The 54558-nt window shown below is 70.3% G+C and carries 60 protein-coding genes (2 of these 60 running past the window's edge); 32 read left to right on the forward strand and 28 right to left on the reverse strand.

The window, feature by feature from the left end; translation table 11 throughout:
- The 25 genes from ACUP6Y_RS16995 to ACUP6Y_RS17115 all read left to right on the forward strand — a co-directional run.
- On the forward strand, window positions 1-145 hold the final stretch of the coding sequence (locus tag ACUP6Y_RS16995; protein WP_462551994.1) for a MerR family transcriptional regulator. The gene continues 875 nt to the left of window position 1, outside the view; 145 of the gene's 1020 nt are visible here — the last part of the coding sequence; the start codon falls outside the window, past its left edge; its stop codon occupies window positions 143-145.
- A complete protein-coding gene (locus ACUP6Y_RS17000) occupies window positions 142-333 on the forward strand; it encodes a hypothetical protein (protein WP_462551995.1) in 192 nt (63 codons plus the stop codon). Before ACUP6Y_RS16995 ends, ACUP6Y_RS17000 begins: the two co-directional genes overlap by 4 nt.
- Window positions 334-379: 46 nt before the next feature.
- The gene (locus ACUP6Y_RS17005; RefSeq protein WP_462551996.1) at window positions 380-709 is read left to right on the forward strand and encodes a DUF6221 family protein; all 330 of its coding nucleotides are present in this window, start codon (window positions 380-382) and stop codon (window positions 707-709) included.
- A gap of 469 nt (window positions 710-1178) precedes the next feature.
- Complete coding sequence (locus ACUP6Y_RS17010) at window positions 1179-1448, forward strand: hypothetical protein (protein ID WP_462551997.1); 270 nt, start codon at window positions 1179-1181, stop codon at window positions 1446-1448.
- Window positions 1449-1573: 125 nt separating this feature from the next.
- Window positions 1574-2074, forward strand: a complete 501-nt coding sequence (locus ACUP6Y_RS17015; protein WP_462551998.1) for a DNA gyrase inhibitor YacG — start codon at window positions 1574-1576, stop codon at window positions 2072-2074.
- A gap of 38 nt (window positions 2075-2112) precedes the next feature.
- A complete protein-coding gene (locus ACUP6Y_RS17020; protein WP_462551999.1) occupies window positions 2113-3663 on the forward strand; it encodes a hypothetical protein in 1551 nt (516 codons plus the stop codon).
- Window positions 3660-3857, forward strand: a complete 198-nt coding sequence (locus tag ACUP6Y_RS17025; RefSeq protein ID WP_462552000.1) for a hypothetical protein — start codon at window positions 3660-3662, stop codon at window positions 3855-3857. The genes ACUP6Y_RS17020 and ACUP6Y_RS17025 overlap by 4 nt, the downstream gene beginning before the upstream one ends.
- 2 nt (window positions 3858-3859) lie before the next feature.
- A complete protein-coding gene (locus tag ACUP6Y_RS17030; RefSeq protein WP_462552001.1) occupies window positions 3860-5230 on the forward strand; it encodes a phage portal protein in 1371 nt (456 codons plus the stop codon).
- Window positions 5230-7596: a head maturation protease, ClpP-related gene (locus tag ACUP6Y_RS17035; RefSeq protein WP_462552002.1), complete on the forward strand. Its 2367-nt coding sequence runs from the start codon at window positions 5230-5232 to the stop codon at window positions 7594-7596. Before ACUP6Y_RS17030 ends, ACUP6Y_RS17035 begins: the two co-directional genes overlap by 1 nt.
- 10 nt (window positions 7597-7606) lie before the next feature.
- Window positions 7607-8050 carry a hypothetical protein gene (locus ACUP6Y_RS17040; RefSeq protein ID WP_462552003.1) on the forward strand — a complete coding sequence of 148 codons (444 nt, stop codon included), beginning with the start codon at window positions 7607-7609 and terminating at the stop codon, window positions 8048-8050.
- 2 nt (window positions 8051-8052) lie between these two features.
- Window positions 8053-8826 (forward strand): hypothetical protein, encoded by a 774-nt coding sequence (locus tag ACUP6Y_RS17045; protein WP_462552004.1) that lies wholly within the window; start codon window positions 8053-8055, stop codon window positions 8824-8826.
- Window positions 8807-9445, forward strand: coding sequence for a class I SAM-dependent methyltransferase (locus ACUP6Y_RS17050; RefSeq protein WP_462552005.1), 639 nt, complete (start codon window positions 8807-8809; stop codon window positions 9443-9445). Before ACUP6Y_RS17045 ends, ACUP6Y_RS17050 begins: the two co-directional genes overlap by 20 nt.
- Window positions 9445-9840, forward strand: a complete 396-nt coding sequence (locus tag ACUP6Y_RS17055) for a hypothetical protein (protein WP_462552006.1) — start codon at window positions 9445-9447, stop codon at window positions 9838-9840. The genes ACUP6Y_RS17050 and ACUP6Y_RS17055 overlap by 1 nt, the downstream gene beginning before the upstream one ends.
- Window positions 9837-10571, forward strand: coding sequence for a glycosyltransferase family 2 protein (locus ACUP6Y_RS17060; protein ID WP_462552007.1), 735 nt, complete (start codon window positions 9837-9839; stop codon window positions 10569-10571). The genes ACUP6Y_RS17055 and ACUP6Y_RS17060 overlap by 4 nt, the downstream gene beginning before the upstream one ends.
- On the forward strand, window positions 10568-10951 hold the full coding sequence (locus ACUP6Y_RS17065; protein ID WP_462552008.1) for a hypothetical protein: 384 nt from the start codon (window positions 10568-10570) through the stop codon (window positions 10949-10951). Before ACUP6Y_RS17060 ends, ACUP6Y_RS17065 begins: the two co-directional genes overlap by 4 nt.
- A gap of 4 nt (window positions 10952-10955) precedes the next feature.
- The gene (locus ACUP6Y_RS17070) at window positions 10956-11333 is read left to right on the forward strand and encodes a hypothetical protein (RefSeq protein ID WP_462552009.1); all 378 of its coding nucleotides are present in this window, start codon (window positions 10956-10958) and stop codon (window positions 11331-11333) included.
- Window positions 11330-11680, forward strand: a complete 351-nt coding sequence (locus ACUP6Y_RS17075; RefSeq protein ID WP_462552010.1) for a hypothetical protein — start codon at window positions 11330-11332, stop codon at window positions 11678-11680. The genes ACUP6Y_RS17070 and ACUP6Y_RS17075 overlap by 4 nt, the downstream gene beginning before the upstream one ends.
- Before the next feature lie 119 nt (window positions 11681-11799).
- Window positions 11800-15558, forward strand: coding sequence for a phage tail tape measure protein (locus ACUP6Y_RS17080; RefSeq protein ID WP_462552011.1), 3759 nt, complete (start codon window positions 11800-11802; stop codon window positions 15556-15558).
- Entirely contained in the window at window positions 15558-18200 is a 2643-nt protein-coding gene (locus tag ACUP6Y_RS17085; RefSeq protein WP_462552012.1) for a tail fiber protein, read from the forward strand. Before ACUP6Y_RS17080 ends, ACUP6Y_RS17085 begins: the two co-directional genes overlap by 1 nt.
- Window positions 18201-18219: 19 nt before the next feature.
- Complete coding sequence (locus ACUP6Y_RS17090; protein ID WP_462552013.1) at window positions 18220-19338, forward strand: pyocin knob domain-containing protein; 1119 nt, start codon at window positions 18220-18222, stop codon at window positions 19336-19338.
- Between the two features lie 26 nt (window positions 19339-19364).
- The gene (locus ACUP6Y_RS17095) at window positions 19365-19562 is read left to right on the forward strand and encodes a hypothetical protein (RefSeq protein ID WP_462552014.1); all 198 of its coding nucleotides are present in this window, start codon (window positions 19365-19367) and stop codon (window positions 19560-19562) included.
- Window positions 19559-20008, forward strand: coding sequence for a hypothetical protein (locus ACUP6Y_RS17100; RefSeq protein WP_462552015.1), 450 nt, complete (start codon window positions 19559-19561; stop codon window positions 20006-20008). The genes ACUP6Y_RS17095 and ACUP6Y_RS17100 overlap by 4 nt, the downstream gene beginning before the upstream one ends.
- Entirely contained in the window at window positions 20001-20600 is a 600-nt protein-coding gene (locus ACUP6Y_RS17105; RefSeq protein ID WP_462552016.1) for a hypothetical protein, read from the forward strand. The genes ACUP6Y_RS17100 and ACUP6Y_RS17105 overlap by 8 nt, the downstream gene beginning before the upstream one ends.
- A complete protein-coding gene (locus ACUP6Y_RS17110) occupies window positions 20597-21352 on the forward strand; it encodes an endonuclease/exonuclease/phosphatase family protein (RefSeq protein WP_462552017.1) in 756 nt (251 codons plus the stop codon). Before ACUP6Y_RS17105 ends, ACUP6Y_RS17110 begins: the two co-directional genes overlap by 4 nt.
- Entirely contained in the window at window positions 21349-21528 is a 180-nt protein-coding gene (locus ACUP6Y_RS17115; protein ID WP_462552018.1) for a hypothetical protein, read from the forward strand. The genes ACUP6Y_RS17110 and ACUP6Y_RS17115 overlap by 4 nt, the downstream gene beginning before the upstream one ends.
- On the opposite strand, the gene ACUP6Y_RS17120 is transcribed toward ACUP6Y_RS17115, so the two are convergent.
- A complete protein-coding gene (locus tag ACUP6Y_RS17120) occupies window positions 21515-22279 on the reverse strand; it encodes a hypothetical protein (RefSeq protein ID WP_462552019.1) in 765 nt (254 codons plus the stop codon). The genes ACUP6Y_RS17115 and ACUP6Y_RS17120 overlap by 14 nt on opposite strands.
- 164 nt (window positions 22280-22443) lie before the next feature.
- Between ACUP6Y_RS17120 and ACUP6Y_RS17125 the strand changes: the two genes are divergently transcribed.
- Both ACUP6Y_RS17125 and ACUP6Y_RS17130 read left to right on the forward strand, forming a co-directional pair.
- The gene (locus tag ACUP6Y_RS17125; RefSeq protein WP_462552020.1) at window positions 22444-22755 is read left to right on the forward strand and encodes a DUF6907 domain-containing protein; all 312 of its coding nucleotides are present in this window, start codon (window positions 22444-22446) and stop codon (window positions 22753-22755) included.
- Window positions 22756-22828: 73 nt separating this feature from the next.
- On the forward strand, window positions 22829-22987 hold the full coding sequence (locus tag ACUP6Y_RS17130) for a hypothetical protein (protein ID WP_462552021.1): 159 nt from the start codon (window positions 22829-22831) through the stop codon (window positions 22985-22987).
- Here ACUP6Y_RS17130 and ACUP6Y_RS17135 read toward each other — a convergent pair.
- The 4 genes from ACUP6Y_RS17135 to ACUP6Y_RS17150 form a co-directional block, all read right to left on the reverse strand.
- Entirely contained in the window at window positions 22973-23905 is a 933-nt protein-coding gene (locus tag ACUP6Y_RS17135) for a tyrosine-type recombinase/integrase (RefSeq protein ID WP_462552022.1), read from the reverse strand. The genes ACUP6Y_RS17130 and ACUP6Y_RS17135 overlap by 15 nt on opposite strands.
- Before the next feature lie 787 nt (window positions 23906-24692).
- Entirely contained in the window at window positions 24693-25061 is a 369-nt protein-coding gene (locus tag ACUP6Y_RS17140; RefSeq protein ID WP_462552023.1) for a hypothetical protein, read from the reverse strand.
- Window positions 25061-25405 (reverse strand): hypothetical protein, encoded by a 345-nt coding sequence (locus ACUP6Y_RS17145; RefSeq protein WP_462552025.1) that lies wholly within the window; start codon window positions 25403-25405, stop codon window positions 25061-25063. The genes ACUP6Y_RS17140 and ACUP6Y_RS17145 overlap by 1 nt, the downstream gene beginning before the upstream one ends.
- Window positions 25406-25468: 63 nt before the next feature.
- On the reverse strand, window positions 25469-25717 hold the full coding sequence (locus ACUP6Y_RS17150; RefSeq protein WP_462552026.1) for a hypothetical protein: 249 nt from the start codon (window positions 25715-25717) through the stop codon (window positions 25469-25471).
- An 81-nt stretch (window positions 25718-25798) separates the two neighbouring features.
- Here ACUP6Y_RS17150 and ACUP6Y_RS17155 point away from each other — a divergent pair, with 81 nt between their 5' ends.
- Complete coding sequence (locus ACUP6Y_RS17155; RefSeq protein WP_462552027.1) at window positions 25799-25966, forward strand: hypothetical protein; 168 nt, start codon at window positions 25799-25801, stop codon at window positions 25964-25966.
- Here the strand turns inward: ACUP6Y_RS17155 and ACUP6Y_RS17160 are convergent.
- From ACUP6Y_RS17160 to ACUP6Y_RS17195, 8 genes are all read right to left on the reverse strand, one after another.
- Window positions 25963-26214, reverse strand: a complete 252-nt coding sequence (locus ACUP6Y_RS17160) for a DUF3263 domain-containing protein (protein WP_462552028.1) — start codon at window positions 26212-26214, stop codon at window positions 25963-25965. The two genes, ACUP6Y_RS17155 and ACUP6Y_RS17160, sit on opposite strands and share 4 nt — an antisense overlap.
- Complete coding sequence (locus tag ACUP6Y_RS17165) at window positions 26211-27125, reverse strand: type II secretion system F family protein (protein WP_462552029.1); 915 nt, start codon at window positions 27123-27125, stop codon at window positions 26211-26213. The genes ACUP6Y_RS17160 and ACUP6Y_RS17165 overlap by 4 nt, the downstream gene beginning before the upstream one ends.
- Window positions 27119-28042, reverse strand: a complete 924-nt coding sequence (locus tag ACUP6Y_RS17170) for a type II secretion system F family protein (RefSeq protein WP_462552030.1) — start codon at window positions 28040-28042, stop codon at window positions 27119-27121. Before ACUP6Y_RS17170 ends, ACUP6Y_RS17165 begins: the two co-directional genes overlap by 7 nt.
- 3 nt (window positions 28043-28045) lie before the next feature.
- Entirely contained in the window at window positions 28046-29326 is a 1281-nt protein-coding gene (locus ACUP6Y_RS17175) for a CpaF family protein (RefSeq protein ID WP_462552031.1), read from the reverse strand.
- A 142-nt stretch (window positions 29327-29468) separates the two neighbouring features.
- Complete coding sequence (locus ACUP6Y_RS17180) at window positions 29469-32561, reverse strand: lamin tail domain-containing protein (protein ID WP_462552032.1); 3093 nt, start codon at window positions 32559-32561, stop codon at window positions 29469-29471.
- 137 nt (window positions 32562-32698) lie between these two features.
- Window positions 32699-33940 carry an acyl-CoA dehydrogenase family protein gene (locus tag ACUP6Y_RS17185; protein ID WP_462552033.1) on the reverse strand — a complete coding sequence of 414 codons (1242 nt, stop codon included), beginning with the start codon at window positions 33938-33940 and terminating at the stop codon, window positions 32699-32701.
- Between the two features lie 20 nt (window positions 33941-33960).
- Entirely contained in the window at window positions 33961-34971 is a 1011-nt protein-coding gene (locus ACUP6Y_RS17190; RefSeq protein WP_462552034.1) for a phosphotransferase family protein, read from the reverse strand.
- Window positions 34968-35726, reverse strand: coding sequence for an SDR family oxidoreductase (locus tag ACUP6Y_RS17195; protein ID WP_462552035.1), 759 nt, complete (start codon window positions 35724-35726; stop codon window positions 34968-34970). The genes ACUP6Y_RS17190 and ACUP6Y_RS17195 overlap by 4 nt, the downstream gene beginning before the upstream one ends.
- Window positions 35727-35826: 100 nt before the next feature.
- Between ACUP6Y_RS17195 and ACUP6Y_RS17200 the strand changes: the two genes are divergently transcribed.
- Complete coding sequence (locus ACUP6Y_RS17200; RefSeq protein ID WP_462552036.1) at window positions 35827-36432, forward strand: TetR family transcriptional regulator; 606 nt, start codon at window positions 35827-35829, stop codon at window positions 36430-36432.
- Window positions 36433-36547: 115 nt separating this feature from the next.
- On the opposite strand, the gene ACUP6Y_RS17205 is transcribed toward ACUP6Y_RS17200, so the two are convergent.
- The 8 genes from ACUP6Y_RS17205 to ACUP6Y_RS17240 are packed head-to-tail and all read right to left on the reverse strand — an operon-like array spanning window position 36548 to window position 44524.
- On the reverse strand, window positions 36548-37891 hold the full coding sequence (locus ACUP6Y_RS17205; RefSeq protein ID WP_462552037.1) for an aldehyde dehydrogenase family protein: 1344 nt from the start codon (window positions 37889-37891) through the stop codon (window positions 36548-36550).
- Window positions 37891-38700: an SDR family NAD(P)-dependent oxidoreductase gene (locus tag ACUP6Y_RS17210; protein WP_462552038.1), complete on the reverse strand. Its 810-nt coding sequence runs from the start codon at window positions 38698-38700 to the stop codon at window positions 37891-37893. Before ACUP6Y_RS17210 ends, ACUP6Y_RS17205 begins: the two co-directional genes overlap by 1 nt.
- On the reverse strand, window positions 38697-39401 hold the full coding sequence (locus tag ACUP6Y_RS17215; protein WP_462552039.1) for a type 1 glutamine amidotransferase: 705 nt from the start codon (window positions 39399-39401) through the stop codon (window positions 38697-38699). Before ACUP6Y_RS17215 ends, ACUP6Y_RS17210 begins: the two co-directional genes overlap by 4 nt.
- The gene (locus ACUP6Y_RS17220; protein WP_462552040.1) at window positions 39401-40333 is read right to left on the reverse strand and encodes a TIGR03619 family F420-dependent LLM class oxidoreductase; all 933 of its coding nucleotides are present in this window, start codon (window positions 40331-40333) and stop codon (window positions 39401-39403) included. Before ACUP6Y_RS17220 ends, ACUP6Y_RS17215 begins: the two co-directional genes overlap by 1 nt.
- A 27-nt stretch (window positions 40334-40360) precedes the next feature.
- The gene (locus ACUP6Y_RS17225; RefSeq protein ID WP_462552041.1) at window positions 40361-41221 is read right to left on the reverse strand and encodes a fumarylacetoacetate hydrolase family protein; all 861 of its coding nucleotides are present in this window, start codon (window positions 41219-41221) and stop codon (window positions 40361-40363) included.
- 24 nt (window positions 41222-41245) lie between these two features.
- Window positions 41246-42205: a DODA-type extradiol aromatic ring-opening family dioxygenase gene (locus tag ACUP6Y_RS17230; protein ID WP_462552042.1), complete on the reverse strand. Its 960-nt coding sequence runs from the start codon at window positions 42203-42205 to the stop codon at window positions 41246-41248.
- Window positions 42198-43706, reverse strand: coding sequence for an aldehyde dehydrogenase family protein (locus tag ACUP6Y_RS17235; protein ID WP_462552043.1), 1509 nt, complete (start codon window positions 43704-43706; stop codon window positions 42198-42200). The genes ACUP6Y_RS17230 and ACUP6Y_RS17235 overlap by 8 nt, the downstream gene beginning before the upstream one ends.
- Window positions 43703-44524, reverse strand: coding sequence for an acetoacetate decarboxylase family protein (locus ACUP6Y_RS17240; protein ID WP_462552044.1), 822 nt, complete (start codon window positions 44522-44524; stop codon window positions 43703-43705). The genes ACUP6Y_RS17235 and ACUP6Y_RS17240 overlap by 4 nt, the downstream gene beginning before the upstream one ends.
- Window positions 44525-44681: 157 nt before the next feature.
- On the opposite strand from ACUP6Y_RS17240, the gene ACUP6Y_RS17245 reads away from it, so the two are divergent.
- Window positions 44682-45950, forward strand: coding sequence for a cytochrome P450 (locus ACUP6Y_RS17245; RefSeq protein ID WP_462552045.1), 1269 nt, complete (start codon window positions 44682-44684; stop codon window positions 45948-45950).
- An 85-nt stretch (window positions 45951-46035) separates the two neighbouring features.
- On the opposite strand, the gene ACUP6Y_RS17250 is transcribed toward ACUP6Y_RS17245, so the two are convergent.
- The 4 genes from ACUP6Y_RS17250 to ACUP6Y_RS17265 are packed head-to-tail and all read right to left on the reverse strand — an operon-like array spanning window position 46036 to window position 50913.
- Window positions 46036-47055, reverse strand: a complete 1020-nt coding sequence (locus ACUP6Y_RS17250; RefSeq protein ID WP_462552046.1) for a Rieske 2Fe-2S domain-containing protein — start codon at window positions 47053-47055, stop codon at window positions 46036-46038.
- Between the two features lie 13 nt (window positions 47056-47068).
- A complete protein-coding gene (locus ACUP6Y_RS17255; RefSeq protein WP_462552047.1) occupies window positions 47069-48037 on the reverse strand; it encodes a PDR/VanB family oxidoreductase in 969 nt (322 codons plus the stop codon).
- 28 nt (window positions 48038-48065) lie between these two features.
- Window positions 48066-49418: a glutamine synthetase family protein gene (locus ACUP6Y_RS17260; RefSeq protein WP_462552048.1), complete on the reverse strand. Its 1353-nt coding sequence runs from the start codon at window positions 49416-49418 to the stop codon at window positions 48066-48068.
- A gap of 37 nt (window positions 49419-49455) precedes the next feature.
- Window positions 49456-50913, reverse strand: a complete 1458-nt coding sequence (locus tag ACUP6Y_RS17265) for an APC family permease (RefSeq protein ID WP_462552049.1) — start codon at window positions 50911-50913, stop codon at window positions 49456-49458.
- Window positions 50914-51097: 184 nt separating this feature from the next.
- Between ACUP6Y_RS17265 and ACUP6Y_RS17270 the strand changes: the two genes are divergently transcribed.
- Window positions 51098-51607: a MarR family winged helix-turn-helix transcriptional regulator gene (locus ACUP6Y_RS17270; RefSeq protein WP_462552050.1), complete on the forward strand. Its 510-nt coding sequence runs from the start codon at window positions 51098-51100 to the stop codon at window positions 51605-51607.
- Window positions 51608-51818: 211 nt separating this feature from the next.
- Here ACUP6Y_RS17270 and ACUP6Y_RS17275 read toward each other — a convergent pair whose 3' ends face one another.
- From ACUP6Y_RS17275 to ACUP6Y_RS17285, 3 genes are all read right to left on the reverse strand, one after another.
- Window positions 51819-52883 carry a hypothetical protein gene (locus tag ACUP6Y_RS17275; protein WP_462552051.1) on the reverse strand — a complete coding sequence of 355 codons (1065 nt, stop codon included), beginning with the start codon at window positions 52881-52883 and terminating at the stop codon, window positions 51819-51821.
- Between the two features lie 21 nt (window positions 52884-52904).
- Complete coding sequence (locus tag ACUP6Y_RS17280; protein ID WP_462552052.1) at window positions 52905-53636, reverse strand: gamma-glutamyl-gamma-aminobutyrate hydrolase family protein; 732 nt, start codon at window positions 53634-53636, stop codon at window positions 52905-52907.
- A 235-nt stretch (window positions 53637-53871) separates the two neighbouring features.
- The gene (locus tag ACUP6Y_RS17285; protein WP_462552053.1) at window positions 53872-54318 is read right to left on the reverse strand and encodes a hypothetical protein; all 447 of its coding nucleotides are present in this window, start codon (window positions 54316-54318) and stop codon (window positions 53872-53874) included.
- A gap of 90 nt (window positions 54319-54408) precedes the next feature.
- On the opposite strand from ACUP6Y_RS17285, the gene ACUP6Y_RS17290 reads away from it, so the two are divergent.
- Window positions 54409-54558, forward strand: the 5' end (the start) of a protein-coding gene (locus tag ACUP6Y_RS17290; protein ID WP_462552054.1) for a helix-turn-helix transcriptional regulator. It continues 552 nt past the right edge of the window; only the first 150 of its 702 coding nucleotides appear in the window; it begins with the start codon at window positions 54409-54411; the stop codon falls past the right edge of the window.

Consider the following 54558-nt stretch of genomic DNA (forward strand, 5'->3'; position numbering starts at 1 on the left):
GAAGTTCGGGGTGAAGCCCGGCACCATCCGGGCCTGGGCCCTGCGTGGCAAGGTGCGCAAGCACGGGCTCGACCAGCTCGGCCGCCAGCTGTACGACGTGGCCGACGTGGCCGTGCTCGCCGATGAGAGGATGGTGACCGCATGAACGAGGAACGGTTCACGCTGGATGAGGCAGAGCGCCTGCTCGCTGAGCGCCAGTGTCGCGAGTATGGCCACAGTTGGGACGTGATCGCTACCCAGACCTTCGCCGACCCCGCCGGTACGCCAGAAGCGGTGGTCTGCTCGACCTGCCGCGACGCGTACGACGTGGGCCCCAGGCGAGCGCGCCCGTGACCTTGCCCGACGTGGCCGCGCACACCGGAGAGGGGATGATGGCGTCGTGACCATCACCGAGTTCCTGCTGGCCCGGATCGCCGAGGACGAGGCGTCGATTGTCGAGAACGGGCACGCCATCGACTGCGAGGACGCATACGGCATGCGCCTCGATGATGAGCAGGCGCACCGTGAGTGCGCAGCCAAGCGGGCGATCGTTGCTGCCCACCCGATCGCCTTCGACCAAGACCATCCGACGGACGGCTACTGCGAGGTCTGCCAGACGTGGGACGGGTCGGTTTCGCGCACCGACGCTGGGGCCCCTTGCCCCACGCTCAACGCCCTGCTCTCCGTGTACGCCGACCACCCGGACTTCGACGATGGGTGGGCATCGTGAACGCGATCGGGGACCAACTCGCCGAGTACGCGAACAAGATCGACGCAGGCGAGATCATCCCGCCATGGGAGTTCAGCGAGAGATGCGCGCGGCTCCGCATGAAGGGCATAGACGAGGAGCTGGTCCAGGCACTGTGGCAGGCCCACTCCGCAGGACTACTGCGGCAAGCGGAGAGCCTGAGCACCGAGCAGTGCCGAGCATTGAATGAGGCGGCGGATCACCGTGCCCAGCTCGGCGCTGCGCCTCGTGGGCTCATTAGATAACGCACCGCTCGGCCGACCGGAGCACACCGCCTACGAGCAGCCGTTCGTCTGGCAGACGCCCGACGGCTCAGTCAGGGCAGGAATGGCCCGGCAGGCCTGAGCCGCCCGCTTGCGTCCGTAACGCTTCGGTGTAACCATGGGCGCGGACAGTCGCGCCCCGATCCTCGCCGGTCGGGGCGCTCGGCATTTCCAGGGTGGTGGTGCCGATGGCCAAGCCGCAGCACCGCACACCCGAGTACCGCGCGGCCTACAAGACGCTGCGCCAGGCGCAGGCCGCCGGACAGTGGCTCACCTGCGTCGAGCCCCGCTGCCTCAAGCGAACACGAGACATCGCGCCAACTGAGCGGGCCTCGATCAGCCACGACCCGAGCGGCGCCGTGATCCTCGGTCCTTCGCACCTGGGCTGCAACCTCAGCGAGGCCGCGCGGCGCGGCAACCGCATGCGTGCCCGCCGAGCGCGGCGCCTCGTGCTCTGAGACCCGGGGGCGGGGTCGAAGCCGGGCTCGGCGCGACCTCAGCGGACCGCCGCAGTCTTCAAGCCCCCATCCGGCCCGATCGTCGTATCGCTACGGGGGCGCCGCCGGCGGGAGGTGACGCCACGATGCCGATCACCCGACCCTGCGACGAGTGCGGAACGCCGTACCAGGCCCAGCGCCCCACGTCGAAGTACTGCAGCACCCGGTGCCGCACGCGCGTCAGCCGGAGGACCTCGAAGCGCCCCACGGCCAAGCCGAAGCAGACCGGTTCGGCCGCCGCCGGCCAGAGCGGCACGGTCACGCAGCTCCCGACGGCCGGTGGGCCACTGGACGAGACCTCGCCGGCCAACCCGAACACCGAGGACGTGGCCGGGAGCCTCGCTGAGCAGGTCCGCAAGTCGCTGGCCGACCTGGAGGCGCTCGACACCATCTCGGGTGCGCAGGCCATCCGGGTCGCGCGGCAGATCGACCGCGGCGGCGACTCCGGTTCGGCGGTCGCGACCCTGTCGAAGGAGCTCTCCCGGCTCGTCGGCGAAGCGAAGGTCGAGGCGGCCCCGCGGATCAAGGACGCCGCCGACGACGTCATGGCGCGTGTCAACGAGAAGCTGCGGCTGGTGGGCTCATGACGGCGCTTCTCGAGGTTCCCCGCCAGCTCGCTCCCGGCGTGGACAGCCGCGTTGACCTGGCAGTCCCCGACGAGCTCGTCCTGCCGGCGTTCTGGAACTGCCCGGACTACGCCGTCACGATCGGGCCCGAGGTCGCCGATCTCAACCGGCTGTTCGGCTACGGCCCGAACCCCGAGCAGTGCCTGCTGCTCGATGGCAACTTCGGCATGGACCGGCGCGGCCGGCTCACCGCGTTCGAGGTCTTCGTCCTCGCCTCGCGGCAGAACCTCAAGACCGGGTTCCTGATCCAGCGAGCCAACGGCAAGGCGCTGCTGCTGAAGCGTCGACAGCAGATCTGGACCGCGCACAAGGAGTCGGCCACCGACCAGGCCTTCGCCGAGTTCATGGCGATGATGGAGCGCTCGGCGGAGTTCTCGAAGCGGGTCAAGAAGACGTCCGAGGGCAAGGGCTCGAAGTCGATCGAGTTTGTCAACGGCTGCGTGATCGTGTTCCGGCCTCGGACTGGCAAGGCCGGGCAGTCGATGTCCGCCGACGACGTTGACCTCGATGAGTACTTCGCCGTCGAGGCCAAGCACGAGGGATCGCTGATCCCGACCATGTCCACGCGGACCAACGTCCAGGTCGGGATGGCGTCCTCGGCGCCCCACATCGCGAGCCACATGCAGCGAGCCGTGATGGCGCGGGGTCGAGCGGCGGCCCAGAAGATGACCGAAGAGCCTCGGCTCCTCTACGCCGAGTGGTCGCCGATGCGCCGCGCAGGCAGCCGCCCCGACGGCTCGCCGCGGTACGCCCCGCCGTCGTGCCAGAGCACGGACTGTACGCACCGCCTGGGCATCGAGGGGTGCATTGCCGACGACCGTGAGGTCATCAAGGTCGCCAACCCAAGCGTCGGACGTACGACGGCGCCGGCCATCAGCTGGGAGTTCATCGCCGATGAGCGACGCAAGTTGTGTAGCCCGGAGGCACCGCAGGACTCGGTCGACGAGTACTTCAAGGAGCGGCTCAGCATCGGCGTCGAGGCCGTTGGCCTGGAGGAGTCGATCTTCCCTGGCTGGCCCGACCTGAAGCGACCGGTACCGACGGCGCCTGTCGTGCTCGCGCTCGGCATCGCCTGCGACAACGACCAGACCGTACTCAGCCTGGGCTCCGTCGTCGAGGGCACCGGCGGCGCCTCACCGGCGCCTCACCTGGCCATCTCCGACCGGCGGCCGGCAACCGACCGGCAGGGCTTCGCCGCCAACGTGGCCCGGATCCAGAAGGAGCGCCGCTGCCCGGTGCTCATCCGGGGCAAGAACTTCATGATCGACGACCTGGTGAAGGCCGGCGTCGAGCTGCGGCTGATCGACGCCGACGAACGCGCCCAGGCGCACGCTGACCTCGCCAACTCCATCGAGACCGCGACCGTCGAGCACGGCGGCTACGAGGAGCTGGACACTGCGATCGCTGCCGCGCAGTGGCAGGTGAGCGACAACCGCAAGGTTCTCGACTCCCGCAAAGGCGAGATCAGCGCGCTGGAGGCCGCCGCGCTCGCCCTCCACGGCGTGGCCAAGCCGGCCCCCGCCCTCGAACCGTTCGCACTCTGGGGGTGAGCCGCTTGGGCCTCAACATGGACATCGCCGTCGCGTTCCTGGTGCTGGCCTTCCTCGCCATCTCGGCGGGCGTCTGTCTGCTCAGCATCCCGGTCGGACTGATCGTCACCGGCGTGATGCTCGCCGCCGCGGGCGTGGCACTCCTCCCGACCGGCCGTGACCGGCTCAAGCCGGCCCCGCTGAAGGGACGCTGATCTTGCCTCGTCTCTGGGAGTCCGTGCTCACCCGCAACCACATGCGCGGCCAGCCGGACAACGTCACGCTCGAGGAGCTGCTCGAGGTCTTCAACGACCCCACACGCGAGATCCTGCCCACGTCGTGGGGCAACCTCACCAACGAGGAGGCGGTGGCCTCGGTCGGCGACGCCTACCGCCGCAGCGGCCCCGTGTTCGCGCTGTCGCTGGCGAGGATGCAGGTCTTCTCTCAAGCGAACTTCCAGTGGACCCGGTCGAAGGACGGCACCCCGAGCGACATGTTCGGCACCCAGGAGCTCTCGGTGCTCGAGCAGCCCTGGCCCGGCGCCCGTACCCCGGCCCTACTCTCGCGGATGGAGGCCGACGACACCTCGGCCGGCAACGCCTTCATCCGCCGCCTACGCCGCCCCGGGGTCGACCGGCGCATCGACCGGCTGGTCCGACTGCGGCCGGCCTGGGTCACGATCATCCTCGGCTCCGAGGAGGACGCCGACGCGCCGTGGGAAGCCCCCGACGTCGAGGTCATCGGCTACGCCTACCGGCCCAGCGGTGACGCAGGTCGAACGCTGCTGCTGGAGCCGCACGAGGTCGCGCACTACATGCCGATCCCCGACCCGACGGCCAACTACCGGGGCATGTCCTGGGTGACTCCGGTGCTCACCGGGGTGAAGGCCGACGAGGCGTCCGAGGTCCACAAGAGCAAGCTCTTCGACAACGCTGCGACGCCGAACTTCGCGATCAAGTTCGATCCCACCGTGACGGTCGAGCAGGTCCGGAAGTTCAAGGCACTCTTCGAGACTGAGCACAAGGGCCGGTTCAACGCCTACAAGACGCTGTTCCTCGGCGGCGGCGCGGACCCGGTCACCGTGGGCCAGAACTTCCGCGAGATGGAGTTCGCCAGCACCCAGGCCAAGGGCGAGACCCGCCTGGCGGCGGCTGCCGGCGTACCGCCGACCTGGGTCGGGTTCTCCGAGGGGCTGGCCGGATCGGCGCTGAACGAGGGCAACTACCGCGCCTCTCAGCGCCGGTTTGCCGACGGCACCGCCCAGCACATGTGGGAGGCCGCGGCGATGGCGTTCGAGGCCATCCTCGACCCGCCGGTGGCCCGTCGCGGCGACGCTCCGGCCCGCCTCGTCGTGGACCCCCGCTCGGTGCCGTTCCTGCGCGAGGACCTCGGCGACGCCGCGGACGCCCGCTCGAAGGACGCCACGACGATCAAGAGCCTCATCGACGCCGGCTTCTCCCCCGAGTCCGCGGTGGCCGCCGTCAAGGCAGGCGACCTCGGCCTCCTCAAGCACACCGGCCTGATCTCCGTGCAGCTCCAGAAGCCCGGATCCGACTCGACGTCCGCACCCGCCGAAGGAGGCAACTGATGCCCGAGATGTTCCGCTTCCGAGACCGCCTCCCGAAGCCCGGAGAGGGCAAGCAGCCCAGCGCCGAGCTCGCCGTCACGATCGAGGACGCGACCGCCGAGATCTACCTCTACGACGTCATCGACTCCTGGGGTGGTTACTGGGGGACGTCGGCCTCCGAGGTCGCCGAGGCGCTGACCACGATGCCCTCCGACGTCGACACGATCCACCTGCGGATCAACTCGCCCGGCGGCGAGGTGTTCGAGGCCATCGCGATCAAGAACCTGCTGGCCGGCCACAGCGCCAAGGTAGTCGCGATCGTCGACGGGCTCGCGGCGTCGGCGGCCTCGTTCATCGCCACGGCCGCTGACGAGACGGTGATGGGCGAGAACACCGAGCTAATGATCCACGACGCCCACGCGATCATCCGCGGCAACGCAGAGGAGCTGCGCGCGTACGCCGAGGACCTCGACCGCGTCAGCGACAACATCGCCTCGATCTACGCCAAGAAGGCTGGCACCGAGCTGGCCGAGTGGCGCGAGGTCATGAAGGCCGAGAAGTGGTACGGCGCCCAGGAGGCAGTCGACGCCGGTCTCGCTGACCGTGTCGGCACGGCCGACGCCCCCACCGACTCCACGCCCGCGCGGCAGCTGCACGCCGTCGCGCTCGGTGTGGTCCGCGGCACGGCCGCCACGCACTGGACCCCCGACGGGGTCAGCGCACCGGCCGCTGCCGCCAGCACGACCAGCAGCACCAGCACGACCCCCACCAAGGAGCAGGAAGGGCACCAGGCGGAAACGGCTCCGTCTGGCACGGCGGAGTCCGGCGCCCCCCGGTCCGAGGTGACCCAACCGCCCGCCCCACCTTCCAAGAAGGAGACCGCCATGCCCAGCATGAGCATCGAGGAGCGCGAGGCTCGGATCACCGAGATCGACGCGCGACTCACCGAGATCGACGCCGGCAGCACCGGCGACGTCCTGACCACCGAGGACCAGGCCGAGTGGGACACCCTGCTCGCCGAGAAGTCCGAGCACGGGACCGCCGTCAAGGCCGCCCGGGCCCGCAAGCAGGTCCTCGAGGCCGCGGCCCTCAACCCGGCCGCCGGCGAGTCCGAGGAGCTGCTCAACGAGCGGCGCCGCGGCCAGGCGCCGGCCGTCCACATCAAGCCGGAGAACATCTTCGACTTCGGCGCCATTCGCAACCAGACCAGCACGGTCGAGCAGCGAAACAAGAAGCTCAACGAGCACGCGCTGCGGGCCGTGGAGATCGCGAAGTTCTCCGGGGTCGAGGGCCTCGGCAGCACGCGCGCCAAGGCCCAGGAGCACGTGGCCGCGCTGCTGGAGCGCGAGGGCAGCGACGAGACCGTGAGCGAGCCGGTGCTCGCCACCCGCGTCCTGCGGTCGGGATCGGAGCTGTACAACCGCGCGTTCGGCAAGGCCTTCGCGGCCGCGGCCCGGTTCAACCCGAACCCGATGGGCGGGCTCACCTCGCAGGAGATCCAGGCCCTCACCCTCGGCTCGGACCCGGACGGCGGCTACGCGGTCCCGTTCCAGCTCGACCCGACGGTCATCCTGACCTCGGCCGGCTCGACCAACCCGATGCGCCAGCTCGCCCGGGTCGTGGAGATCACCGGCAAGAAGTGGGAGGGCCTGGCCTCGGCCGGCTCTACCGCTACCCGTGAGGGCGAGACCGACGAGGCCGCGATCAGCAACCCGGCGTTCACTCAGCCGGTCGTCGACACCTCCCGCGTGGACGTGTTCGTCGACTTCTCGATCGCCCTGGAGTCGGCCTGGTCGGAGCTGTCCAGCGAGCTGTCGGTGATCATCGCCGACGCGCTCGACGAGGAGGAGGCCACCTCGTTCATCACCGGCGACGGCTCGGCCCTCACCTCGGGCGGGACGAAGCCCCAGGGCATCCTGACCGGGCTGTCGGCCACGACCACCACCTACGTGGTGACTGCGGACACCGGCGCCCTGGTGCGCACCGACCTGTACAACGTGCTGGACGCGTTGCCCACCCGCTTCGACACCGAGGACGTCGCGTGGATCGGCTCCCGGTCGTTCTTCACGAACACCCGCGGCCTGGAGACCACCGGCGACACCACGCCGCTGTCCGACGACCAGGCGCGCACCCTGCTCGGGGTGCCGAAGAACCGGGCGTCCGGGATGCCGAACTTCTCGACGACCTCGAACGCGAACCTGGCGATCTACGGCAACATCCGCCGGGCCTACGTGATCGCCGACCGGATCGGGTTCAACCTCGCGCTGATCCCGATCCTCACCGGCCAGAACGGGCGCCCGAACGGCAAGCGGGGCGTCTGGGGCTACCGCTACAACGGCGCGAAGCTCATCAACCCGAACGCAGCCCGTGTGCTGCGGATGAAGTAGGGGGTTCGCGATGGCTGCCATCGGAGGCCGGAAGGTCAACGTGCAGATCACGGGCGGGACGCCTTCGTCCCTGCTCTTCGCGGGCTACCTCACGAACGCCCGCTTCAACGCCGCCGACGCGGACGCCGACACCCAGACCTTCGCCGAGGCCGCTGCCGGCTCGAACAAGGACTGGTTCTTCCAGGGCACTGCCTTGCAGGACGACGGCGCCGACGGGTCCGCCTTCTTCACCTTCGTGGAGAACAACGTGGGCAAGGACGTCCAGGTGACGTACATGCCCCAGGGCAACACGACGGCGACCACGGTGGCGCCGCACCGGACGGCCACCTGCACGGTGGCCGAGTTCGACGGAGACTTCCTGGGCGGCGAGGCGAACAAGTCGACCTCGTTCAGGAACACCTTCGACTTCAGCTGGTCGAGCGTGTCGGGCAAGCCGGCGAAGAAGACCAGCTGATCGTGGCCGACCACGTGCAGGAGACCCCGGACGGGACGATCACGCCGACTGCGGTGCTGATCGTGCCCTTCCGGGACCGCGGGCGCGATCCGCGACGGGCTGCCAACCTCGACGCCGTGCGGCGCTGGTGGGACGGCTCGCCGTGGCCCCTGCACGTGGTCGACGACGGCCGGACTGGCGATGCCCAGTTCAACCGTTCCGCGGCCTACAACCGCGGCGCCGCGGTCGCGGCCGGCGTCGGTGTCGACGTGGTGATCTACACCGAGGCCGACATGCTCATCCCCTGGTTGCAGGTCGACCTGGCCGTGCGCCAGGCCGCCGAGCGGCCCAGCCTGGTGGTCCCGTTCTCGGAGTACCGCTACATCGGCGACACGGACTCGGAGACCGTACGTCGCACGCTCAGACCACGCGGAGTCACGCCCGAGACCGTCATGCGCGACTCCACCTCGATGGGTGCGGTCAATGTCGTCTCCCTCGCCTCGCTCGCCGCGATCGGCCGTTGGGACGAGGCCTTCGAGGGTAACTGGTACGACGACAACGCGATGGAGCGGGCCTTCGCTGTCTGCTGCGGCCCGCGGCGCCACATCGACGGCCCCGCCTTCCATCTCTTCCACCTCCCCGGCTGGGCCGGCGACCACCTCACGGACGCCGACCGCGCCGCCACCGACGCCAATCGACGGCGCTGGGCGCGCTACCAGGCCGCGGCCACCCCCGACCAAATCCGCGCATTGACCACCGAGAAGGCAGGAGAGGCCCATGGCCAGCAAGTCTCGTAGCACCGCCCCGAGGACCGCCCCGAGGACCACCGAGCCCGCTGAGCCCGCTGAGCCCGCTGAGCCTGTCAAGGCGGCGGAGGTCGTCGAGTACGACACCTTCGAGGCCTGCCTCGACCACGCGCTGACTCTGATCGAGCAGCCCGGCATGGCGCTCGAGTTCGGCGTCTGCAACGGGCACTCGCTACGCCGCATCGTCGCCGCAATGCCCGAGGATTCGCGGATCATCGGCTTCGACTCGTTCGAGGGTCTGCCGGCCGACTGGCGCGAGGGCTTCCCGGCCGGCACCTTCCGCACCACGCCGCCCGAGGTCATCGGTGCCGAGCTCGTCATCGGCCTGTACGCCCAGACGCTCCCCGGATGGGCGGACGAGAACCGCGGCGCGGCTGTCCGGCTCATGCACGTCGACTGCGACCTGTACTCCTCAACCCGCGACGTCCTCGAGCACGTCGGCCCCTACCTGACGCCGGGCTGCCTCATCGTCTTCGACGAGTTCCACGGCTACCCCGGCGCCGAGCATCACGAGGCCAAGGCGTGGTCCGAGTGGATCAACGAGACCGGCACCGACTACACCGTCCTCGCCCGCGGACCCGAGCAGCTCCTCGCCCGGCTGGACGCCTGATGACCGTCACCAAGGAGCAGGTCCGCGCGGAACTCAACGCCTCCACCGCCACGGTGTCGGACGACAAGATCACCGACGAGCTGGAGGTCTCCCGCCTCCTCGTCAACCAGTACCTCGGCGGCCCTGAGGCCATCGCCGCAGCGCCCTACCCGACCTTCTACCCCGAGACCTACTGGGGGGACATCGTCCCCGAGGCGATCTACGACAAGGCCCTGCTCCTGGTCACCGTCGAGGCGATCAACCAGAGCCTGGCTCCCAACGGTGTGCTGAACCAGGTCTACGACGCCGGCGTCGGCGACCTGACCTCGACGCCTGTCCGCATAGGCCGGGACCCGCTCAAGCCCGCATACCCGGTGCTCGCGCCCTGGGCGAGCGGAAGGTTCTTCTGCGCATGAGCCGCGATGCCAGCAGCAGCGTCCTCGTCTACTACCTCTCGCCCGGTCAAGTCGAGCACGAGTTCTGCCAGAGCCTCCTCGAGATGTCCCTCTACGACGTCATGACCTCAGGCCATCTCGCAGGCGTCTTCGGCGTACGCTCCGGCGCGCTCCTCGCCGTGGCCCGCAACTCCGTGGCGAGCCAGTTCCTCGACGCCGCGGAGCAGGGAGTCGCCGACTGGCTGCTGTTCATCGACTCGGACATGGTCTTCGAGCGGGATGCTCTTGAGCAGCTGTTCGCACACGCCGACCCCGACACCTGTCCGATCATCGGCGGGCTGTGCTACGGCCTCGACTTCCAGACCGGCCCGTTCCCGGTGGTCTACAAGCTCGTCGAGACCCCCGACGGACCGATGACCCGCCGGCCGAGCCAGCTCGACCGCGACACCGGACTGATGCAGGTCGACGCCACCGGCACCGCCTTCCTCATGATCCACAAGAGCGTGCTGACCGCCGTCCGAGACCGCGGCTACTCCAAGGCCTACCCGTGGTTCCAGGAGACCGAGCTCGGCGGCGGCCACCCCGTCGGCGAGGACATCGCCTTCTGTCTACGCGCGCGCAGCCTCGGCTTCCCGGTCGCCGTCAACCTCGACCTGCGCATCGGGCACAAGAAGGACCAGATCGTCATCGGCACGCCGCCCAAGGCCGACCCTGGCGCTGCGGACGTCGGCTCACAGCGGGTGTCGGCATGAGCTGGAACGCTGCCCGCACCGATCTGCGCTCGGTCGTCGCCGCCGCGCTGCCGAACGTCTGGACCGTCACCGCGGAGGTGCCCGAGCGTGCGGTTCCCCCTCTGGCCATGGTCGACTTCCCCGCGCCGCCATACGTCGACTTCGAGGGCGCACCGTTCGGCGGACGGAACCTCTACCTCGAGGTCGTCCTCGCCGTGGCGAAGGGCAGCAACGACATCATCACGACCTCGGTGAACGAGGCCCTGGAGCTGCTGGTCGATGCCATCGAGGACTCCGACCAGTTCGTCCCTCTCGATGTCGAGGCCGGCCCGGTAGCCGTCAACGGCCAGATCTACCCCGGGGGCGTCATCCGCTGCCGCACCGAGGTGCTCCGTGGCTAGGGGCATGCACATCTCGACCCGGATCGACGGCCTCAACGGCGTCATCCGGGACCTGGTCTCAATGGGCCTGTACGTCGACGACCCCAAGGACGCCATGGCCCAGATCGCCCGGTTCGGTGCGATCGAGGCTGCGAGGTTCGCGCCCAAGCGCAGCGGCCGACTGGCACGCGACGTTCGAGGCAACCGCGCCAAGGCCAAGGCCGTGATCACCGCCGGACGGGTCTCGGTGCCGTACGCCGGCCCCATCAACTACGGCTGGGCCCGCCGCGGCATCACCGCATCCGGCTTCATGCAGAAAGCCGACAAGGCCGTGCAGCCCTACGCGCTGCGGCGTCTCGAAGCAGACATCAACGCATCCATCCGAAAGCGAGGACTCGCATGACCACCACCAGCGCCGCCAGCAGCACCGACCGTGTGTCGTTCTGGGACACCTTCAACTCGATGACCGGCTACGAGGAAGACGCCGTCGAGGCGGCTTTCGGCGCCGACGCCGGCGAGCTGACCAAGAAGACCTTCGGCGGGTCGCTGTCGCTGGTCGCGCTGCGCGCCATGGTCTTCGTGCTCGCCGTTCGAGAGAGCAACGACGCAGCGAAGGCCAAGGACGAGGCGATGAAGCTGACCCGCCGCGAACTCGCTGACCGCTTCCTCTCCGACGAGGAAGACGCCGAGGACGCGATCCCCGACGAGCCCGACACGGCCTTGGGAAAAGACGCCTCGACCGCCGGCTAGCGGCGGAGGGGCTCGCGGCCTGGTGCCTGGCCACCCGGCAATCACCGGAGGCCTACCGCAGCCTCACCCGGATCGAGCGACAGGCATTCATCGACGTGCTGAGCAGGAGGTGACTCACGATGGCGGGACCGATTCGCATCGCCGTACTGGCCAACGGCTCCCAGGCGCGGCGTGAGCTTGCCCAGGTCGAGGGCTCCCTCGGCAAGCTCCAGTCCTCCGCCACCCGGGCCGCGAAGCTCGGCGTCGGCGCGCTCGTCCTTGGTGCCGGGGCGTTCGCCAAGAGCGCGGTCGACGCAGAGAAGCAGTTCTCCACCTCGATGCGGCTCATCCAGGCCAACACCAAGGCCAGCGCCGCCGAGATGGACAAGCTCAACGCCCTGGCGATCAAGCTCGGCGCCGACACCTCCTTCTCGGCCAGCGAGGCCGCCGACGCGATGCTCGAGCTCGCCAAGGCCGGCATCGACACCAAGACCATCATGGGCGGCGGCCTGGCCGGCACTCTGCAGCTCGCGGCGGCCGGCGGCACTGATCTGGCCACCGCCTCGACGATCGCCAGCAACGCGCTAAATACGTTCAACCTCGAGGGCAAGGACATGGCCTCGATTGCGGCTGCGCTGGCTGGCGGGGCGAACGCCTCGACCGCCTCGGTCGAATCTCTCGGCCTGGCCTTGCAGCAGGTCGGCCCCGGTGCGACCAACGCTGGCCTGTCTCTGCAGGAGACCGTCGCCGCGCTCTCGGCCTTCGACGCCGCCGGCATCAAGGGGTCCGACGCCGGTACGTCACTGAAGACCATGCTCACCCGACTGATCCCCACGACCAAGAAGGCCGCCGACGAGATGGCCTCGCTGGGCATCAACTTCGTCAACGGCAACGGCGAGTTCCAGTCGCTGGCCCAGATTGCCGAGCAGCTGAGGAACAAGCTTGGGCCCCTGAGCCAGGCACAGCGCACGCAGTCGCTCGCCACGATCTTCGGGTCCGACGCCACCCGGGCCGCCACGGTGCTGATGAACGAGGGCGCCGACGGCATCCGCGGGTACATCAAGGCGACCAAGGACCAAAACGCCGCCCAGAAAGCCGCTGCCGCCCGAATGAGCGGCACGGAGGGCGCCCTGGAGCGGCTCTCCGGATCGATCGAGACCGCCCAGCTCCGCCTGGGCCAGGAGCTCGCTCCGGCGGTCATCAAGGGCGCCAACCTCCTCGGCGACAAGCTCGTCCCGGCGATGGACCGCACCATCGACGCCGGCAAGGACATCGGCCGCGCACTGGCCCCCGCGGCCCGCGAGATCTCCGAAGCCCTCGGCCATTTGGCAGACGAGGGCGACAAGGCCGGCGCCGTCTTCGACGACGTCCTTCTCCCTGCGCTGGAGACCACCTCTGAAGTCGTCGGCGGCCTGGTCTCCTTCATCGACGACCTGCCCGGGCCGGTCAAGGAGATCGGCCTTCAGGTCGGCTTGGCCGCGCTCGTCTTCCCTCGCTTCTCGGCAGGCGTCTCATCCGCCACGGCTGCTGTGACCCTGAACATCGCCAAACTGAAGCAGCTCCAGGCGGAGATGACCTACACCGCCACCCGTACCCAGCTCACCAGCGCGGCTATGTCTCGGCTGGCTTCTGGCGCCAAGACCGCGGCCGGCATCGGCGGCATGGTGGCGCTCACCCAGGGCGCCCAGGAGTCCAACCAGGCACTCAAGGACCTTTACTCAGTGGCTGGTGGCGCGCTGGCTGGGTCCGCCTTCGGCCCGTGGGGCACGGTGATCGGCGGCGTCGGCGGGGCGCTCGCGGCGGTCGCCGGCAGCAGCGACACCGCGAAGGACGCAGTCAGGGCCTCCTCCGAGGCCGCGCGCTCGGCGATCGGCAACTGGGAGGACTATGCGGCCACCCTCGACCAGGTCACAGGCTCGATCACCCGGCAGACTCGGGTCGAAGCCGCGCAGCGGCTGCAGAAGACTGAGGCATTCGACCTGGCTCGCAAGCTGGGCATCTCGACGCAGGACCTCGTCAACGCCTCGCTCGGCCGCGAGAAGGCCTCGGCCCGGGTGCAGGCTGCGCTCCAGGCGGAGATGTACACCACCGCGACATACGTCGACTCTCTCGGCCAGTTCCACACCACCTCGAACGCGCTGAACACCGACGCCGCCAAGCTCTCCAGCCTCCTCGGCATCCAGTCGGCCGAGATCTCCAAGGCCACCGCCAAGACCCAGGGCCTCTCGATCGCTGCTGGCGACCTGAAGCGCGAGTTGAAGGGCGTCAGCGACCGCGGCACCATCGTGAGCCGCATCGAGATGAACGGCTGGCCCCAGGCGCAGCGCGACGTACGCCAGCTCCTCAGCGGCATCAACCTCACCCCCGACCAGGTGAAGGTCGTCATCCAGGCCCTCGGCGTCGGCGACGCCATCCGCGACGTCGACCGCTTCGCCGATTCGGTGGCCAACCAGGCACCGAAGAAGGCCAAGGAGGGCGGGAAGAAGACCGGCAAGGCGATCACCGACGGCGCCACTGAGGGACTGAGCACCACTGCGCTGGAGAAGAAGCTCAAGCTCGGGGTGAAGCAGACCACCGACGGCGCCAAGGTCCCCGCGCTCACCGGGGGAACCCAGGTCGGGTCGAACATCGGCGCGGGTCAGTACCACGGCATGGACGTCTGGATCCCGTCGATCTTCGCCAAGGGCTACCAGATGGGCAAGGCCGGCGTCGACGGCGCCAAGGCGGGCGCCGCCACCCAGTCGCCCTCGCGGGAGACGATCTGGGTCGGCCGGATGCTTGGCGAAGGTCTCGCTGTCGGGATGGACGCCACGGATGAGGTTGTCGGGCGCGCTGGGCGGAAGTCGGGCAAGGCCGCAGTCAAGGGCATCCTGACCGGCGTCACCGATGGCTCCGCGGGCGTGGAGGCCGCCCTGGACCGACTGACGAAGCTCGTCGAGAAGACCATCAAGGGCAAGGGTCAGGAGAAGCGCGAGAAGAAGGTACTCGACGCGCTGAAGGGCCAGTTCAACCAACTGCGGGCCAACGGCGCCGAGCAGGACCGCATCAACGAACTGCTGGGCGAGCGGATCGAGAAGGAGGCCGCGGCGTACGACCAACTGCGCGCCGCCAAGCAGGCGTACGACGACTACGCCGAGTCGATCCGGGGCGTGATCGCGGCGACCGGTGACGTCACCCAGCTCGGCCGCCAGGACGACGGATCCGTCTCGCTGACGTCGCTGTTCAACGAGCTGGAGACCAAGGCCATCCGCGCTGAGCGGTTCCAGGACCTGATGCAGCAGCTCGCCGATGAAGGCCTCTCGCGTGAGCAGGTCGACCAGATGCTCGCCGCTGGGCCAGAGTCGGCCCTCGCCACGGCGGAGGCGATCGCCACTGGGGGCGCCGCGGCGATCAAGAAGATGAATGAGCTGCAGGGGCGTCTCCTGTCTGCCGGCGACACACTCGCGCAGAACATGGCCGGCCGGTACAAGCAGGCCGGTATCGATGCAGCGCAGGGACTGGTAGCCGGCCTGGAGTCCCAACTGGCAGCGGTCGAGGCAGCGGCTGCCGCGCTGGCCGCAGCCCTGGAGCGCTCGACCAAGCAGCGCCTGGAGATCAAGAGCCCTTCGCGGGTCTTCAAGCGGATCGGCCAGAACGTCACCGACGGCCTGGACATCGGCATCGACGACACCGTGGCATCCCGCGCTGGCGCCCGGGCGGCCCTCAGTCTGACCCAAGGCTTCGGCAGCCCCGCCCTGGGCGCCGTTGCGACCTGGAGTTCGATGTCCACGGCCGGTCAGACGCAGGTACTCGAGATCCGGCTGTCTGGCGATGGGATCTCGGACATCGAGCGGGGTCGGAAGATCATCCGCGTCGTCGACATTGCGCGTTCCAACGGGGTGCGGGCGGAGACGTTCTGATGGCTCGGCAGTCGTTCAAGACGACCGATGTCCTGCGCTTCGAGGTGGAGACCGACCCGACGGGGCTGGTCAATCTGGTCCAGAACCCGTCGGGTGAGTTGGGCGGTTGGGGCTGGATCACTACCATCCCCGGGTCGAAGATCGCCTCTGCGTCCCTGCTCTCGGACACCTACCCCGCGTTCTATCCGTCGACCTACTCGGGTGACCCGCTGCCGACGTCGGACACCGCGCTGCGGTACACCGGCGTCGCGGGCGCGTCGTGGTTCACGACCGAGGACATGCCGATCGCGGCTGGGCAGTACGCGGCGGCACGGTGGAACGCGCTCGGCGGCGTTCTGGCCGGCTGGTTCCGTGCCCGGTTTGAGTGGGTCAACGCCGCGGGCGTGGTGATCTCGTCCTCCGCGCAGACCGGGTACCTGACGACCAGCTCGGGTGTCGGGAGTCTCGGCGGGCAGCTCGCGCCGGCAGGCACGGTGTGGGTGCGGCTGCGGTTCGACCTGTTCCAGTCGAACGTCGGCAACAACCCTGCGTCCGCGCACACGTTCACGCTCGCGGAGGTCGCGGTCGCGAAGTCCGCGACCTCCGACGCGCTGGGTGCGTCGCGGACCAACCTGGTCCCGAACCCGAGCTTCGAGACGGACATCTCGGGCTGGACGGCGTCGGTCGGCACTCTCACACGGTCGACCGCTCAGGCCGCGATCGGCTCGGCATCCCTGGCGCATGCGAGCCCGAACATCAACCTGGCAGGGCCGCGGTCTCTGACCGGCACGAGCGGCTTCCCGGTCGTGGGCGGAGCCACCTACCAGGTGCAATGGCAGTCCCTGGCGGAGTACTCCGAGTACGCGAACATGCGAACCTCGTGCTCGGTGCGGTGGTACGACGCTGCGGGCGCGCTGATCACCTCGTCGGCCGGCGGGGTCGTCTACCCACCGGGCCCTGTGTGGAGGACCGGGTCGGCCACCGTCACCGCACCGGCTAACGCCGTCTACGCGGGCTTCGGGTTCTCGTACCTCTCGGGCGGGACCGTTACCTACTACTTCGACGGCTTCATCTTCGAGTTGGCGTCGACCTACACCGGGTACTTCGACGGGTCGACCCCCGACGCAGACGGCTGGGACTACGGGTGGTCCGGCGCTCCCAATAACTCGCCGTCGACCGCGGTCAACTCCTCGCTCGGCTACCTCGACCCCGTGGAGTACCTCAACATCACGGCCGAGGCGCACGAGCTGCGGTGGGTCCGGGAGGAGCTTCAGGCGGGGACGCTGAACGCGGTCCTGTACTCCCGTGCGCTGGACCCGGCGACCAGCGACCTGATCCGCCCGGGCCGTCGTGGTCGTCTGATGGCGCTGGCGAATGGGACGTGGGAGCAGGTCATCGGCGGCAAGCTGCTTGAGGCCGAGACCACCTATGAGCTGAAGGATCCGCGGCGTCCTGATGAGAAGCGGGCGCGCGTGGCGGTCACGCTGGTCGACGCGGCCCAGCTGCTTGCGAACGCGACGCGCGCCGAGGCGGTGGCGACGATCGACGAGCTGGCCTATGTGCTGGAGGGCGCCGGGGTCCCGTGGTCGATCAACGGGTCCGGGAATCAGGTGTCGAACGCGGTCGTCACGAGCCGCAACGAGAACGCGTTTGCGCTCGATCAGGTCGCGCTGACTCGGGACACCCGGCTCGGGTATGCGTGGGTGTCGCGGCGCGGTGTGCTGAACGCGTGGGATGCGGCGTTGATCCCGGCGGGGTCGCCGCTGGTGCTGGACGAGGGCGACTACACCGACCTCGACACGTCGTACTCGGCGACGAGGATCATCAACGAGGTCAACGTCACAGTGCTCTCGACGGGCACTGACGGCAGCACGATCGAGACGACCTACGGTCCCTACGGGGATCCCGCGTCGACCTCGCGGAATGGGCAGTTCTCCAAGCCGTTCACGGTCACGGGGCTCGACGTCCCGGACGTGGAGGCGCTGGCGGCATCGATCTTGGCGGCGAACGCGAACCCGGCGGTGCGGGTGAACTCGGTGCAGGTCGCGGTCCTGACGCCGGCGGACATCGCTTCCTATGCGCTGGTCGACCTGTACGACCCGGTCACGGTGACCAACGCGACGCTGGGGATCAGTGATGATCTGCGGGTCACGAAGATCGAGGCGTCTGCGGTGGCGGGCGATGGTCGATCGTCGAAGTGGCTGATCCGCTGGTCGTTCGCGGCTGAGGGCGGGGTCGCGAACCCGACGAAGCAGCCCGCGGTGCAGTCGTCGGCGAACCCCGATGTCGGGGTCATCGAGCTGTTCGCTGGCCCGGTCGGGAAGATCCCGCCGACGAAGCTGCTGTGTGATGGGGCGTCGTATGCGGCGGCGGATTACCCGTACCTGTTCGCGGTGATCGGCTACACCTTCGGCGGGTCGGGTGCGTACTTCAACGTGCCGGATCTGGTTGACAGGTTCCCGATCGGTGCGGGGACGAAGGCTCTCGGCACGGTCGGTGGGTCCCCGACGAACACCCACTCCCACGTCAAGAGCAGCGGTCTCACCACGGTGGCTGCCACGGCTGGGCCGAACGTCGTTGGCACCGGCAACAACGTGGTCGACGCGACGATCAGCATCATGCCGCCGTGGCTGGCGCTCACCCCTGTCATCCGAGCTGTGTGAAGAGAAAGAGGTATCAGTCATGGCTGCTGTGTGGCCGCTTCCGACCGACAAGAACGTCGGGGACCCGGGGTTCGTTGGGGGCTTCAATCAGGTGTCGGAGAACGTCAACGATCTGGATGCGCGGATCGATGCTGCTGTGGCGGCTGCGGTCCAGAAGGCGTTGGTCGACGCGAAGGGTGATCTGCTGGTCGCTACCGCGGCCGACACGCTGGCCCGTCATGCGGCGCCGAGCAATGGTGCGCAGATGTTCGCGGACTCTAGTCAGGCGGACGGGTGGCGCAACGGCGCGGTCGGGGAACTGCCCCGTAGCCCTGGGAATGGGACCACGGATCTGAACACGGTGCTCGGCGCGGGCCTCGTCTACATCGACAACGGCGTGGCCCCGAACATGCCGATCAACGCGCTCGGGTTCTTGGAGGTGCAGCGGACTCCGGGTGGCACGTCGATCATTCAGCGTTTCACCTCTCGTGACTCTGCGTCGCGGTCGTTTGTGCGTTCGTCCAGCAACTCGGGGTCCTCGTGGTCGACGTGGATCGAGGTCCGCACGTCTGCCCCACTGGCGGGCAACACGATCCCGGGCACGGGCTCCCCGGAAGGCGCCGTCACCGCTCCGGTCGGCACGAAGTACGTCGACTCGGCTGCGACGAATGGCGCGGTCGAGTGGATCAAGGCGTCCGGCTCGGGCAACACCGGCTGGCGGGTCGTCTACGGCGACACCGGGTGGCGAAAGATCGCCTCCTGGACCGCTGGCGTGCAAGACGCCACGAACCAGATCGGCACCATCAACCCCGCCGTCCTCGCCCTCGGGGGCTCCAGTGGCTACCTGCTGATCAAGCGGAGGAACTCACGAGTCATCTTCGGGGTCGGCGGCAGCGGGAACGCGAACCTCATCGCCGCTGGCGCAATCTTCTCGCCCACCATCTCGTTCCCCGCGGGCTTCAAGGCCGACGTGCTCGGCGGCTTCACTGCGGTCGACCTCGTTCACTGGAGTCACACCGCAACGGTGCGGCTCGCATTCGAGTCCTCGGAGTCCCCGGTGTTGAGGTCGCCGTCGTACCCACAGGTCATCACGCAGGCGCGCTGCGAGTTCGAGACCGCGAACCAGTGGCCCTCGTCCCTGCCCGGCACTTCCGCCTGACCCCTCACCCCGACAGGAGACCCCCGATGGACCTCACCACCCTGACCGACCTCACCGACGACGACCTCGACACCCTCCGCGTCAACGTCGCCAACGAACAAGAGCGACGGCAGCGGCTCGCCACCGCACCCGCACAAGTCGCGCAGATCGCTGAGCGGTACGTGGCTGACGGCGGCGACCCGGCAGACCTCACCGCCGCACTCAACCCGGAGACCACCGGATGACCATCGACCGCACCAACGAGATCATCGGCCTCACACTCGCCGTGATCGCACTCCTCGGCGCCGTCCTCGGCTGGCTCCGCTGGATCCGCCCGCGCTACCGCCGACTCCGAGGCCGCACCATCGGCGCACTCGACGCCCTCGTCGGCCGCGACGCCGTCCACGACTCCATCACCGGCCGCGAGATCGCACCGTCACTCCCCGGCATCGGCACCCGCATGGAGACCGTGGAGCGGGCCGTCGCGCACATCGCCGAGCTGCTCGACTCTCAGCAGACCCAGGACAAGCGGATCGACGACCTCGACCGTCGCGTCGAGGCGCTGGAGTCCGGCGCGATCGAGCGTGTCGCGACCAAGGCCGAGTCGATCTCCGCGTTCCGAGCGATCGAGGCCGTCGCCAAGCAGACCGACCCCACAGCCCCTGAGATCGAGGAGGACCCCGATGCCTGACGCCCGACTCGTCCGCCCATCCTGGCGCGGACGGACCAACGTCGACGCCCTGACCATCGCGTGCATCGAGAACGCCGAGTCGATCGTGCGGCGCCTCGTCCCAGAGGTCGCGCACCAGCTCGTCGTCACGCAGGGCTCCTACCAAGACGGCCACGGCGACATCAACTCAGCGGGTACCCACGACGGCGGCGGCGTCGTCGACATCCGCTGGTGCGGCCACCTCGTCTGCCTCCGCGCACTCCGCTTGGCCGGGATGTTCGCCTGGCACCGCACCCCGTCCCAGGGGCCGTGGGTCGCGCACATCCACGCCGGAGTGATCGACCACCCGCTCCTCGCAGCCGGCGCCCTCAAGCAGCAGGTCGCCTACATGGCGCGCCGCAACGGACTGGCGGGCAATGGCCCGGACGACGGGCCGCGGCTCGACCCGATCCCGCGCCCAGTCTGGCCGTGGCCTCCGACGAAGAAGCGGCGGCCGAAGAAGGTCCGAGAAGCGATCAAGGCCGGCAAGGCCGCCCTTGCCGGCGCTGGCGTGAAGCAGGCTGAGCGGATCCGGGCGGCGATCGCGTCGTACAAGGAGATCAAGAAGCGATGAGCCTGCTCGCACTCGCAGCGACCGCGGTCGGCCGGCTTCTCACCCGTCCCGCGTCGCCAGTCGCGCTCTCGGCGAACCTCCTCGTCGGCCGACCCAAGAAGCGCGTCCGCAAGACGCTGCGGAAGCACGCCAAGAAACGTGCCCAGGTCGTCGCGCTCCAAGAGGCCGGCGGCTACCTCGACGTCGCCGCCACTGTCGCGGCCCACCAGGGCTACCGGCCGCCGATCCACGCCAAGCCCTCCGACGGCCGCGGCATGGACTCCAGCGTGCTCCTCGTCCGTGACGACGTGCCCGTCCACGCCCAGGGGGTCGCGCTGGTCCGCGAGCCGTGGACTGGGCCCCGGCTCAAGATAAAGTGGCCCGGCCGCGGGATCCCGTGGGCAGTGGCCGACCTCGACGTCGACGGCAAGGTCCTGCGCACGCTGGTCGCGTCGGTCCACGGACCGTGGGGCTACGACCGCGGCAACGCCCGCTCCTGGCGGCGCTACCTGCGTCGGCTCCGACGCATGGCCCGCCGCCTCGCCAAGAAGCACGGCGCCACCCACATCCTCTTCCTCGGCGACTGGAACTGCGCCGCCACCGCCGTCGACAAGCTCTCCGTGCGCCGCCTCCTCGCCGACCGCATCGACGCCGACATCGTCCGCACCGGCACCCCGATCGACTACCTCGTCACCGACCTCCCGCTCAAGGGCAAGAAGGGCCCGAAGCGGGGGTCCGACCACCACTCCATCGAAGGAAGGACAGCAGCATGAAGGTCACCATCCCCCGACGCGCCCGGATCGCGCTCTACCTCGCCAACGTCCTCGGCACGCCCGTCATCGTCTACCTGCGGGCCAAGGGCATCATCGGCGACCTCGAGCTCACCCTCTGGGGCGCCGAAGTCTCAGCCGCCATGGCCGTGGCCGGACTCAACGTCAACGCCGAGTAGGCCGCTTCTTGCCCTTGACCTTGCAGTAGCGGCTGTACACGGTCTGGCCGTTGATCTCGATCCGGACCACGTACTTCTTGGTCCGCTTCTTCCTCGGGATCACCACCTCGAGCCGGTCAGTCTGCGACAGCGACAAGGTGGCGGAGTCCACGACCTTGTTGCCCACCCAGAGCCGGAACGTGGCCGGCACAGGCGTCTCGCTGGCCGGGAGAGTCCGGTACTCCCCCTGGATCGTCGCGCTGAAACGCCGGACGATCTTCACCCACAACGGGGAGCCGAACACCGTCCCCTTGACCTGGACCGGCGTCGGCGGTGGCGTCGGCGGCTTCGGAGGGCCGGAGAACGTGAACGAAGCCGACGCGGTCTTGGTGTCGATCGGCACGTTGCCGGCGTACCCGAAGTAGTTCACTACCGCACTGATGGCGTAGCTGCCGTACTCGTCGACGCTCGGGTTCAGCCCGACGTGCCACTTCCACTGGCCGCCGTAGTAGGCGTCATCGGTCCAGGTGCGGCGATAGCCGCTCGGCGCCGTGACGACGACCTCGTAGGTGTAGTAGAGGAACTCGGCCGGGGCCGGGGCACTCACCGCGAATGACACGTCGTTCCCCGCGCACGGGCACTCCCAAGTCGGCTGAACGACGTCGGAGGCGCTGACCGAGACCTCGCCGGTCACGGCGCTCGCTGGGCTAGCAATCCCGAGCACGGGCAGCAGCGCGGCTACAAGCGCGAGGACGAGGATCCGTGGCTTCACCCCGGCAGGGTACGGCGTACCCACGCCACCCGTCCGCCGTTCCAGCGACTCGTTGTCACCCGGGTGACAACGCTGCACACGATCGCCCTGGCCGGGGCCCTGTGGCCTAGCGCGATCCAGCCACCGGCCCCCACGATCGGCCCTCTCGACCCGAGGAGGACCCGATGACCACCAGCACACCGACCTGGCAGCAGACCCCCTGCCCCACATGGTGCGACCGCGACCACGCCGAAGACGACCACCCCGACGACCGCCACCACCGCACCGGCACCTGGATCCCCGTCGCCACCGTCCGCGAGCACGGCTGGGAGCCCATCTCGCTCGTCGTCGGCACCCGACAAGACGACACCCCGACCGCCGAGACCATCATCACCATCGGCTACGAAGACCGCGCCGACCCGCTCGGCCTCAGCGTCGAATCCGCTGCCCGGCTCGCAGCCCGGCTCACGGAGATCGCCACCAGCATCAGCCGATAGCGCCACCACCGCCCGCCCCTCTCCAATGGGGCGGGCGGTGGTGGCGTTTCCGGAGGTCGTCACACTTGTCCCCGTGGACCCCCGCCAGCGCCTCGACGACCTCCGCGCCGTCATCGCCCGCGCACAGGCCTACCAGGCGAGGCACGACGACCCCGAGCTCGAGCAGATCGTCAGCGACCTCAGCCGGGTGGCCGACGAGCTTGAGGACGCGCTGCCGCTACGGCCCGGGTGACTCGGGCGGCTCGGCGATCCAGTCGGCGAGCCGAATCCCAGCATTGCGGGCCACCGACCTGGCCGACCTGTCGTAGTGCTCCATCGCACGCGCCGACGAGTGGCCGGTCGAGGCAATGATGTCGCGGTCCGGTACTCCAGCATCGCGGGCCAGCGTCACGAAGGTGTGCCGCAGCCCGTGCGGAGTCGCACGCGGCAGCCCGGCTTGCTGCTCGAGTTCGTAGAGCCGTCCTCGCAGTCGGGCATCGGTGATGCTCTCGGGGTCGCGCACGTACCCGCCGGTCGGGGTCCTGACTGGAGGAGGCTTAAGCAATCGGCCCTCGGCCCGCCTCCCGGCCGCTGCGGCGACCGCCCGCGATGCGGTCGCGCTGAGCCCGATCCGCTGTCCACCCCGCTGATGCTTGCGCCCCGCGAGCAGCACCGTGCAGGTACCCCCGACCTCGTGACGATCGACGTCACGGATCCGAAGGGCCGTCACCTCACCGATCCTGAGCCCGTGGAGAAGCATCAATGCGATACCAGCCCACACCCACGGCGCGTCCTCCTCAGCCACGCGAAGCAGGACACCGGCCTGCTCCCGGTTCAGCCACACCGCAGCCGACTGCCGCACGGCCAGCGGTGGCCGGAACCCCCGCGCGGGACTCACGGCGAAGAGACCTTCGTTGGTGGCGTACTCGTAGATCTGCACGATCGGCCGGACCCGCGTGGCGACAGTGTTGGGCGAGTAGCCCTTAGTCTCGGCGAGCCAGACGCGGTACTTCTCCAGGTGCGCGCGCCTGGCCAGGAGGGGGTCAAGGCCGCACAAGGTGCAGTAGGCGGACCAGTCTTCGACCGCTCGGCGGTAGAGCCGCGCCGTGTTGCCTCCGTACATCGCCAAGAACTCCTCGCACGCCTGCCAAAACGACGTCACCTGCGCCATACATGCACCCGTTCCTTGACTGGGGCACCATCAGGACCCTTGAGGTGCGGGGCCACCCACACTGGGCGCCTCGATACCCTTCCCGGGCCACACGCCTGCTGGCGCCAGTGTCCCGACACCATCCACCGGTAGGCGTACTGACGGCCCGCAGACCGCCCGACCTCGTCGACCTGATGGCCTGCGAGCGTGCGCAGGTCGATCACCTGCACCGCCATAGGGACCCGAGGCTGGCCCGGCCCGTCGCGATAGGTCCGCTCGATCTGCCTACGGTGAGCCACCGTAGGGGTATCCATCAGCAGACATGTAGTCGCGACCAGCCGAACCGCCCTTGCTGCTGCCGGCAGGGGCCCAAAGGGAGCTTCGGTCACGATGTCGGTCTGGATCGACGCTGTCCACGGCATCAGTCCCTCGACCGCCGGCTCAGCTCGCCCCCATGGCGCTATCCAGCGGGTCTCGATATTCGTGTCGGTCGTACACCACACGACCCCGCCAGGCCCACGTCCAGGGTGATCCCACACGATCATCCCGCTCGACGCCGGTAGGTCTCGCCCCAGATTGACGTCGGTGAGGGTCTGCGCGGCCGAGATCGCCAGCCGTGTCATGTCCGGCGTGACCCACCACAAGCCGCCTCGGGCGATCCGAGCGGCTCGCTTCGGGACGCTGGGGGACATTCGCTCGACCGCATACAGCTCTTTGACGATCTCGCCGCGAATCTCCGGCAACGTCGATGCCTCCCACCGCACCGCACCCGCCTCGATCGGGACCCGCCGTCGGGCCCGTCGCGCGCTCACCGCTTCCCGAGCAACTTGCGGACCTGCATCCGGTCCAGTCCGACGCGTCGAGCGATCTCGGCCTCAGGCACGCCGTCGAGCGCGGCCAGCCGGGCGACTGCCTGCGAGACCAGCAGCGTCTCGCGCTCGGCCGCACGGGCAGCTCGTCGAGCGTCTCCCGCCTCGTCGAGCGTGGCGTCGCCGAGGATGTACTGCACGATCGCCGACCACGCCACCTCCCGCTCGTGTGCCAGGTCCGGATGGTCGCCGATCCGCTCGGTAGCCGCGTCGGCCTCAGCCTCGAAGCGGTCGCGCTGCTCGTCGGTCATCTCCTCGGCCGCGGGACCGAGCCAAGCCGTCCAGTCGACGGTCTGGTCGGCGCCCATCACAGGGCTCCGATCAGGCTGAGGTCGGTGCCGGTGATCTCGGCGGCGGTCTCGTCGTCCATGGTCTCGCCGCCCATCGCCTCGGCGAACGCGTCGCCCTCGGGGGTGCGGCCCCAGGCGGGGACGTGGTAGACGGCGCCGGTCGCGTTCGCGGCCTCGTACAGGGCGCGGGCCAGGCCCTCGCCGCGGCGGTCCTCGCGGACCTCGACGTTCATGATCATCCGGTGCTCGGCGTTGATGTACAGCTCGGCGGCGACCCCGTTCTCGTCGCGGACCTCCCAGATGAGGTTGCTGGTGCCGTCGCCGTAGTAGTCGCCGGTGCGGGTGGTGATCTCCGTGTTCATGTAGCCAGACTACAGGACTGTCTGTAGTCCGTCTACAGGACGAAGGTAAAGAAACCCGCCACCTCAGTCCCCCTCAGGCTTGTCCAGTGGCCGCACATGATGCGACGCCACCCAGCCCTGCGCCACATCAACCTGGAGCCTCTGCGCCCACCCCGGATGCGACGACGCACGGACGACGTAGGCCTCCCACGACATCTTGTCCGCGGCCGGGCCAGGGACCTGCCGCCAGGCGAGCAGGATGCCGGTCTCGATCCCGGTCGAGCCCCAGCCTGTCGTCGACACCCACACGTGCTTCGGATGGACCCACTGCATGGGGACATCGGGTGGTCGATGAACGCCGCCTGTCATCCCACGATGTTAGAACACCTGTTCGAACATGGGTAGCCTGACCAGATGAAGATCCACGCCTCCCGACGCCTCCGCACACCCCACGACCACACCGGCGGATGGGACATCATCGAATGGACCGTCGAAGCCCCCGACTACGCCACCGGCCGAGCACAGGTACTCGCCGACGTGCCCGAGGGATGGATCCTCACCGGGGTGCTAGTCGAGGACTAGCCGAGCTCGAGGCGCCTTGCCGACCGTTGGCGCTGCCGCAGACCTCGCAGGCGTCGAAGGCGCCTCACCAGCATCGGGTCATGCGCGAGCGCCTCCGGCCGGTCGATCAAGGCGTTGAGGACCTGGTAGTAGCGGGTCGCGCTCATCTCGAACCGCTCCCGCACCCGGCCCTCCTTCGCGCCGGCGTACTTCCACCACTGGCGCTCGAAGGTCAGGATCTCGATCTCGGTGTCGGTGACCTCGGTCATGGGCGCATGATGGAGGGAGGGTCCGACAGAATCTCATTTAGAGGTGTTGAGTCGATTATGACGGGGACCATCATCGCGATCTCCTTGCGGGAGGCCTGCTCGATCAGCGCGCGGCGACCGGCCTCGCGGACGTCGGCCGCCTGCGCATGGAGCACGTCGGCGAGCGGCGTGCCGCGCTCGACGGCGACGGCGACGCCATGGGCGAAGCGGGCCACCACCGACAGGCCGGTGGTCGCGGCGAGCCGGTCGAAGGCCTCGGCGACGGGCTCACCGGTGCGGACCCGGGCGAGCAGGTCGCCGAGCTCGCGGGACAGCTCGCCGCCGCTGCGCCGGACCACCCGGTCCAGGGCGCCCACAGGCCCCTCCCCGGCAGCGACGCTGAGGGCGAGCAGCTCGGCCAGCGTGGGGAACTCGGCGAGCATCGCGGCCTCCCGCCTGCGCACCTGCGCGCTGAGCCGGTTGTCGCGCAGCAGCACGCCGCACCCGAACGCGCCGACGCAGGCCAGCAGCAGGGGCAGCGGGGCGCCGGGGTGGGTCCAGGTGCGGAGCAGGCCGTAGCCGGCGGCGATCGCGAAGCCCGCCAGGCCCCACAGCACCTGCTGCACCCGGAACTCGTGGAGGGTGAGCGGCGAGCCGGACCGGGTCAGCCGGCGCCGGACCGAGGGGGCGCCGCCGAGAACGCGCTCGACCCCGTCGGCCGCCCGGCGCAGCGCCGGGCCGAGCAGGAGGGCGGCCGGGGTGGGAGCGCCCGCGGCCGTCGTACGGCGCGCGGGGGTCAGGTCGCGGAGATAGGGCAGCACCCGGTCCTCGAGCCGGGGCCGGCGGATCGCGAGCGCGCGGGACGCGACCAGGACCAGCCCGAGCGCGGCGGTGAGGCCGAGGAGCCCTCCGGTGACCACCGGGCTCACCATCCGGGGTCCCTGCGGCGTTGTTCGGTGGCGGAGCGAAGCGGGGGAACCGGAGAACGTCGTGGGGTGGTGTGGAGGATCCTCCGCTCGGTGGGCAGCCGGCCCAGGCGCACCATCAGCCGGTAGGCGACGACGCAGGTGCCGGCGCCGACGACGAGGACGAGCGCGCCGGCCGCGGACCGGTAGCGCTCGACCACGCTCGGCTGGGTCGACATCACCAGCAGCACCAGCCACGGCGCCGCGACCGCGACCCGGGCGCCGTTGACCGCCCAGGACTGGCGGGCCTCGAGCTCGGCGCGGGTGCGCAGGTCGTCGCGCAGGTAGCCCGACAGGTTGCGCAGCAGCCTGCCCAGCTCGCCACCACCGACCTCCCGGGCGATCCGCAGGCCCTCGACGACACGGTCACCGACCGGGTCGGCGAGCCGGTCAGCGAGCCGATCGAGACAGTCGCCGAAGCGCCCGGACACCTGGTAGTCGAGGGCGAAGGCGTCGAAGGCGGGACGCAGCGCGTCGGGGCCGCGCACGGCGAGCGCGGCGACGGCGTCGGGCAGCGACATCCCCGCCCGGACGGCGGAGGCCAGGTCGTCGACCGCCTCCGGCCAGACCTGCGCGAGCTCGCGGCGTCGGCGACGCGCCCGGCCGGCCACGCCGGCCCAGGGCAGGTAGGCCGCCGTTGCGCCCAGGACCGCGGCGATCGGCCCGGTCCGGGTCAGGCCGAGGACCACGATGAAGCCCGCGACACCCGAACCGACGGACAACAGTGCGAGTGAACGGGGCGCGACCTCCCGCAGCCCGGCCTCGGCGAGCAGCCGGCGCGCGCGTGCCTCGGAGCGGGCCGGACGCTCCTCGCGCGGCCAGCGCAGCGCGGCCCACACCAGCAGGCACCCGAGCCCGAAGCCCAGCCCGACCAGCGCACCCACCGCTCAGTCCGCCTCTCGGTCGGCCTCGTGGAGCAGGCCCAGGACGTCGATGCCCAGCCGCTCGAACCGCTCGAGCCGCGGCGGCAGCCCGATCCCGCGCCGCAGCGCCCCGCCGCGCCACTCGAACACGGACTCGGTCTCGATCACGTCGCCCTCCATCCGGCCCGGGACGGCGACGATCTCGTGGACCCGGCGGGCGCCGTACGGATCCAGGGCGACGTGGACGACGAGGTCGACCGACGCGGCCACGGTCGGCACCACGAAGCGCGGCGAGATGTTCTCCGCCGCCAGCAGCGGCAGCGTGCAGGCCTTGGTCAGCGCCTCACGCGCGCTGTTGGCGTGCAGGGTGCACATGCCCGGCAGGCCCGCGTTGAGGGCGAGCAGCAGGTCGAGGCACTCCTCGGCGCGCACCTCACCCACGATGAGGCGACTCGGTCGCATCCGGAGCGACTCCTTGACGAGGTCGCGGAGCCTGACCTCGCCGGTGCCCTCGAGGCCCTCCTGCCGGGTCTGCATGGCGACCCAGTCGGGATGCGGGAACCTGATCTCGAAGACCTCCTCGGCCGAGATCACCCGCTCCCCGCCGGGGATCGCCGCGGCCAGGCAGTTGAGCATCGTGGTCTTGCCGGCCTGGGTGCCGCCGGTGACGAGGAGGTTGAGCCCGGCCCGGACCGAGGCCTCGAGGAAGCGCGCCGCGGGGGCCGTCAGGGTGCCGAGCTGGACCAGCTCGTCGAGCCGGGACGCCCGGACCACGAACTTCCTGATGTTGACCGCCGCGAAGCCACGCGAGATGCCCTGCAGCACCACGTGCAGGCGGTGGCCGGCCGGCAGCATCGCGTCGACGAACGGCCGGCTCAGGTCGATCCGCCGACCCGTGGACTTGAGCATCCGCTCCACCAGCTCGGCGACCTGCGCCTCGCTCAGCACCAGGTTGGTCAGCTCATGACGTCCCTGACGCGCCACGAACACCCGGTCCGCACTGTTGATCCAGACCTCCTCGACCGTCGGGTCGTCCAGGAACGGCTGCAGCGGCCCGAACCCCGCCACCCGCGCCACCAGCTCCGCCACCAGTGCGTCCGGGTCGGCCACGGGAGCCACCACGCCGGTCAGGCTGCGCTCGTCGTGCTCGCGCACCAGCGCGGCCGCGTGCCGGCGTACGGCGGCCACCTCGCGCTGCGGGTCGATCCCGTCACGTCGTACGACGGCGCGCAGGTCCTCGTCGAGGCGCGCCACGACGTCGTCGGACGCGGGCGCGACCACGACAGGCGGCGGCAGCAGGGCCATGGCGGCTCCCCCGAGACAGGACTGGCTTCTGGCAGGCCAGCACCGTAGGACCGCGACCGCGTGCTCGGGAAGGAGCACCGCAGCGGACTGGGGAAAAGAACCGGCGCCGTTGTCACCGGGGTGACAACGGCGCCGGGGCTGCCTATCCCTTCGCGGCAGCGAGTGCCTGGGCGAGCGCGGCCCTCTGCTTCCTCAGCTTCTTCTTGACCTTCTTCAGCTTGGCGCTCAGTCGCTTCGCCTTGGCAGCCTTCTTGGCCTTCTTGGCGCTCTTCACCTTGGCCTTGAGCGCGGCGACCTTCTGCTTGGTCGTCGCGACCTTGGCGGCGGCCTGGGCGACGGCCAGCTCGGCGGCGGTGGGCGGCGTGACGACCGGCGGGTTCACCACCGGGGGCGTGACGACGGCCGGGACGGCGAAGTCGGCGGGCAGGCGGCCCTCGCGCAGCGAGTGGCCGTCGGTGTCGCCGTCGTCGGTCCAGACGACCTCGACCATGCCGTCGACCGCGGTGCTGCGCGGCCGGATGGCCATGCCCTCGTTGTTGAGGTTGGGCATGCCGGCGGGGCGGGCGAGGGAGTGCTGGACGGCGAAGTCGCCGTTCTCGACGCTCAGCAGGTTGTAGATGCCGCCGCAGCTGTCGTCGCACAGCGCCCACAGGCCCTGCCGGTCGGCGTCGTAGGCGACGTCCATCGAGAACGGGAAGCCGGACGACTCGACCTTCACCTCGACCGGGGCCGCGCCGTTCGCGAGGGAGAGGAAGTGCAGGGCGCCGGTGGCCTCGACGGCGGTGACGAACAGGCCCGGGGTCGGATACGTCGCAGCGGAGTACGCCGTGCCGCCCACCTTCCAGCCGGCGGCGACCAGGAAGCTGTCGGGCACGTAGGTGATGCCCTCCAGCCCGAGGTTGGTGCCGGTGGTGACGAAGCCGTTGACGTCCCACTCGCTGGCGGCGGTGAGGTCGGTGGTCGCGGCGGTGACGGCGGAGACGTCGTACCGCTCGACCTTGTTGGACGAGACGCCGCTGTTGTCGTTGTCCCGCTCGGAGGTGACGTAGATCGAGCCGTCGGGGCCGACGGTCACACCCTCGGAGTCGACCTTGCCGGTGCCGTTGGCGAAGTGCAGCCGCTTGCCGCCGTCCCAGCCGTCGACGGCGACATAGGTGCCGTCGACCTTGTGCATCTTGTGCAGCGTGTTCTTGTTCTGCACGACCCACAGGATGCTCGGGTCGGCCGGGTCGAAGGCCGCGCCGGAGGCGTCGCCCTCGCCGTTGCCGTCAGCGTCGCCGAAGCCGTTCTCCTCGTCGACGGTGGTGATCTGCGCCGGACCGGGCCACGGGGAGGTGGTGACGCTCGGGCAGGCGTTGGCGGCGCCCCAGGTGGCGGTCGGCGTCTCGACGTAGGAGAGGGTGCCGAACAGCTCGCAGCGGCTGTACGACGCGATGCCGTCCTCGTGCCAGGTGTACCCGACCGCGGTGGCGTTGTCGCTGGGCCGGCGCAGGCTCAGCGCGTCGTCGCTGCCGAGGCCGACGATGCCGTCAGCGACGTAGAAGGCACTCCCGGCGAGGCTGGTGGCGGCCGGCACCGTGTGGACGACGGTGCCGGACTTGTCGAGCAGCTCCCAGCCGGAGATGTCGACCGGGGTGACACCGGTGTTGAGCAGCTCGGCCTTGCCGGCCACGTTGGAGACCTCGTTGAGGACGACCTTCGTGTCGAGGACCGGCGAGAGCCTGGTCGCGCACGACGCGGCGTTGTCCTGACCGAAGCTGTTGGTGGCGACCGGCCAGAACTCGTCCGAGCCGTCGGGGCAGGCGGCGTACGAGCGGGCGTCGGAGGCGAAGCTGTCGGACACGCCGGCCTGGCCGTCGCCGTAGGTCACCTCGTCGACGAGCTGGCGGCTGGCCGGGTCGGCGCCCGGGCCGTAGACCTTGACGCCGTCGCCCTCACCGGACAGGCCCTTCGTGGAGGAGAACGCGACATAGCCGCCCGCGGGGATCGTCATGTCCGTGGCGGCCACGAAGCCGGTGCCGGTCCAGACCTTGAGATCGGCCAGACTGAGCTGGCCGGCGCCGGCGGCGGCGCCGCTGTCGACCTGGTACCAGCCCTCGATGCTGACCGGACTGGTGCCGGTGTTGGCCAGCTCGACCGCGTCACCGAAGCCGGGGTTGTCCGGGTCGTCGGCGTTGAGCGAGGAGATCTCGTTGATCTCGACGTCGTCCCAGTTGGGGTCGATCGTCGGCTCCTCGCCACCGCCACCGGGGAACGCGTTGACGGCGCCGGGGGTCTGGGTGGCGCCGTTCTTCCACAAGCCGGTGCCGGGGTACAGGCGCGACCAGGTGTCGGCGTGCTCGTCGGGCAGCAGGCGCTTGAACGTCGTGGAGACCAGCGTGCCGTCGGGCTTGTAGAGGAACACCCAGTCGTTCTTGTTGAGGCCGAAGCCGGACTTGGTGCCGTTGCTCACCGGCAGGTAGGTGAATCCGGCGGGGATCTCGGTGTCCATCAGCTCGGTCTCGACAGCGAGGTAGCCGCCGGCGGGGACCGTGGCCGAGGCGCCACCGAGGGTGACCCGGTCGGCGGCGGTCGGCGTACCGGCGCCGTCGGTGACGTACCAGCCGGTCAGGTCGACCGGGCTCGCGGCACCGTTGTAGATCTCGACGTAGTCGTGCAGGCCCTCGGCGCTGGTGCCGGCGCCGTCGGTGTACACCTCGTTGAGCGTCACCTGCGCCTCGGCGGTGGCCAGCGAGTTCGGTCCACCGGGCGTGGCGGCCGTCGTGGCGGCGAAGGCGCCGGTGCCGTCGGGCACCCGCGCGTGGCTCGGCGCGACGTGGCTGGTCCAGGCGTAGGTGTCGATCACGATCGACCCGTCGGGCGAGAGCAGCGTGGCCTCGTCGGCGCCGCCCAGGCCGAACGGCTTCGGCGTCGCGCCGAGACCGCCGTCGACGAGATAGACCGCGTAGCCCCGCGGCGCGATCTTGCCGTCGAGGACGACGTCGTCCTCGGCGAGAGGCTTGTTGTCCTTGAGGTGGTAGCCGGTGAGGTCGATCGTCGTCGTGCTCGTGTTGTAGAGCTCGATGAAGTCGCCGCCGGCGAAGCCGTTGGAGCTGACCTCGTTGATCACGACGCTCCCGAGTGCGCCGGACGGGTCAGCGGCACGCGCGGGTGCGGTGACGGCGAGGAAGGAGAGGCCGGTGAGGCCGAGGGCGCCGGCCGCAGCGACTGCGACAGCGCGAGTGGCGGATTTCACGACAGGTGTGTCCTCGGGTGAACGGGGTTGGGTCGACAGAGCCCAAAATCCCGGCACCGGGAGAACGACGGGTGAATCCCGTGCGACCTGGGACCGTCGGGGGGACGGCGGGCGAGCCCGCCGTCCTCCCGAGCAGGTCAGGCCTCGCGGCGCGCCGCCTGCCGGCGCAGCTCGGCCTTGGCGAGCGCATTCTTGTGTACCTCGTCGGGACCGTCGGCGAAGCGCAGGGTGCGGATGCCGGCGTACATGTTGGCCAGCGGGAAGTCCTGGGAGAGGCCGCCGGCGCCGTGGACCTGGATCGCCTTGTCGAGGATCCACTGGACGGTCTCGGGGGTGGCGATCTTGATCGCCTGGATCTCGGTGTGCGCGCCCTTGTTGCCGACGGTGTCCATCAGCCACGCGGTCTTGAGGACCAGCAGGCGCAGCTGCTCGAGCTTGACCCGCGACTCCGCGATCCAGCTCCGGATCACGCCCTGGTCGGCGATCGGACGGCCGAAGGCGACCCGCGACTCGGCGCGCTCGCACATCATCTCGATGGCCCGCTCGGCGATGCCGATCGAGCGCATGCAGTGGTGGATCCGGCCCGGGCCGAGGCGCGCCTGGGCGATGCCGAAGCCGCCGCCCTCCTCACCGATCAGGTTCGAGGCGGGGACGCGTACGTCGGTGAAGCGCAGCTCGGCGTGACCGCCGTGCTCGTGGTCGTCGTACCCCATCACCTGCATGCCGCGCACGACCTCCAGGCCGGGGACCTCACGCGGGACCAGGACCATCGACTGTTGGCGGTGTCGGTCGGCGGTCGGGTCGGTCTTGCCCATGACGATGAAGATCTTGCAGTTCGGGTTCATCGCGCCGGTGATCCACCACTTGCGCCCGTTGAGGACGTACTCGTCGCCGTCGCGCACGATCGAGAGTCCGATGTTGGTGGCGTCGGAGGACGCGACGTCGGGCTCGGTCATCGCGAACGCCGAGCGGATCTCGCCGTTGAGCAGCGGCTCGAGCCACGCCTTCTTCTGCTCGTCGGTGCCGAACAGGTGCAGCACCTCCATGTTGCCGGTGTCCGGCGCCGCGCAGTTCATGGCCGCCGGTGCGAGGTGGATCGAGCGACCGGAGATCTCGGCGAGCGCGGCGTACTGCACGTTGGTGAGGCCGGCGCCCTCGACGCCGGGGTGCTCGCCGGGCAGGAAGAGGTTCCACAGGCCGCGCTCACGGGCCGCGGCGCGCAGCTCCCGGATGATCGGCGTGGAGTCCCAGGCCCACGGGTCGTCGAGCGCGGCGAACTGCTCCTCGAAGACCGCCTCGGCGGGATACACGACCTCGTCCATGAACGCGAGCATCGTGGCCCGCAGCTCCTCGGTCCGGGCGTCGAATCCGAAGTCCATCACATCTTCCTCCAATAGTTTCAGCGCAGTGCGGTGAGGCCGGCGTCGAGCAGCGGATAGATCGCGGCGCCGATGTCGTCGAACCCCTCGCCGACGGTCTGGCCGGCGAGGTAGCGGTAGTGGATGCCCTCCAGGATGGCGGCGAGCTTGAAGGCCGCGAGGCCGAGGTACCAGCCGAAGCCGGACAGGTCGCGGTCGCTGGCGGCGGCGTATCGCGCGACGATCTCGCCCTCGGACAGGAAGCCCGGAGCCGTCGAGGCGTCGGTGACCGCCTCACCGATGGACTCGCCGAGCCGGTGGTAGGTCAGCATCAGCGCGAGGTCCGTGAGCGGGTCGCCGAGAGTCGCCATCTCCCAGTCCAGTACGGCGGTCGCCCGGTCCCCGGCGGCGGTGTCGATCAGCACGTTGTCGAGCCGGAAGTCGCCGTGGACGATGCCGGTCGTCGACTCGGCGGGGACCGACGCGGCCAGCCTCCGGTGCAGCTCGTCGGCGGCGGGCAGGTCGCGGGTGCGGGAGGCGTCGAGCTGCTTGCGCCAGCGCCCGACCTGGCGGCCGAGGAAGCCCTCGGGACGGCCGAAGTCGCCGAGTCCGACCTGTGCCGGATCCACTGCGTGGAGGGCGGCGAGGATGTCGACGATCCGCTCGGAGATCGCGCGGGTGCGCTCGGCGCCCAGCTCGACGAGCTCCGACGCGCGACGGTACGGCGTGCCGGCGCACCGCTCCATCACGTAGAACTCCGCGCCGACCACGGCGGTGTCGGCGCAGAACGCGTCGGTGCGCGGCACCGGGACGGCGCTGCCCTGGAGCGCCGACATGACGCGGTACTCGCGACCCATGTCGTGGGCGGTCGCCAGCACGTGGCCGAGCGGCGGGCGCCGCACGATCCACTCGGAGGTGCCGTCGGAGACGGCGAAGGTCAGGTTCGACTTGCCGCCCGCGATCAGCTCCGCGGTGAGCGAGCTGCCGGCGCCCGGGACGGCGGTGGCCAGCCAGGCGCCGAGGGCGTCGAGGTCGAGTCCGGGCGGATTCACTCGATGCCTCCGGTCAGCGTGACGCCGCCGTCGATGACGACGGTCTGGCCGGTCACCCACGCGGCGTCGTCGGAGAGCAGGAGGGCGACGACGCTGCCGACGTCGTCGGGCACGCCGAGCCGCTTGAGCGGGTACTGCGCGGCGACGTCGCTCTCGCGGCCCTCGTAGAGCGCGCCCGCGAACTTGGTCTTCACGACCGCGGGCGCGACGGCGTTCACCCGGATGTCGGGACCGAGCTCGACGGCCAGCAGCTCGGTCATCGAGATGAGCATGGCCTTGCTGGCGCCATACATGCCGATGCCGGGGGCCGGCTTCACCCCCGTCGCGGAGGAGACGTTGACGACCGCGCCGCCGTGCTCCTTCATCCACGCCTGGTGGACGCGCTGGGTCCAGGCCAGGGCGGCCAGCACGTTGACCTCGACGATCTTGCGCGCGGCGTCGAGGTCGAGCTCGATCATCGGGCCGTAGGCCGGGTTGATGCCGGTGTTGTTGACGAGCAGATCGATGCTGCCGAAGGTCTCGATGGCCTGGCGGACGACGTCGGCCTGGTGCTCCGCGTCGTCGGCCCGGCCCGCCACGCCCAGCGCGACCGACGGCCCGCCGAGCCCGACCACGGCCTCGTCGAGAGCCCCCTTGCCGCGACCGGTGATGACCACCCGGGCGCCCTCGGCGACCAGCCGCTCGGCGATCGCGAGCCCGATCCCCCGGCTCGCCCCGGTGACGATGGCGGTCCTGCCCTCGAATCTGCTGCTCACTGACTGCCTCGCTTCGCATCAGGTTACTAAGCGCTTGCTTAGCGTGTAGCCTGAGTCTGCCCGGAGTCCCCGAACCCCGTCAAGACCCGGAGGTACGACGATGACGACGCCCCCGTCCCGCGCCGAGGCGACCCGTGCCCGGCTGCTCGAGGCGGCCGTCACCGCGTTCTCCGAGAAGGGCTTCCACGGCACGACCACCCGCGACATCGCGGGTGCCGCCGGGATGAGCCCCGCCGCGGTCTACGTACATCACAAGTCCAAGGAGGAGCTGCTCTTCCTGATCTCGCGCCAGGGCCACCAGCAGGCACTCGACACCGTCCACGAGGCCCGCGCGTCCGCAACGGACCCGGTGGCGCAGGTCGCGGCGGTGGGGCGCGCGTTCGCGGAGTTCCACGCCCACCACCACACCGTCGCGCGGATCCTCAACTACGAGCTCGCCGCGCTCAGCCACGAGCATCGCGCGGTCATCGACGAGCTGCGCACCGGCATCGACCGCGAGCTGCGGGCCCTGGTCCGCGAGGGCGTGGCCGCCGGCGTGTTCGACACCCCGGACCCGGCTCTCGCGGCGACCGCCCTCGCCTCGCTCGGTGTCGACGTCGCCCGCTGGTACCGCGAGGACGGCGAATGGTCCCCCACCCAGATCGGCGACTACTACTCGGATCTGGCGCTGCGTCTGGTGGGCTGTGGTTCTGGGCGGCGGGCCTGAGGGGGTGGAACTGCCTGGGTCGGGTTTCTCAAGGGATGCAGGAGAACCGACGCTTCCCCGTTCAAATTTGAATAGGGAAGCGCAGGTCGGGCTGCATCCCTTGAGAAACCGACGCTCAGCGAGCCACCCGGATCATCTTCTTGTTGACGAACTCGTCGATGCCGAGGGTGCCGAGCTCGCGACCGTAGCCGGACAGCCGGACCCCGCCGAACGGCAGCTCGACCGCCTCGAGGCCGACGCCGTTGACGAACACCATGCCGACCTCGAGCGCGCTGGCGACGCGGTCGGCCTGCTCGGAATCGGTGGTGTAGACGTACGAGCCGAGGCCGTACGGCGTGTCGTTGGCGATCCGGACCGCGTCCGCCTCGTCGGCGGCGCGGAAGACCATGGCGACCGGGCCGAAGAACTCCTGGTGGTAGGCCGGGTTGTCGGGGGTCACGTCGGTGAGGACGCCGACCGGGTGGAAGGCGCCGTCGCGCTCCCCCGCGGAGACCAGGCTGGCGCCGGCGGCGACCGCGGCGGCGACCTGAGCGGCGAGCTCCTCGGCCGCGCCGACCGAGGACAGCGGGGCGCCGGTGCCGGCGGTGGCGATCTTGTCGTTGAGCAGGCCGACGAAGGCGTCGTACAGGTCGTCGACGACCACGAAGCGCTTGGCTCCGTTGCAGGCCTGGCCGACGTTGCCGGTGCGGGCGGACAGGGCGTCGTCGACGGCCGAAGCGAGGTCGTCGGTCGAGAGCAGCACGAACGGATCGGCGCCGCCGAGCTCGAGGACGCACTTCTTCAGGTGCTTGCCGGCGAGCTCGCCGATGATCGAGCCGGCGCGCTCGGAGCCGGTGAGCGAGACGCCGTGGATGCGCGGGTCGGCGATGACCTCGGCGATCTGCTCGCTGGTCGCGTAGACGTTGACGTAGGCGCCGGCGGGCAGGCCCGCGTCCTTGAAGATCTGCTCCTGCAGCGCGGCCGAGCGCGGGCACTGGGCAGCGTGCTTGAGGACGATGGTGTTGCCGAGCAGCAGGTTGGGCGCGGCGAAGCGGGCGACCTGGTAGACCGGGTAGTTCCACGGCATGATCCCGAGCAGCGCGCCGACCGACTGGCGGCGGATCAGGGCGTGGCCGTCGCCGCCGAGCAGCTCGATCGGCTGGTCGGCGAGCAGGGTCTCGGCGCGGTCGGCGTAGTACTGGTAGATGTCGGCGGAGAAGAGCACCTCGCCCTTCGCGGCGCCCAGCGCCTTGCCCATCTCGAGGTTGATCGCCTCGGCGAGCTCGTCGGCCCGCTCGCGGTGCAGCGCGGCGACCCGGGCGACCGCAGCGGCGCGCTCGGCCACCGCCGTACGCCGCCCCCAGGCCTCGTGGGCGTTCGCGGCGGCCTCGACCGCCGCCGTGACCTCCGCGTCGGTGGCACTCGGGTAGGTCTCCAGCACCTCGCCGGTGGCGGGGTTGCGGACGGCGTACTTGCTCATCAGGACTCCTGGGACAGGTCGACGGACACGCGGGGATCGAGGGCGAGGGTGCCGGGGTCGACGACGCACGAGCCGCCGTCGACAGGCAGGACCACGCCGTTGACGTACGACGCCGCGTCGGACAGCAGCCAGCCGACCGTCGCGGCGATCTCCTCGGGCTGCGCCGCCCGGCGCTGCGGTACGACGGCCGTGGCGAGCCGGTAGGCGTCGGGCACCGAGAGCCCGCGGGCCGCACCGAGCTCGGCCATCTCCAGGTCGCCCATCTCGGTGGCGGTCCAGCCGGGGCAGATCGCGTTGGCGCGCAGCCCGTCGCGGCCGTGGTCGACGGCCAGGGACTGGGTGAGCAGCAGCAGGCCGGCCTTGCTGGCGGAGTACGCGGCCATCCCGTCGGCGGCGCGGAGCGCGGCGACCGAGGAGACGGCGACGACGGACCCGCGGACGGCCAGCAGGTGCGGCAGCGCGGCCCGGACCAGCAGGAACGGCGAGGTGAGGTTGACCCGGATCGTGTCGTCCCACTGCTCGGGGGTGACCTCGTCGACCCGGCCGACGTGGATGATCCCGTGATTGAGCACGAGCCCGTCGAGCCGGCCGAAGGCGGCGACGGTGTCGTCGACGACCCGCTCCACACCGGAGGGCTCGCTGACGTCGGCGACGACGACGTGGGCGCCGGTCTCCTCGGCCACTGCCCGCAGCGGAGCCTCGCGGCGACCGCAGACGACCACCTGATCACCGCCCGCGGCGAGCAGCCGCGCGACAGCGGCGCCGATGCCGGTGCCGCCCCCGGTGACGAGGACGACCTTTCCCGTCACCGCCCCGCCACCTCGTCGAGGAAGTAGTCGACGAGCGCCGCCGCCCGCACCCGGATGTCGGCGTCGAGCGAGCGGACGTGCTCGGCCAGCACCTGCGGGTCGAGCCCACGGTCGCGAGCGTCCTGCTCGCCGCCGTCGCGCAGCCAGAGCTCGAAGCTGTCGGCGTCGATCTCGGGGTGGAACTGCACGGCCAGGTTGCGGCGCAGCACGAACGCCTGGGGCGCGGCCGCGTTGACCCCGACCACGGTCGCGTCCGGCGGCGGCACGAACCGGTCGTAGTGCCACTGGGTCCAGATCCCGGCGACGGCCGGTACGCCGGACACGACGTGCGGTCCGACCTCCGGCACCGGTGACGCGACGACCTCGCCGCCGTGCGCCTGCGCGAGCATCTGGCCGCCGAAGCAGATGCCGAAGACCGGGATCCCGGCGTCGTCGGCGGCCTGCAGCAGCTCGGTCTCCGGCTTCACCCAGGACGCGACCGCGTCGCTGTAGGAGCTCCACCGTGCGCCGAGCACCAGGACGGCGCCGTACGCACGCGGGTCGGGGAAGTCGAAGTCCACGCCGGGGTCGTCGAAGCGGTCCGAGGGGACCACGCGCACGCTGTCGATCTCGTAGCCGCGCTCGACGAAGCGGCCCTCGATCGAGCCGGCGGTCTCGAGGTAGTCGTGCCCGATGACCAGCAGCCGCTTCGGGTCGGCCATCAGCCCATCGCCTCCGCCCGCTTCATCACGTCCTTGCAGAACGCCTCGATCTCGCTCTTGTCGTCGATGTACATCGACGGCTTGATGCAGATCGTGGTGAAGCCCTGCTCGAGCTGCTCGGGGATCGAGTCCATCGACGCCGCCAGGTCGGCCGGCGAGTGGTCGTCGGGGAACGCGTAGCGCACTCCCCCGACCATCTCCAGCTCGGCGATGTCGCGGTCGGCGGCGGCCATCGCGTCCCGGATCACCTGCAGGTCCGCGGGCGTCGGCCGACCGAGCGGGTGGAAGCCGTGGCCGTACCTGACCAGCCGCTCCACGACCGCGCCGTGCGCCCGCTGCCCGCCGAACCACATCCGCGGCCCGTCGGGGCGGAACGCCTTCGGCTCGAGGTAGATGTCCGCGAAGTCGAAGTAGTGGCCGTGGTGGGTGGCCGGCGACTGCCTGAAGACCAGGTCCATCACCTCGAGCTGCTCGTCGAGGATCCGGCCGCGCTCCCGGAACGGTACGCCGAGCGCGTCGTACTCGTCCCTGCTCCAGCTCACGCTCGGCTGGACGACCAGCCGGCCCTCGGAGATCAGGTCGAGGGTGCCGAGCTCACGGGCCAGCATCAGCGGGTGGCGCAGCGGCGCGAGCACCGCGGCGCCGACCAGTCGGATCCGCGAGGTGACCGCGGCGATCGCCGAGAACAGCATCAGCGAGTTGGGCCACGGCATCAGCGGGTCCTGGTTGCCGGGCATCGCGTAGTCGCGCGGGTTGCCCATCACCCCCTGGTCGCTGGCGTCGGGGCCGAGGACGACGTGCTCGGAGATCATCACCGCGTCGAAGCCGGTGTCCTCGGCGATCCTCGACCAGGTGACCAGGTCGCCGAGGCTGCGGCCGTCGGTGATGGTCCAGTTCTCGCTGAGGATCATCAGCATCCGGGGTGCGGGCACTGCGGTGTCCTTCCTGACGGCGCAGTCTCAGTGGGTGTTCGAGAGATCGGGCTTGCGGATCCCGCGGAACTCCCAGTCGCCGCCCTGCGCGGTCGAGAGGACCTCCTCGCTCTCCGTCGGCTGGGCGCCGACGTCGCTGCGGATCGGCGTCGGGCCCTCGACGATGTGGTTGCGCAGGGTGCCGAGGCCCTCGACCTCGACCTCGACGACGTCGCCGGGGTAGACGGTGCGGGAGATGGCCGGGGTGCCGGACATCAAGATGTCGCCGGGCTGCAGCGTGATCGTGCGCGCGATGTCGGCGACGAGGTAGTGCATGTCCCACTTCATCTCGCGGGTGTTGCCGTCCTGGCGCACCTCGCCGTTCACGATGGTGCGGATCCGCTTGTCGTGGAAGTCCCAGCCCTCGACGATGCCGGGGCCGATCGGGCACAGCGTGTCGGCGCCCTTGACCCGCAGCATCGAGCCGGAGTCGGTGTCGCGGAAGTCGTGGAGGCCGTAGTCGTTGCCGATCGAGTAGCCACGGATGTAGTCGCCGGCCTCCTCGGGCGAGATGTTGCGGGCCGTCTTGCCGATGACGATGGCGATCTCGCCTTCGTAGTTGAGCCACTTGCAGCCCTGGGGGCGGACCACGGCGGACTCGTGCGCGTTGAGCGCGGAGACCGGCTTGTGGAAGTAGGTCGGCGCCGGCGGCAGCTTGGTCATCATCTCCTCGACGCGCGAGGAGTAGTTGAGGTGGACGCAGACGATCTTGCTCGGCGTCACGGGCGGCAGGTGGGTGGCGTCGGCGATGGCGACAGCACGGCCGTCGCCGGCGACCAGGGTCTCGCCGTCGCGGCGGACGTCGACGGCGTTGCCGTCGAGGAGGATCCGGCGGTACTCGGTGGTCATCTCGTGGGTTCCTCTCGGATCGGCTCAGCCGGCGGCCGGTACGTCGGCACCGGGGCCGCCCATCTGGCGGACGTAGTCGGGGTCGGTCGGGGTGGTGCGGGCGGCGGGGAAGCCAGCCTCGGGACGGTCGAACCAGAGGTGGACCTGGCCGGTGCCGATGGAGTTCTCGTACTCGCCGTACTGGCGGCCGGGAGCGGTGCAGTCGCCCTCGCCGAGGGCGCCGATCATCATCAGGTAGTGCTGGAACCGGGCCTCGGGCTTGAACTTGTAGAACTCGTCCATGGTGTCGAGGACGCGGGCGTGCTCGCCGTTCTTGAACCAGCCGATCCGCTCGGCGTCGGCGGCCGCGGCCTCCGGCGAGAAGATGTGCTCGACGCCCGACGCCTCGTGGTCGCGCAGCTGGCGCAGGCCCCAGAACATGTGGGACATCGCGCCGGAGGCGATGAGCAGCACCTTGCGGTCGGACTCGGCGATCGCGGCGCCGAGGGCCCGGCCCAGGCGCAGCGCGTCCTCGCCGTCGGCGGTCTGGCACACGCCGATCGAGATCCACCGCTTCTCGGGCAGGCCCTGGCCGAGGTACTCCCACACGTTGGTGGTGGCGTAGAAGATCGGCAGGCTGTGGTCGTCGATCGCGGTGATCCACGTGGAGTTCTCGGGGGCCTTGCTCGCGATCAGGTGCGCCAGCTCCGGGTCGCCCGCGAAGTCGTAGTGGCGCCGCTGCATGCCGCGGGGCAGCTCCTCGGAGGTGAACAGGCCGCTGCGGCGGTCCTGGGCGGTGACCACCCACTCGACGGTGGTCGCCCAGTGGGAGTCGAGGACGACGACGGTGTCGTAGTCGAGGACGTCGAAGACCTCGCGGCGCAGCTGCCGCAGGCCCGAGACCAGCGTGGAGTCCCGGCCGTCGTTGAGCTCGCGCCGGATCGCCTCCGGCAGCACGATCGTGGGGACGTGCGCGATCAGTCCCGCGCCGACGACCTCACCCATCGGTCCCACCTCCCTGCGCGTCCGCCCAGCCGGTCGGCGAGAAGACGCTGTTCTTGATGTCGGTGTAGAAGTCGAACGACCAGATGCCGCCCTCCCGGCCGATGCCGGAGCGGCCGCTGCCGCCGAAGGGCGCGTTGAGGTCGCGGACGAAGAAGCAGTTGACCCAGACCGTGCCGGCGCGCAGCTGCCTGGAGACCCGCTCGGCCCGCTCGGGGTCGCCGGTGGCCAGCGTCGCGGCCAGACCGAACCGGGTGTCGTTGGCCTTCGCCACCGCCTCCTCCTCGGTCTCGAAGGTCTCGATCGTGACGACCGGCCCGAAGACCTCCTCGGTCATGATCTCCGCATCGGGTGCGGCGTCGACCAGGATCGTCGGACGGTAGTAGAGGCCGCCCAGCTCGGTGTTCGGCCCGCCGCCGAGCAGCGGGCGGGCCCCGTCCGCGAGCGCGCGCTCGACGAAGCCCGAGATCTGCTCGAAGTGGCGCCGGGAGACGAGCGCCGAGACGTCGGTGGCCTCGTCGCGCGGGTCGCCCTGGACCAGCGTCGCGGCCTTCGCGACGACCCGCTCGGTGAACTCCTCGGCGAGCGAGGAGTGGACGATCATCCGGGCCGCCTTGAGGCAGACCTGGCCGGCGTTGTCGAACTGCTCGACCGCGAGCTCGACGGCGAGGTCGAGGTCGGCGTCCTCGAAGACGATCAGCGGCGACTTGCCGCCGAGCTCGTAGGACAGCGGCACGATGTTGGCGGCCGCCGCCTTCGAGATGACACCGGCGGTCGGGACCGAGCCGGTGAAGGCGAGCCGGTTGATGTCGGGGTGCGCCGTCAGTGGCGCGCCCGCCTCGAGGCCGGTGCCCTGGACGACGTTGAACACCCCCGCGGGCACGCCCGCCTCGTGCATGATGTCGGCCAGCAGGCTCGCGGTCAGCGGCGCCCACTCCGGCGGCTTGACGACGACCGTGTTGCCGGCGGCGAGCGCAGGACCGATCCGCCAGCTGGCGAGCATCAGCGGCGCGTTCCAGGGTGTGATGATCGCGACGACGCCGGCCGGGTCGTAGCTGATCCGCTCGCGGTGGCCGCGGCCCGGCACCTCCATGTCGGGGTGGCCGAGCTGGTGCTCGGCGTAGTCGGCGAAGGCGCGGAAGTTCATCGCGACGCGGGGCATGACGCCCCGGCGGTGGCTGCGCAGCAGCGAGCCGTTGTCGCGGGTCTCGACGACCGACAGGTCCTCGATGCGAGCCTCGATGCCGTCGGCGACGGCGCGCAGGATGTCACTGCGCTCCTTGACCGACAGGGCCGCCCACGCGGGGAAGGCATCGCGGGCGGCCGCGACCGCTGCGTCGACCTCGGTCGCCGTACCGGCGTGGACCTCGGCGAGCGGGGTCTCGTCGATCGGGGAGACGTCGGTGAAGGTGGTGGCGGACGCGACGCGCTGTCCGCCGATCCAGTGGCGGGTGTCGACCTCGACGCCCTCGACGACGGCCTTGTTGTCGGGGTGCTCACTCATCGGGCCGCCTCCGACCGGCGGTCGGTGAGGGTCGCCAGCGACGTGCCGCCATCCCAGACGACACCGACCTGGCGGTAGTAGCCGCCGATGATCTCCTGCACCTCGAGGTGGTGCAGCTCCTCGGTCGGCGACTCGAACAGCTCGAGCTCGACGTCGCCGGTGTAGGCCGGACCCGCCTCGAAGGAGCTGGAGCCGGAGGCGATGAGCTCGGCGTACGCGTCGGGGCTGCCCTTCTCGATGCCCGGGTAGACACGGTGGTGGGCCATCGGGTGGCCGTTGACGAAGCCGTTGGTCGGCGACTCCTCGGTGAGGGTCAGCACGGCCTGTGCGAGGCGACGGTCGCCGGCGGCCAGCGTGGCGCCGAAGACGCCGCCCGGGGCGACCTGCGGGGCCGCGTGGGAGAACGGGTGCGGGCGGGTCTGCCACATCGAGCCGAGCTTCTTCGGGTAACCCTGGTGCATGCCGCGGGCGATCGCGAAGTCCTTGTCGACCCAGATGTAGACACAGCGGGAGTAGGTCACGCCCTCGAAGGCGCAGCGGACGACGACGAACGCCTCCTTGTACTGCGAGCGGACCGGGTCGAGCAGCTCCTCGCGGGTGCCGGAGCAGGACTGCCAGTCGGCCCAGATCAGCGCGACCGCGCCCGGGTCCTCCGGCGCGAGCTCGAGCGGCGCGGGCAGCAGCTCGGCGACGCGAGCCGGGTCCGTGCGGTACTCCACCGTCAGCAGGTCGCCGGAGTAGTACCACGGCGGAGACGGGATCAGCGAGGACTGGCCGGTCTCGGTGCGGGGGAAGAAGAACCCCTTCATGTCGTTCATCGGGCCTCAGCTCCGGTCGAGGATGTGCAAGTCGTTCGGATCCGTACGATAGCCACCCCAGGGACGAAAGACCACCCTTGCGCCCGACATTTTCGGGAGATATTGTTCGGATCCAAACGATCTACCGATCCACCCCCGAGCAGATGGAGAAACCGCCGTGGACAAGCCGCCGTACGTCCCGCTGGCCGACGTCGACCTGGTCGACCTGGACCGCTTCTCCGGGCCCGAGGCCTGGGGCATGCTCGACACCCTCCGCGCGGAGGCGCCGGTGTTCTGGCAGCGCGAGACCGACGGTGGCCACGGCTTCTGGGCCGTGACGAGGCACGCCGACATCTGCGAGGTCGACAAGGACCCCGAGACCTTCACCTCCACCAACTTCGTCAACCTCGAGGAGGTCGAGCCCGAGCTGCAGGAGGCCCGCCGCTCCATCCTCGAGATGGACGGCCTGCGCCACCGCGCGCTGCGCAAGCTCATCTCGCGCGAGTTCAGCCGGCCGAACCTGATGCGCAACTACGAGGAGCTGCTGCGCGACATCACCCGCGCCACCGTCGACGCGGCCCTGGCCAAGGGCGAGTTCGACTTCGTCGCCGACGTCAGCGCCGACTTCCCGATCCAGGTGCTGGCCCGGCTGCTCGACGTACCCCAGGAGAAGACCGGGCAGCTCATCGACTGGGGCAACGAGATCATCGGGTTCTCCGACCCCGAGCACGCCAAGATCCTGATCTCCGACGCGGAGAGCGAGCAGTACAAGCACCTGCCGTTCCGCTCCCCCGTCTCGCAGGAGGTCTTCGACTACGGGCGCGAGCTCGCCGCGGGCCGCAAGGGCGGCGACGGCACCGACCTGGTCAGCCAGCTGGTCAACAAGATCCCCGAGGACGGCCAGGCCATGTCGGCCTCCGAGTACGACTCGTACTTCCTGCTCCTCGTCGTCGCCGGCAACGAGACCACCCGCCACACCATCACCCACTCGATGCTCGCCCTCATCGAGCACCCCGAGCAGCTCGCCAGGCTCCAGGCCGACCCGTCGCTCATCCCCGACGCCGTCGAGGAGTTCCTGCGCTGGGCCTCCCCCGTCTACCACTTCCGCCGCACCGCCACTCGCGACGTCGAGCTCGGCGGCCAGCAGATCAAGGAAGGCGACAAGGTCGTCATGTGGTTCGCCTCCGGCAACCGCGACGAGGACGTCTTCGAGAACCCCTACGACTTCGACGTCACCCGCAACAACATCGACCACGTCACCTTCGGCAAGGGCAGCCCGCACCTGTGCATGGGCAACAACCTGGCCCGGATGGAGATCCGGCTGATGTTCGAGGAGCTGATCCCGCGACTCGCCTCGATCGAGCTGAACGGCGACGTACGACGGGTGCGCAGCAACTTCGTCAACGGCATCAAGACGCTGCCGGTCAAGGTCACCACCAACGACTGAGGACTTCCCCTTCGTAGACAGCACGAGGCCCCGCCACCCTGCTCGGGTGGCGGGGCCTCGTTGCGCGCGGGCGGGGCCGGTGGGCTCAGCCCTCGTCCGCCACCAGCCGTCGCAGGATCTTGCGCACCTGCAGCGCCGCCAGGTCGGCGGCGACGTTGACGTCCTCGCCGTACCCGTCGCGGTCGATGACCTGCTGCATGGTCTCGAGGATCTCGCGGACCTTGAGGTAGTAGGACTCGAAGATCGGCCGCAGCGCGTCGGAGGCCTCGGCGCCGGGGGCGAAGTTGCGGCTGACGCGCCACAGGTGGCGGGTGTGGCGGGCGCCGACGGGGGTCACGGCGTGCGTGAACCGGAAGGTCTGCACCCCGCCGTCCGACTCGGGCAGCAGCACGTCCCAGCGGTCGGCCCACAGGCCGGGGGCCAGGAAGGCGCCCTCCTCACGCTGCGGGTACGAGGCCGTGGTGGACGCGCCGGAGATCTTGGCCTGCCACTCGGGCATGGGGGCGGCGGGCCAGTCGCGGTGGAAGTGGACGGTGGTCTCGGTGAGCTCCACCTCGAGCGCGGGCGCGACGCCGGTCAGCACGGGCGGCGAGATGACCGGGTCGACGACGGCGACGTGGGTGATGTCGGCGAAATTGTCGTGGAGCAGCCCGATGCCGGCAGCGGTCTCCCACTGGCCGCCGAAGGTGTCCCACGCGGCGTCGGACAGCCACGGCGTCGGGACGGGGGGACGCAGCGCAGCCAGGGACGGCTCGCCGAGCCAGACCCAGACCAGGTCGCCCTCCTCCACCACCGGGTACGACGGCACCCGGGCGCCGTAGGGCACCTGGGCCTGGGAGGGGACCCGGACGCAGGTGCCGGTGCGGTCGTAGGCGAAGCCGGAGTACCCGGACACGATGGTGTCGCCGTCGACGTGGCCGAGGCTGAGCGGGTAGGGGCGGTGGGCGTCGCGGTCGCCGAGGGCGACCACGGAGCCGTCGCCGGCCCGGTACAAGACGACGGGCGTGTCGAGCGCGCGGGTGCCGAGCGGGGTCGAGCCGACCTCGGCGGACGCGGCGAGGGCGTACCAGGCGTTGCGCGGGTAGCCGGTGCTGCGGTCTCTCATCTCAAGGCTCCCGTCACAGGTCCAGTGTCAGCCGGTCGCCGCGGCAGCGGGAGACGCAGATCATCATGAACTCGTTGGACTCCTTCTCCTCCTCGTTGAGGATGGAGTCGCGGTGCTCGACGTCGCCCTCGATCACCTCGGTCTCGCAGGTGCCGCACACGCCCTCGAGGCAGGAGCCGACGACGCCGACGCCGGCCTCCCGGCAGACCTCGAAGATCGACCTGTCGGCCGGCACCTCGAGGGTCAGGCCGGAGCGCTGGAGGACCAGCTCGAACGCGGTGTCGGCGCTCTCCGACGAAGGCGCCTTGGCCGAGAACCGCTCCAGGTGCAGGCTGCCCGCCGGCCAGGAGGCGGCGCAGCGCTCCTCGACCGCGTCGAGCAGCCCGGTCGGCCCACAGGTGTAGACGAGGGTGTCGGGCGTGGCCTCGCCGAGGAGGGCGTCGAGGTCGGGGAGGCCGGCCTCGTCCTGGGGCAGCAGGCTCACCTTGTCGCCGTACGCCGCCAGCTCGTCGAGGAAGGCCATTGAGGAGCGCGAGCGGCCGCCGTACACCAGGCGCCACTCGGCGCCGGAGGCCTCCGCCTCGGCGATCATCGGCAGCATCGGGGTGATGCCGATGCCGCCGGCGAGGAACAGGTAGCGCCGGGAGGCGACCATCGGGAAGTGGTTGCGCGGGCCGCGGACCCGGACCGTGGCGCCCTCGTGCAGCTCGGCGTGGACCGCCTTCGAGCCGCCCCGGCTGTCGGGCGCGCGGAGCACGCCGACCCGGTAGCAGCCGGTGTCGGCGGGGCTGCCGCACAGGGAGTACTGGCGGACCAGGTCCTCCCCCAGCACCAGGTCGATGTGCGCGCCGGGCGTCCACGGCGGCAGCGGCGTGCCGTCGGCGGCCGCCAGCGTCAGCGTCACCACGTCGGCAGCGGCCTCGACGGCGGCGACCACCGTCAGGTCGGCCTCGAACTCGCGGACGATGGGTTGCGTCGTCACGGTTGTCTCTCCCCTCTCGCCGACCACCTCACAGGTGGTAGGCGTACTCCCGGAACTCCCAGTCGGTCACCCACTGGCCGAACCGCTCGAGCTCGTTGCGCTTGTAGGCCACGAAGGCCTCGACGAACGACGGCCCGAGCAGGTCGGCGAGGTCCTTGTCCTCCTCGAGCGCGTCGATCGCGGCGCCGAGGTCGGCCGGCAGCCGGTCGGCCTTGGTCGGGTCGTAGCCGTAGCCCTCGAGCTTGTCGGGGGGCCTCAGGTGGTCGCGGATGCCGAGGTACGCCGCCGCGAGCAGGCTGGCGATGGCGAGGTACGGGTTCGCGGAGGCGTCGCCGAGGCGCAGCTCCATCCGCGAGGCGCGACCGCGCTCGGGCGGGATCCGGACCATGGCGCTGCGGTTGTCGAGACCCCAGTCGACCAGCCACGGCGCGAGGGTGTCGGGCCCGAACCGCTTGTAGGAGTTGATCGTCGGGTTGTGCAGGGCGGCCAGCGCCGGGGCGTGGGCGAGCACGCCGGCGATCGCGGCCCGGCCGATCTCGGAGAGCCCGTCGACGCCGTCCGGGTCGTCGAAGAGCGGTGTGCCCTCGCTGTCGACGGTGCTGAAGTGGATGTGGAAGCCGGAGCCGCCCTCGTCGTTGAACGGCTTGGCCATGAAGGTCGCCATCTTGCCGCGCCGTCGCGACAGCTCCTGCACCGCCGTCTTGAACCGGAACGCGCGGTCCGCTGCGTCGAGGGCCTCGGAGTGCCACAGGTTGATCTCGAACTGGCCGCCCGAGAACTCGTGGTTGGCGGCGACCACGTCGAGGCCGTACGCCGCCAGCTCGCGCAGCGACGCGATCAGCGTGTTCTCGGGGTCGCCCTTGAGGCCCGAGACGTAGACGTTGCCGGTGGCGTCACCGTACCGGCGCCAGCCGTTGGGCTTGGTCTCGTCCTCCTCGAGCACGTAGAACTCCAGCTCGGGGCCGACGACAGGCTGCATCCCCAGCTCGGCGAACCGGTCGACGACCCGCTTGAGCACCTGGCGCGGGCTCTCCTCGGACGGCGAGCCGTCGGGGTTGTAGACGTCGGCGATGACGTGGGCGACGCCCGGCTCCCACGGCACCGACCGCACCGTGGCGAGGTCGGGCACCACGACGATGTCGGGCAGGCCCGCCGAGAGGCCGCCGGCGATGTCGATGACGTCGCCCATCGGCGAGGTGGCGTAGACCGAGCGGCAGAACGCGACCCCGTCCCCGACGGTCCGGTCGAACCGGTCGGCCAGGACGTCTCGGCCACGCTCGGTGCCGATCAGGTCGCTGTAGCCGATGCGGACGACGTCGATCCCGTCCGTGGCGAACTGCTGGGCAGCCTCGCGCAGGGCGTTCTCGTCGATGTGCTCCACGGTCAGTCTCCGTTCGTCTTTCTCATCAGATCCATCATCAGCCGATGGCCGGGTCGGTGGCGAGGTCGTCGTCGAAGCGCTCGAGGTCGGTGTTGAGGCCCTGGTAGATGTCGGGCCGCCGGCTCCTGAGGTAGAGGGCCTGGCCGACCCCGACGACCAGGGCCAGCACGAGCAGCCACGGCAGGCTGGTGATGACCTTCTCCGTCGAGCCGGCCACCACGTCGAAGTGGGTGACCGCCATGACGACGATGAAGACCAGACCGACGAAGCCGATGCCGGGGGCGACCAGGGTGCTGAAGACGCGCGGGTCGGCGCTGCGCCGGAAGTGGACGACGATCGAGAGCGCGGCCAGGGCCTGGAGCACGACGATGGCCAGCGTGCCGAAGCCGAGCATCGCGGGGACCACCTGCAAGATGGGGTCGAGGTCGAGCAGCCGGAACAGCAGGGCGACGCCGAGCGCGAAGCCGGCCTGCAGGGTTCCGGCGAGGACCGGCGAGCCGCCGGCGCTCGTGCGGGACAGCGCCTGGGGCAGCACCCGGGCCCGGCCGAGGGAGAACAGGTACCGCGTCGCCGAGTTGTGGAAGGCGAGCATGGCCGCGAAGAGGCTGACCAGCAGCAGCACCATCATCACCTTCATCATGAACTCGCCGAGGTACTCCGCACCGAGGCTGAACACCAGGTCGCCGGCCTCGAGGTGGTCGATGCTCGTCTGCTGGGCTTCCGCGACGCCGGTCGCGCTGACGACCGCCCAGGTGGTGACGGCCAGCAGCAGGCCGATGATCGTGATGGCGAGGTAGGTCGCGCGCGGGATCGTCTTGAGCGGGTTCTTCGCCTCCTCGCTGAACAGCGAGGTGGCCTCGAAGCCGAGGAAGCCGGTGCCGGCCAGCAGCAGGCCGATCGAGAGGGAGCCGGAGGTGATCGCGTCGCCGGAGAAGGCGGAGAAGTCGTAGCCGTGCTTGAACAGGACCGCGAGGTCGAAGACGATCAGGATCGAGGTCTCCAGCACCAGGGAGACACCGAGCACCTTGGAGCTGAAGTCGATGCCCTTCACCGCCATCAGGTAGGCCACGATGATGGAGAGCCCACCCCACAGGATCCAGTTCATCGAGAAGCCGAAGAGGAAGTCGATGAGCACCATCATGAAGAAGCCGCTGGTGCCGATGGTGCCGACGACGAAGAAGTTGTAGCCGAGCGTGGCGATGTAGCCGGCGGCCAGACCGGCGGGCCGGCCCAGGCCTTGGACGACGAAGGCGTAGAAGCCGCCCGCGTTGACCAGCTGGCTCGACATCTTGCCGTAGCCGATCGCGAAGAGCAGCAGGATCGCGGCCACCGCGAGGAAGGAGAACGGCGCGCCGCCCCCGTTCCCGAAGGCGATGGCGAGCGAGGCGACCACGACCATGCCGGTCAGTGGCGCCACGGCCGCGAGGACCAGGAAGACGATCGCCCCGACGCCGAGCGTGTTCTTGCGCAGAGTGGTGTTGACGGTGTCCGACATCGGGACTCCTTCGCTGTACGCGCGGCCGGGGCCGGCGGTCACCGGCACCCTTTCGCCGGATCGTTCGGATCCGTACGATAGCCGCATTGTGACCCAGGGCACCAGACCCCCGGAGGAGGTTTTCCGAAGAATGTTTGCCCCCAAACGATCTCGGGCGTCCGAGGGCATGGCTACGCTGACCCGCATGCCGGACCGTCACACGCTCGAGGAGACCGAGCGCGCGATGAAGGACCACGTGGGAGCCCTCCCCCTGGACTTCGCCGCCGCGAACGCCCTGTCCAACCTCTTCCGCGCCGCCAACGCGGTGCGCAGCGAGCTGACCAACCGCGTGCTGCGCCAGCACGACATGACCTGGACCGGGTTCGTCGTGCTGTGGGTCGTGTGGATCTGGGACGGCATGGAGACCCGCCACGTCGCCGAGTCGGCCGACATCTCCAAGGCCACCCTGACCGGCGTCGTGAAGACCCTTGAGGCACGCGGGCTGATCGCGCGCGAGGGCGACGACCACGACCGGCGCCTGGTCCGGCTCCGGCTGACGCCCGAGGGAGTCAGCCTGATGGAGCAGCTCTATCCCGAGTTCAACGCGGTCGAGTCGGAGATCATCGGCCAGCTCTCCGAGCGCAAGGTGAGCACCTTCACCAAGACCCTGCGCGACGTGGTCAACGCCGTCGAGGGACCTGAGCTCGTCGAGTAGCCCGAGCCGCTGGGCGATCTGTCGTGAGGCACGAGCGAAGATGCATCGAGACTCGACAAGTCAGTCGCTCGTGGTCGTCGCCGTTGATGCGTCGGGGGTGTTCGTGCTCGCGGTGCGTACACGCAAGGCGGCGTCGCGACGGGGCGGGTTGTCCTCCGAGCGGCGCCGCCGCGGCGAGGTGCGCGCGGTGGGTGCGTCGACCCCTGCTGAATCAACGGCGACGACCACTGGCCAGCGGGCCCACCTGTCCGTGGTAGCCCAGCCGACCTGCCCGAGCCACGACGTCCTTCCAGCCCTGCTGGACCGCCGCGATCTCATCCGCGTGCCTCTCGGCGAACTCCGTGATGGTCGCCATGACCTTGCCGATGTCGCGGCTGTAGACGTCGCTGCGACATGCCGTGTCGGCAGCCAGGACCTCATCCTCCGTCTCGAGGAACTGCTTCCATGCGTCGGTGTAGGTCGACGGATCCGCGCCCTCGGCGGGCGGCTTTCCGGCCTTGGCTGCCTCGTCGCGCATCACTGGTGCCAGGTCGTCGTAGGTCGCATCGTTGTCCTTGAGCACGGCGAGATCGGCGGTGCCCATGCAGTCGTCGTAGGTGTCGAAGCTCCCCCCGAGCTGCTCGCCGGCCTCACGCATCGTCGTGCGCCAGGCTTCGATCAGCTTCATCCACCCCGCGGGGAAGGACACCTTCTGGACCTCCGCTTCCGAGGGGGTCTCGACGCTTCGCTCGCACGCCAGCAAGTCTCCCGGGAACGTCGCCGGATACCGCGCCACGTCCTCCATGGCCTTCGCCGCCTCCAGAGAGGGCTGCGCGGCGATCTCCTTCTGCGAGTAGATCCGGTTGCCCGGCCGAGCGAACCAGACCGACGGCCGCAGGGCGTCGTAGGGCGGTGCATACCCACGTGCCAACGACCAGTCCCATTCGGGGTGGCCACGCTGCGCAAGACACTCGTCGAGCTGACCGTTGTCGGCGTAGGCCTGGACGACGTAGGCGGCGTTGAGCTGCTCCCGGGACCCCGCGAAGCTCTCGTAGACCCGCTGCGCCTCGGCATCGACCTCCGCCGCAGAGGCGGTGGGGGCCGCTACGTCATCACCTGGGCCGAGGGTGCCGCAGGCGCTGAGCGCCGCGGCGCTCAGCGCCGCGATGGCGCACTCAGCGACCCAGCGATACCTGCGTGTGTTCGTCCGCGTGCTCATCTCCCGGCCACCCCTCGTCAGCCGTGGGGTCATGGGGCTCGTCATCCTGCAACCCATCGTCGCCGTCACGACCGACACCGAGAACGGTACAGCTCGCTCCTACTCGACGAGCGCGACGCGCGCCCGGTCCCGGGCCGCCTCGACCAGCGCGCGGAACAGCCCGGCCTGGTCCGCATCCGTGGCCGCGGTGTCCTCCGGGTGCCACTGCACGCCGAGGTACCAGCCCTGCGCTCCGGCGAGCTCCACGGCCTCGATGACGCCGTCGGCCGCGTGGGCGACGGCACGCAGGCCGCGGCCGGGGCGCCCGATGCCCTGGTGGTGGTAGCAGGAGATGCTGGGCGCCGTACCGACGATGCCGGCGAGCACCGAGTCGGGCTCGACCGCGATCTCCTGGACCACGTGGCGATGGGTCCGCTCACCGAGGTCCTGGATCAGGTCACCGCCCAGCGCCACGTTGACGACCTGGTTGCCGCGGCAGATCGCGAGCAGCGGGAGGCCGGTGCCGAGGGCGTGGCGGGCGACCGCGAGGTCGAAGGCGTCCTGCTCCTCGTCGACGTCGTACTCCGTCGCATGGGCCTCCTGGCCCGCCCACCGGGCGGCCAGGTCGCCGCCGCCGGGCAGGAGCACCCCGTCGGCGTACCAGAGCCGGGCGGCGACCTCGGCGTCGTTGACCTCGGCGCCCGGCGCGACCGGGTGCATGACGAGCGGCTCGCCGCCGGCGGCGTACACGGCGTCGGCGAGGGCCCGCGCGGTCACGTCGGCGCGGTAGCGCAGCGCCGAGGCCGACGCGGAGAACCGCGCCGGGATGGCGATCAGTGGGCGGCGGCTCACGGCACGACGCCGGCGAGGGTGGTGAGGCCGGCGTCGACGCGGCGGCGGGAGACGATGGTCACGATGAGCGCTTCCTTTCGGCCTTCGCCAGCAACTCGTTTTGATCCGAACGACTTTGTTTGGGTCCGAACGTAAGGTCGCCAGCGCCACCTCCGCAAGCCCCGTCCCGCCTTGCGGACCACTCTCGAGCCCTCACCGGCCGTCTCGCGCTCGCCGCCGCCGCCGCCGGACCGGCCTACCTCACGCCGCGAGCGAAAGCACCGGCACTCGTCCGGCCCCAGGCGAGCAGGGTCAGGGCGAGCGCTGCCGCGAGCAGTCCGAAGTCGCGCAGCGCGATGTCGTAGTACTCGCCCGTGCTGATCAGGTCGACGATGATGCCGGCCAGCCAGAGCGCGACCAGCGGGCCGCCGTACCGCGGGGCGAGGGCGACCACGAGACCGGCGACGATCTCGATCACCCCGACGACATACATCGCCTGATCGGCGCTCCCCGGCACGAGATCGTTGATCCACGGGGCGAGGTAGCGATCCCAGTCGACGAGGACGTTCGCGAACTTGTCGAGACCGAAGGCGATCGGCGCGATGGTGAACACCGAGCGGAGCAACAAGAAGGCGCCCTCGGGGCCGACCAGGGTGGAGCGGTCGATGGCGACTCGGGCAGGGGTGGCGTGGTCAGTGGGCATGACGGGTCCTTTCTCTAAAATTGAACTTCTTCCAATTTAGACCCGAGTCCCCCCTCTTGTGTCAAGAGAATTCTGTTTTAGAATCTCCCCGTGGACACCTCGCTGGGCTCCGGCGCCGTCGCGATCGGTGCGCTCGCCGATCCGACCCGGCGCGCGCTCTACGAGTACGTCGCCCGCCAGCCCGACGCCGTCGGCCGCGACGCCGCCGCGGCGGCGCTCGGCATCGCCAAGCACACGGTG

The organism is Nocardioides sp. S5-5 (genome assembly GCF_054954065.1).

What these genes read in the sequence shown, in the direction of transcription:
- ACUP6Y_RS17000 (WP_462551995.1), top strand. Translation starts at nt 142, where the DNA reads ATGAACGAGGAACGGTTCACGCTGGATGAGGCAGAGCGCCTGCTCGCT.
- ACUP6Y_RS17010 (WP_462551997.1), top strand. Translation starts at nt 1,179, where the DNA reads ATGGCCAAGCCGCAGCACCGCACACCCGAGTACCGCGCGGCCTACAAG.
- ACUP6Y_RS17015 (WP_462551998.1), top strand. Translation starts at nt 1,574, where the DNA reads ATGCCGATCACCCGACCCTGCGACGAGTGCGGAACGCCGTACCAGGCC.
- ACUP6Y_RS17035 (WP_462552002.1), top strand. Translation starts at nt 5,230, where the DNA reads ATGCCCGAGATGTTCCGCTTCCGAGACCGCCTCCCGAAGCCCGGAGAG.
- ACUP6Y_RS17040 (WP_462552003.1), top strand. Translation starts at nt 7,607, where the DNA reads ATGGCTGCCATCGGAGGCCGGAAGGTCAACGTGCAGATCACGGGCGGG.
- ACUP6Y_RS17050 (WP_462552005.1), top strand. Translation starts at nt 8,807, where the DNA reads ATGGCCAGCAAGTCTCGTAGCACCGCCCCGAGGACCGCCCCGAGGACC.
- ACUP6Y_RS17055 (WP_462552006.1), top strand. Translation starts at nt 9,445, where the DNA reads ATGACCGTCACCAAGGAGCAGGTCCGCGCGGAACTCAACGCCTCCACC.
- ACUP6Y_RS17060 (WP_462552007.1), top strand. Translation starts at nt 9,837, where the DNA reads ATGAGCCGCGATGCCAGCAGCAGCGTCCTCGTCTACTACCTCTCGCCC.
- ACUP6Y_RS17065 (WP_462552008.1), top strand. Translation starts at nt 10,568, where the DNA reads ATGAGCTGGAACGCTGCCCGCACCGATCTGCGCTCGGTCGTCGCCGCC.
- ACUP6Y_RS17070 (WP_462552009.1), top strand. Translation starts at nt 10,956, where the DNA reads ATGCACATCTCGACCCGGATCGACGGCCTCAACGGCGTCATCCGGGAC.
- ACUP6Y_RS17075 (WP_462552010.1), top strand. Translation starts at nt 11,330, where the DNA reads ATGACCACCACCAGCGCCGCCAGCAGCACCGACCGTGTGTCGTTCTGG.
- ACUP6Y_RS17080 (WP_462552011.1), top strand. Translation starts at nt 11,800, where the DNA reads ATGGCGGGACCGATTCGCATCGCCGTACTGGCCAACGGCTCCCAGGCG.
- ACUP6Y_RS17085 (WP_462552012.1), top strand. Translation starts at nt 15,558, where the DNA reads ATGGCTCGGCAGTCGTTCAAGACGACCGATGTCCTGCGCTTCGAGGTG.
- ACUP6Y_RS17090 (WP_462552013.1), top strand. Translation starts at nt 18,220, where the DNA reads ATGGCTGCTGTGTGGCCGCTTCCGACCGACAAGAACGTCGGGGACCCG.
- ACUP6Y_RS17095 (WP_462552014.1), top strand. Translation starts at nt 19,365, where the DNA reads ATGGACCTCACCACCCTGACCGACCTCACCGACGACGACCTCGACACC.
- ACUP6Y_RS17100 (WP_462552015.1), top strand. Translation starts at nt 19,559, where the DNA reads ATGACCATCGACCGCACCAACGAGATCATCGGCCTCACACTCGCCGTG.
- ACUP6Y_RS17105 (WP_462552016.1), top strand. Translation starts at nt 20,001, where the DNA reads ATGCCTGACGCCCGACTCGTCCGCCCATCCTGGCGCGGACGGACCAAC.
- ACUP6Y_RS17110 (WP_462552017.1), top strand. Translation starts at nt 20,597, where the DNA reads ATGAGCCTGCTCGCACTCGCAGCGACCGCGGTCGGCCGGCTTCTCACC.
- ACUP6Y_RS17115 (WP_462552018.1), top strand. Translation starts at nt 21,349, where the DNA reads ATGAAGGTCACCATCCCCCGACGCGCCCGGATCGCGCTCTACCTCGCC.
- ACUP6Y_RS17125 (WP_462552020.1), top strand. Translation starts at nt 22,444, where the DNA reads ATGACCACCAGCACACCGACCTGGCAGCAGACCCCCTGCCCCACATGG.
- ACUP6Y_RS17135 (WP_462552022.1), bottom strand. Translation starts at nt 23,905, where the DNA reads ATGGCGCAGGTGACGTCGTTTTGGCAGGCGTGCGAGGAGTTCTTGGCG.
- ACUP6Y_RS17140 (WP_462552023.1), bottom strand. Translation starts at nt 25,061, where the DNA reads ATGGGCGCCGACCAGACCGTCGACTGGACGGCTTGGCTCGGTCCCGCG.
- ACUP6Y_RS17145 (WP_462552025.1), bottom strand. Translation starts at nt 25,405, where the DNA reads ATGAACACGGAGATCACCACCCGCACCGGCGACTACTACGGCGACGGC.
- ACUP6Y_RS17150 (WP_462552026.1), bottom strand. Translation starts at nt 25,717, where the DNA reads ATGCAGTGGGTCCATCCGAAGCACGTGTGGGTGTCGACGACAGGCTGG.
- ACUP6Y_RS17155 (WP_462552027.1), top strand. Translation starts at nt 25,799, where the DNA reads ATGAAGATCCACGCCTCCCGACGCCTCCGCACACCCCACGACCACACC.
- ACUP6Y_RS17160 (WP_462552028.1), bottom strand. Translation starts at nt 26,214, where the DNA reads ATGACCGAGGTCACCGACACCGAGATCGAGATCCTGACCTTCGAGCGC.
- ACUP6Y_RS17165 (WP_462552029.1), bottom strand. Translation starts at nt 27,125, where the DNA reads ATGGTGAGCCCGGTGGTCACCGGAGGGCTCCTCGGCCTCACCGCCGCG.
- ACUP6Y_RS17175 (WP_462552031.1), bottom strand. Translation starts at nt 29,326, where the DNA reads ATGGCCCTGCTGCCGCCGCCTGTCGTGGTCGCGCCCGCGTCCGACGAC.
- ACUP6Y_RS17185 (WP_462552033.1), bottom strand. Translation starts at nt 33,940, where the DNA reads ATGGACTTCGGATTCGACGCCCGGACCGAGGAGCTGCGGGCCACGATG.
- ACUP6Y_RS17200 (WP_462552036.1), top strand. Translation starts at nt 35,827, where the DNA reads ATGACGACGCCCCCGTCCCGCGCCGAGGCGACCCGTGCCCGGCTGCTC.
- ACUP6Y_RS17205 (WP_462552037.1), bottom strand. Translation starts at nt 37,891, where the DNA reads ATGAGCAAGTACGCCGTCCGCAACCCCGCCACCGGCGAGGTGCTGGAG.
- ACUP6Y_RS17215 (WP_462552039.1), bottom strand. Translation starts at nt 39,401, where the DNA reads ATGGCCGACCCGAAGCGGCTGCTGGTCATCGGGCACGACTACCTCGAG.
- ACUP6Y_RS17225 (WP_462552041.1), bottom strand. Translation starts at nt 41,221, where the DNA reads ATGACCACCGAGTACCGCCGGATCCTCCTCGACGGCAACGCCGTCGAC.
- ACUP6Y_RS17230 (WP_462552042.1), bottom strand. Translation starts at nt 42,205, where the DNA reads ATGGGTGAGGTCGTCGGCGCGGGACTGATCGCGCACGTCCCCACGATC.
- ACUP6Y_RS17235 (WP_462552043.1), bottom strand. Translation starts at nt 43,706, where the DNA reads ATGAGTGAGCACCCCGACAACAAGGCCGTCGTCGAGGGCGTCGAGGTC.
- ACUP6Y_RS17240 (WP_462552044.1), bottom strand. Translation starts at nt 44,524, where the DNA reads ATGAACGACATGAAGGGGTTCTTCTTCCCCCGCACCGAGACCGGCCAG.
- ACUP6Y_RS17250 (WP_462552046.1), bottom strand. Translation starts at nt 47,055, where the DNA reads ATGAGAGACCGCAGCACCGGCTACCCGCGCAACGCCTGGTACGCCCTC.
- ACUP6Y_RS17265 (WP_462552049.1), bottom strand. Translation starts at nt 50,913, where the DNA reads ATGTCGGACACCGTCAACACCACTCTGCGCAAGAACACGCTCGGCGTC.
- ACUP6Y_RS17270 (WP_462552050.1), top strand. Translation starts at nt 51,098, where the DNA reads ATGCCGGACCGTCACACGCTCGAGGAGACCGAGCGCGCGATGAAGGAC.
- ACUP6Y_RS17285 (WP_462552053.1), bottom strand. Translation starts at nt 54,318, where the DNA reads ATGCCCACTGACCACGCCACCCCTGCCCGAGTCGCCATCGACCGCTCC.